The sequence below is a fragment of the Loktanella sp. PT4BL genome (assembly GCF_003201935.1).
Taxonomy (GTDB): domain Bacteria; phylum Pseudomonadota; class Alphaproteobacteria; order Rhodobacterales; family Rhodobacteraceae; genus Yoonia.
In genome coordinates this window covers 110,420-165,618 of the sequence record NZ_QJJL01000002.1, presented here as the reverse complement: position 1 = coordinate 165,618, position 55,199 = coordinate 110,420, and the positions used below count along the sequence as shown (strand labels likewise).

The following is a 55,199-nucleotide window of genomic DNA, read 5'->3' as shown; positions in this document are numbered from 1 at the left end:
GGGCCATCGTCAATGATCTCGACCTGCAACGGCAGGCGGGCATGGGTGCCATCCGAACGATGAACACGCAACGAGGTATCATAGAAGGTATGCAGGGTGATGGTCCCCGCTTCCTTGCAGGCCTCCGAGGCATTTTTCAGCAAATTCAGGAACACCTGCAAAAGCTGGTCCCCATCTGCCAGCGTTTGCGGCAGGGAGGGGTCATAGGCTTCGACGAAAAGCATATGGGCGCCAAAACCCACCGCCGCCGATTGGCGGGCGCGGTCCAGTATGTCGTGGATATTGATGGGCTTGAGCACCGGTTTGCGCAGGTTTCCGAATTGTTCGACCTGTTCGAGCAGTTTTACGATCCGGCGGCTTTCCTCGACGATCAGATCAGTCATTTCCTGATCTTCCGATGACAACCCCATCGACAAAAGCTGCGCCGCGCCAGTGATGCCCGCCAGCGGGTTCTTGATCTCATGGGCCAGCATTTCCGCCATTCCAATCGCCGATTTCGCGGCCTTGCCGGACGAGTGGTTCTGGTTGATCCGGCTGGCAATCTCGCGCGGGCTGATCATGACGATCATCTGGTCGTCACTGCCCTGCAACGGCGCGAATTGCAGATTGCACAGCATCGGCGGGCGCTCGCCGCTGCCGACATCTACATCATTCACAAAAAGCGATGTGCGGTTTTCCCTTGCGCGGCGATAGGGCGCCTCAAGCGGCGCATCAATCATGACCTTTTCCCAAAGCCTCTCGCCCACCAGAGATTTGGACGACAGGTTGAGAAAACTTTCCGCCGCAGGGTTGCTCATGATGATGACGTCATCGCCATCAAGCATCAAAGACGGCACCGGAAGGGATGACCAAAGGGCTTGTCCTAAAATCATGCCGCCACCTTTAAATCGAACGCCTCGGGAAGATCGCGCAGGACATCTGCAGGTGCTGCGTGGGTCAGGATTGCCTTGCGCAATGCGGGTGGCGTGCCCGCATCGTCCATGTAACAGCCCAAATGCTTGCGGGCGACCTTACGCCCCAGTTCGGGGCCATAGAAAGTCAGCATCGCTTCATAATGACGGCAAACCATATCAATCAGATCATGGCCCTGCGGCACAACAGGTTCCGCCAATCCGTGCAGTGCAGCAGAGACCTGCGCGAGGACCCAAGGCCGCCCCTGCGCCCCGCGTCCGATCATCACGCCGTCGCCACCGGACAGGCGCAAGGCCGCGCGTGCGGTGTCCGCATCCACAATATCGCCATTGGCAATTACCGGAATCGTCACCGCGTCCTTGATATGCCGGATCGCGGCCCAGTCGGCAGCGCCTTTGTAAAACTGGCAGCGTGTCCGCCCGTGGATAGTGACCAGCTTGATCCCCGCCTCTTGGGCCCTGCGGGCCACATCGGCTGCATTCAGGCTGTCGTGATCCCAGCCAAGACGCGTTTTCAACGTTACGGGGACATCAACAGCATTGACGACGGCCTCGATCAGGCTGAGCGCATGATCGGGCGTGCGCAAAAGCGCCGACCCCGAATAGCCGTTCGTCACCTTTTTAGCCGGACAGCCCATGTTGATGTCAATGATCGCGGCCCCGTTCCCTGCCGCCATGCGCGCCGCCTCGGCCATCCAATAGGCCTCGCGTCCGGCTATCTGGACAGCCGTGCCTTCCTGGTCATAACCCAGTTCGGCGCGTTCGCGCACGCCGGGTTTGGCCTGCACCATTTCCTGGCTTGCAACCATTTCGCTGACAACCCAGCCAGCGCCAAAAGACGCGACCAGTTGGCGAAACGGCAGATCGGTGATTCCCGCCAAAGGCGCAAGCGCCACAGGCGGCGTCAAAGCCACATCGTCCAAGACCAATTGTTCGGTTACTGCCACAGAGATAATCATTCGCTTACAGGTTTGGCGTCGCGGTACATCTACGGAGATTTGGCGCCTCCTTCAACGAAACTCGGCCCATTTATCCCGATAAAATGGCGTTTGCTTAATTTTTGTGCATTTCGCTTGCCAAACTGACGAATTGCACCGGCGCGGTCCGGGGCCTAAACCTGAGCCAAGGATAAGGACAGATCACAGATGACAGTAGCGGCAATCATCGTAGCGGCAGGGCGCGGCACCCGTGCGGGTGGCGACGTCCCGAAACAGTGGCAACGGATCGGTGACCGCACTGTCGCCGCCTATGCCATGGCGCGTTTCGCCAACCACCCGGCGATCACACAGTTGATCCTTGTATTGCATCCCGATGACGTTGACACAGCCCTCTGGCCGCGTGAGCCTGAGGCAACGGTCGTCACGGGTGGTGCCACCCGTGCTGCATCGGTTCGGGCGGGTTTGGCGGCAGCAGAGCCCGGGATCGAGACTGTGCTCATACACGACGCGGCCCGCCCGCTGGTAACCGATGCCGTGATTGATCGTGTGCTGGACGCTCTTGCAACCCATGTCGGTGCAGCCCCTGCAATTGCGGTGACGGATACGCTCTGGCATGGCACAGACGGCACAGTCGCAGGTGTGCAGGACCGCACGGGCCTCTACCGTGCGCAGACACCCCAAGGTTTTCACCTTGCACCCTTGCGGGACGCACATGCCGCGGGCACCGGGCAGGAAACCGATGATGTGGCGGTTGCCCGTGCGGCGGGGCTGGACGTTGCGATCGTGGCAGGCGATGAAGCGAACATAAAGATCACAACGCCCGAGGATTTCGACCGGGCCGCAGAGCTGATGAGGCGCAACCCGATGACTTCCACCCCCGATATCCGCTGTGGCAACGGCTATGATGTGCACCGCTTTGGCCCCGGCGATCATGTCTGGCTTTGTGGTGTGCAAATCCCCCATACCCGCAGCCTTCAGGGCCATTCCGATGCGGATGTGGGCATGCATGCTGTCACAGACGCGATCTATGGCGCGTTGGGCAAAGGTGACATCGGCCAGCACTTCCCGCCCTCGGACCCGCAATGGAAGGGCGCCGCCAGCCATATTTTTCTGGAGCACGCGGTGGCGCTTGCCACGTCGCTGGGGTTCCGTATTGGCAATGCCGATTGCACGCTGGTCTGCGAATACCCCAAGATCGGGCCGCACCATGATGCCATGAAGGCGGTCATGTCCGCCTATATGGGCATCGAGAGCGACCGCATCAGCGTTAAGGCGACAACATCGGAAAAACTGGGCTTTACGGGGCGCGAGGAAGGCATTGCCGCCATCGCCACCGTGACGTTGATCAAGCCATGACACATCTGATTGCCACCTTCTTTTATGTGGGCCACATCCGCCCTGCCCCCGGCACATGGGGCTCGCTTGCCGCCCTGCCCGCCGGTTGGGCCATCTATGCGCTCTTCGGCCCTTGGGGCCTTATCGCGGGCATCGTGCTGTCTTACGTTCTTGGCGTCTGGGCCACGGGTGTCGAGACCAAAGGCAAGGACAACCACGACCCCTCCGAGATCGTGATCGACGAGGTCTGCGGCCAATGGATCGCCCTTCTGCCACTGGCCTTCGGCGCGGCTCGTCAGGACGTTGATATCCTCCTGCTATGGCCCGGATGGGTTGCCGCATTTGCGTTGTTCCGGCTTTTCGACATCACGAAATGGGGACCGATTGGCTGGGCCGACCGGATCCATGGGCCAACCGGCGTGATGCTGGATGACGTGATTGCAGGCATCTTTGCCGCGATCGGCGTTGCCGCACTTGCCGCGCTTTACCATATCGTTCTGATATGAGTGCGCAGGCTCTTCTGGACGCCGCCAAGGCAAAAGGTGTGATGCTGGCCACGGCTGAAAGCTGCACCGGTGGGATGGTCAGTGCCGCCATCACCGATATTGCAGGCAGCTCGGCGGTGTTCGACCGCGCATTCATTACCTACACAAATGCCGCGAAAACCCAGATGCTGGGGGTGTTGCCTGCCACGCTGGACGCCTTCGGCGCGGTCTCGGAAGAGGTCGCGCGCGAGATGGCGTCAGGCGCGCTGCGCAACTCTGACGCTGATATCGCGGTGGCGATTACCGGTATCGCGGGCCCGGGCGGATCAGACCACAAGCCCGAAGGCCGCGTGTGTTTCGGGGTTGCCACCGCCGCCGGCGTGCGCACCGAAACGGTAGAGTTTGGCGCGCAGGGCCGCGCAAATGTGCGCACCGCAGCGCGCGATCATGCGCTCGCGCTCTTGTTGCGTGCGGTTGAAGCCTAACGATAAAGCTCCGCCGCGCGCCGCTCGAACGACCGCACGACCCGCTGCATCGCTTCATTAAAGAACATGCCGGCGGCACCCTGCAAAAGGCGGCTTTTGAATTCGAAGTCCACCGCGAAGGAGACTTCACAGCCACCCTCGACGTCCTTGAATGACCACTGGCTTTCCAGATACCGGATCGGCCCATCAAGGTATTCTGTGTCAATCTTCATCTGTTCGGGCCAGAGCAGAACACGGCTTCCGAATTTTTCGCGGAACACTTTGAAAGATATCACCAGATCGGCCAGCATTTCTTGATGGTCGCCCTTGTCGGTGACACTGCGCACCCGCGCTGCCGCCGTCCACGGTAGAAATTTCGGGTAATTTCCCACGTCGGCGACAAGGTCATACATCTGCTGCGCAGTATAGGGCAGAAACTTGGTTTCAGAATGACGGGGCATAACGGCCTTTCGCGGGTGACTTCGCTGACGGATGTCGTAAACTTGGGCCAGAAAATCAACCTATTTCCCTGTATTGAGGCCTGAATGACGCACCCCACCTATGTGATCGACGAAATGATCAGCGCCAAAGCGATCGCGGCACGGATCGAAGATCTCGCACGCGAGATCCGTACCGAGTTTGCGGATACCAACAAGCTGGTGGTCGTGGGCCTGCTGCGCGGGTCTTTCGTGTTCATCGCCGATCTGGTGCGCGAACTGGATCTGCCTGTCGAAGTCGATTTTCTTGAGGCTTCGTCCTATGGCGACGGTATGGAAAGCACACGGGAAGTCCGTATTCTGAAAGACCTGCGCGGCCAGATCGAAGGGCGTGATGTGCTGATCGTCGAGGATATCGTCGATACCGGACATACGCTGGCCCATGTGACCAAGTTTCTGTGGTCGCGCAAACCCGCACGCATGAAAACCATCGCGCTGCTCGACAAACCCGCCCGCCGCGAGGTTGATCTCAAGGCGGACTGGATCGGATTTGAAATTCCGGACGAATTTGTCGTGGGTTATGGAATCGATTTTGCCCAACGCAACCGTAACCTCGGCTTTATCGGCAAAGTGCGGTTCCTCGAAGAGACATGAACACCCGCTGGCTCTTGAAGGCCAAACGCTGGGCGCAGAACCCGCCCTCGCCCGCCAGTATCAAATTCATTGTCGGAATCATTGTGTTCTGCCTGATCCTGTTTGGCTTCGAGCAGTTGTTTGGCTGGCCGGATTGGCTCACCCCGACCGATTTACGCCGAATGCGATAATCACGAAAACGTTATGAGGCGTTTTGTCGCACAGAGGGGTACGGTTTCGGTATTATTTTTTTGATTTCGTAGGAGAACCCCATGTCAAAAAAACTGAACCGTGTTGTCGCAACTGCTGTTGCTTTCTGTATCGCCGGGGCCGCATTCGCTGCAGGGCACCTGACCGAAGACCAGCAGCGCGCTATGGATGCGCGGCAGTCTCATATGGGCCTCTATTCCTTTAACCTTGGCCCGATTGGCGCAATGGCGCAGGACCGCATTCCTTACGATGCCGCAATTGCCACCGCAGCCGCATCAAACCTTGCAGCGCTCGCAAGCATGGATCAGGCCGCCTATTGGGTCGAAGGGACTGACGCGAGTATCGAAGGGTCACGCGCCAAGGCCGAAATCTGGACTGACGCCGCCGGATATATGGCCGAGAAAGAGAAACTTGCCGCAGCGACCGCTGCTTTGGCTGCAGTCGCAGGCGACGGGCTTGATGCCATGAAGGCGGCTTTCGGTCCTGTGGGCCAATCCTGCGGGTCTTGCCACGAAGCCTATCGCGCGCCGCGCACCTAAGATCACATGGCAAAATGGCGGATCATCGGGGTCCTGGCCCTTCTTGTGGTCGGTGCCGGCTGGTACATCACCAAACCGGCACCGTTGCCATCTGATGCGCTTGATGGTCTTACCGGTGATCCCGCCCGTGGCGAAATCGTCTTTGCCGCAGCAGGCTGTGCCTCGTGTCATACCAGTGAAGACGGCCCGCCCACGCTTTTAAGCGGCGGCAAGACATTTGCGTCGGATTTCGGGACCTTCGTCGCCCCCAACATCTCATCCGATCCGGAGCATGGTGTGGGCGCGTGGTCCGATCTGGCGCTTGCCAGCGCGATCATGCGCGGGGTCGGTGAAAATGGCGCGCATCTCTATCCCGCTTTCCCCTACACAAGCTATAACAAGGCAGAGCTCAGCGATATCGTCGATCTGATCGCCCATCTGCGCACCCTGCCCCCTTCCGACCAACCCAATGCGGCCCATGATCTGGCGTTTCCGTTCAACCAGCGGATCGCGCTGGGGCCGTGGAAATTCCTTTTCGCCAACTCTGACTGGGTTTTGCAGGAAGCAGCGAGCCCCGAACTGATCCGCGGACGTTATCTTGTCGAGGCCTTGGGCCACTGCGCCGAATGTCATACGCCCCGCAACGCATTGGGCGGGTTGGACACAGCGCGCTGGATGGGTGGTGCGCCGCATCCGTCCGACGAAGGGCGTATTCCGAACATCACAACAGCGGTCCTGTCATGGTCCGAGCGTGATATTGCAGAGTATCTGAAAAGCGGGTTCACACCCGATTTTGACAGTGCGGGCGGCGAGATGGCAGAAGTCGTCAAGAACACCGGCCAGTTGACCGATGACGACCGCGCCGCCATCGCCGCATACCTCAAGGCGATCCCGCCTGTGGCCGAGTGATCAGGCCAGCCCGAGCTTTTTCTGACGCGCTTCGCGCAGACGCGCGAAATCATCGCCCGCATGATAGGATGACCGTGTCAGCGGTGTCGCAGAAACCATCAGGAAGCCTTTGTTATAGGCGGCTTTTTCATAGGTCTTGAATTCTTCCGGCGTCACGAACCGGTCGACCCTATGGTGCTTCGGCGTTGGCTGGAGGTACTGACCGATCGTCAGAAAATCGATGTCGCCGGCGCGCATGTCTTCCATGACCTGCATCACGGCCTGCTTGTCTTCGCCAAGTCCGACCATAATGCCTGATTTGGTGAACATCGTCGGATCAAGCTCCTTCACACGCTGCAAAAGGCGCAGGGAATGAAAGTAGCGGGCACCGGGCCGCACTTCCGGATAGAGGCCGGGGACCGTTTCAAGGTTGTGGTTGAACACATCGGGGCGCGCTTCAACAACAACCTCCAAGACCTTGGGATCGCAGCGGATAAAGTCAGGCGTCAGGATTTCGATCGTTGTACCGGGCGACTGGCGGCGTACCGCACGGATTGTCTGGGCAAAATGTTCGGCACCGCCATCCTCGACATCGTCGCGGTCTACAGAGGTGATCACGACGTGATTCAACCCGAGCTTCTTGACCGCATCGGCCACGCGGCCTGGTTCAAACACGTCCAGCGCCTCGGGCGGTTTACCGGTGGCAATGTTGCAGAATGTGCACGCCCGCGTGCAGACCTCGCCCATGATCATCATCGTGGCGTGGCCTTGGGACCAGCATTCGCCGACATTGGGACAGCCCGCCTCTTCGCAGACCGTTACCAGCTTATTGTCGCGCATGATGTCGCGGGTCTTTTTATAGCCTTCCGATGTGGGTGCCTTGACCCTGATCCAGTCGGGCTTTTTGGGTTGCGGCGAATCCGGGCGGCGCTGTTTCTCAGGGTGGCGCTGCGCAGGAATCTTCAAATCGCGTGTGGGCATATTGGGCTCCAGTGATGTTACCCAATACCTAGCCTCGCCCTTGGCATTTGTCCAACCATCACGCGCATCTGCATGTCGGGCCTGTGCGGCGTGCATGGCCCGATGCGGTTATCCGATCATCGGTCCATAGCGCCCTTGGGTTTGCTCATAATGACGCTTCAGGCGCTGCAAGGCGATCCGCAGGACGATCTTGCCGGAACGCGCTGACCACCCCATTTTTCTCTCGGTCTGCTCCAGACCTTCCAGAAAACAACAACACCGCAAAACCACATCCCCGAGCCCCGGACCCAGTTCGGTCAGCGCATCCTTGATCCGGCCATGGGCGGCCAGCGCACCCTTGGGGCCTTCGGTGGCCTCGGCCAGTGCTTCCCCGTTCACGAAGCTTTCCCAGCTTGCACCGCCGCCAAGACCCACTTCCACCAACTCGTAGTCTTCGCGCAGCCGTTCACCCACCGCGACCAGCTCGCGCGGCAGAAACGGTTTGCCGTCGCGATCTTTGCGGCGCGCCAGACCCACAAGCGGACTTTCGGTTGCATAGGCCCGCGATGGCGGACGGTGCGTGCCTTCGATACTGGCAATATCCCACCCCGCATCACCATCGGGATCGGCGCTGCGTTCGGCGAATCCGCTGGCCCGGTTTTCATCGTCCGCTGTCAGGCGCCGCAAGGCCGCGCGCCCGGTATTGGTAATAAAATATCGGGCAATCCGCCCCTCGGGATCAGGACAGGTAATCCAGTCTTTCAGGGCTCTAGCCTGCGCGATCTCGCGTTCAACGACAGCCGTGCGCACCTGTTCGCATTCGGGCGTTATGCGGACGACGACGGATGTCTCCATCTCGCGGGCCACCGCAAGCACGGCCCCCTGTTCACACAGACGCCGCAAGATGCGCTTGGCTTCTTGATCAATCCGCGCCTGTGTCAGGCCGACCGGCTGATGCGGGTCACTCTTCAAACACTCCATTTTCATCGTTTTCAACTTTCCCTCTTTCAAGATGTCACGCGCAGAAACCTGCGCAGAGAGCGACCGCAACGCTGCATCGATCAGCGGGTCATCGCGGCGGCCTTCCAGGCGACGTACCTGTCGCAGAACCGTTGACGGGTGACAGTCACTGGCCCGCGCAAGCGCGCGGATAGACAGCCCAGTTTCCGTGTGAACAAGATAGTGACGGGCTGCATCAGGAACCCAACGTGGAAGATCAGACGTGGTTCTGCGCCCTTGTGGTGCTGTCATGATCATGCATCCTTTTGCCGAAACTACCGACGCAACAGACAGAGCCACATGCAATGGGCATGATGGCATACCACCTGAGCGTGCATGGTTACGTATTTGTTAACGCCGCCAATTGCCCGTCAACTATTCTTTCCAAAAGATAAACAAACCTAACCGCAGCGTTCTTAGCTCATAGTGTTTCCGCAACACCCGTATAGGTTGTGTAATGTTGGGCAGACTTTTACGCTGTAACAGGAAGTTGACAGATGCTTGATCTTCACACTCGAATTGCCACGCTCAAACGCCCCGCGCTCTTGGCGCGCGCCGCCCGCTTCGGCGTCGATGATTACCGCCGCGAGGTGCATCTGCGCCGTATTCTGGGGCGCGACAGCTTGCCCCGCTCGAGCCCTGCGCTGATGCAGTTGCTGGATGTGGAGGCTGTCATGGACATGCAGCGCAAGGACAACGCCGCAAGCTATCGGCCCGCGCGCCATGTCGAGGTGCTCATCGCGATACTGGGCGAAGCGCATCTGTTGCGCGCCACCGCCCTTCATTCAGTTACGTAAATGCATCCGGCATGCTGGCCTTCTTTTCGGCAACATAGGCCCGCAGACGTGCTTCGATCTCGGGATCGAGGGGGGGCTGCTGATAGGTATCCAGCAGCTTCGCGACCCGCGCCTTGGCAAGAATTTGTGTATCGCGCGCGCCCTCTTCGTCCCAGGTCTCGAACGGTTTGTAATCAAACAGGTCCGACCGCCAGAACGCTGATTTGAAATTGGCCTGCGTGTGTTCGCAGCCAAGGTAGTGCCCGCCCGGCCCCACTTCCGCAATCGCGCCCATGGCCTGCCCGTTTTCGGACATGTCCACGCCACGCGCAAAATGGTGCAACACGCCCAGTTGATCGGCATCCATGACGAATTTCTCGAAAGACGCCACAAGCCCGCCTTCAAGCCAGCCGCAGCTGTGCAGCATGAAATTCACGCCTGACAGCAGGCCCATGTTCAGGCTGTTGGCGCTCTCATAGGCCGCCTGCGCATCTGGCAGCTTCGATCCGCAGAAGGCACCTGCAGAGCGGTAAGGCAGGCCCAGACGCCGCGCCAACTGTCCTGCCCCATAGGTGATGTGGCTGGCCTCAGGGGTGCCGAATGTCGGCGCGCCCGAGTTCATATCGATCGAGGTCACAAATGTCCCCATGATCACCGGCGATCCGGGGCGGATGATCTGGCTATAGGCCACCCCTGCCATGACCTCGGCCAAGACTTGTGTCAGTGTGCCTGCGACCGACACAGGTGCCATCGCGCCACCAACGATAAACGGGCTGATGATCGAGGCCTGGTTGTTGGCGGCAAAGACCTCGAGCGCGCCCATCATGATGCTGTCGAAGGTCAGGGGCGAGTTGATGTTGATCAGCGACGTCATGACCGTGTTCTCTTGGACAAACTCTTTGCCAAAAAGAATTTCGCACATCTCGATACTGTCTTGCGCGCGGCTGGGTTCGGTCACCGACCCCATGAAAGGTTTGTCGCTATAAATCATGTGGGCCAGCAGCATATCGAGGTGGCGTTTGTTCACCGGCACATCGGTCGGTTCACAGACGGTCCCACCGGAATGATGCAGCCATTTCGACATATAGGCCAGCTTCACGAATTTCTCGAAGTCCGCCATCGTCGCATAACGCCGTCCGCCATCGACATCGCGCACGAATGGCGGACCATAAACCGGTGCAAGCACAAGGTTCTTGCCGCCAACCACAACATTACGTGCGGGGTTGCGGGCGTGCTGGGTGTATTCCGACGGAGCCGTCGCGCAAAGCTTGCGCGCCAGACCACGCGGAATGCGGACGCGTTCGCCGTCGACTTGGGCACCAGCCGCTTTCCAGCGCGCCAGACCTTCAGGGTTGTCCACGAAATTTATCCCGATTTCCGCCAGAACGGTTTCGGCGTTGGCTTCGATGACGTCCAGCGCCTCTTCGGTCAGAACCTCATAATTGGGGATGTTGCGTTCGATATATTTCGCCGTTTCAATGCTCACAGCCGTCCGCTCGGCGCGACGGGCAGCCCCGCCTCCGCCCCGTGCGCGTCTGCCTGCTGTTGCTGGTGCGTCCGACATGATCATTCCCCGTGGTGTCGCTGTGATGTTGGTGCTTCATACAACGCAGCGGGGAATGCACTTACCAAATTTGCGGCCCCTGAGGCGCGAAAACGACATGCGTCATCAGTAGACCCGAAAACTGGCCACAAACGGCAGGTGGTCCGACACTTCGTCCTTGAACCGCTCACGCCCCATATCCATCGTCCAATGCATTGGAAACAAACGCAACGACCCGCGCACATAATCTGCTGCAAAGGTCCGCGACACGGCAAATCCATCCAGCAGGTTCGCGCGGCCCTTATCCAGAATATGGCTGAACCGGTCCTGCAAATCCCAGCTTGAGACGAAATCCATCAGGTCGTCACCGCCCAAATGGTGGAAATTGCTGACGTCCTGACCGGGGATCATGTTGAAATCACCCATTAGCAACAACGTTTTACGTTTATAACCCGGGGTATTGCGCAGAGTCGTCAGGTAGTCGCCAATCGCCACACATTGCGTGTCGCGCAGCTGTTGTTCCGGCCTGTCGCGGCCCGATTTCAGATGCACGCCAAGCAGATGCGCCGAAAACTTGCCCATCTTGACATCAACCGCAATTGCGCGGCGGCCATTGGCGTAGGCCCCCTCGGATCCGGGCACCAGTCGGGGATTTTTGACCGCGACGCCCTTTTTGTGCAGGAAGCCGATATGCAGCCCCCCCGGTTGCGGGAGGATCGTGGTATCGTAGTGCAAACCATAGGTGCCAATCTCGGCGGCGAGGTCATTGATGTAGCTGACGGGATTGACCTCAACGAGGGTCACAAGCTCGGCATCCAGCAAAGCCAGCCCCTCGGCCTGCCGTTTCATGCGCGCCTGATCTATGCCGCCAAAGCCCGCAAGGTTCCAGACGGCAACACGCGCCAATGTGTGCTCAAATATCTGCATCTTTCAAACTCCTCAAAATAATGGGGAGAGCATAGCATATTTTCGGGCCTTTGCGGCGCGCGAAAATCATCAGCACCCCTTGCACAAATCCGGCCCTGCCATTACCGAAGCGCCATGGAAAACAGCACCCACGAACGCCTTCTCATCATTGATTTCGGCAGCCAGGTCACGCAGCTGATTGCGCGTCGCCTGCGTGAATTGAACGTCTATTGCGAAATTCACCCCTATCAGAACGTCACCGACGCGTTTTTGGCCGCGTTCGCGCCCAAAGCAGTGATCCTTTCAGGCGGTCCAGATAGCGTCACGCGCGAAGGATCGCCCCGCGCCCCGCAATCGGTGTTCACGATGGGTGTCCCTGTGCTGGGCATCTGCTACGGCCAGCAAACGATGATGACGCAACTGGGTGGCAAAGTGACCAGCGGGCATGGCACCGCCGAGTTCGGCCGCGCCTATGTCAAACCGGAAGGCAAGCTGGCATTGCTTGAAGGCTGGTTCCTGACAGACAAGGAACAGGTCTGGATGAGCCATGGCGATCATGTCTCTGAAATTGCACCTGGATTTTCGGTTTACGGCACTTCGCCCAATGCGCCCTTTGCGATTACGGCCGATGTCGCGCGGAACTTCTACGCGGTGCAATTCCACCCCGAAGTGCACCACACGCCGAACGGCGCGAAGCTCTATGAAAACTTCGTGCGCATCGCGGGCTTCAGCGGTGACTGGACAATGGGCGCCTACCGCGAACAGGCCATCGAAGCCATCAAGGAGCAGGTGGGCGACGCCCATGTGATCTGCGCGCTGTCTGGCGGTGTTGATTCTTCGGTTGCCGCCGCCCTGCTGCACGAAGCCATCGGCGATCAGCTGACCTGTGTTTTCGTTGATCACGGCCTTCTGCGCCTGAACGAGGCCGAAGAGGTCGTGGGCATGTTCCGCGACCATATGAATCTTAACGTCATCCACGCCGACGAATCCGAATTGTTCCTGGGCGAACTTGACGGCGTGAGCGACCCAGAAACCAAGCGCAAGATTATCGGGCGGCTGTTCATCGACGTGTTCCAGAAATACGCCAACGGCATTGAGGGCGCGGCGTTTCTTGCCCAAGGCACGCTCTACCCCGATGTCATTGAAAGCGTGAGCTTTTCCGGCGGCCCCTCGGTCACGATCAAATCGCACCACAATGTCGGCGGCCTGCCCGAAAAGATGGGTCTGAAACTGGTCGAACCGCTGCGCGAACTGTTCAAGGACGAGGTGCGCGCGCTGGGTGTCGAACTGGGCCTGCCCAAATCCTTCATTGGACGCCACCCCTTCCCCGGCCCGGGCCTTGCCATCCGCTGTCCCGGCGAAATCACCCGCGAAAAGCTTGAGATTTTGCGCAAGGCCGATGCGGTCTATATCGACCAGATCCGCCGCCACGGCCTCTATGATGATATCTGGCAGGCCTTTGTCGCCATCCTTCCGGTGCGCACAGTAGGCGTGATGGGCGACGGGCGCACCTATGACTTTGCCTGTGCGCTGCGTGCGGTGACATCTGTGGATGGTATGACAGCGGATTATTACCCGTTCAGCCACGAATTTCTTGGTGAGACCGCTACGCGGATCATCAATGAGGTGCAGGGGATCAACCGCGTGACCTATGACATCACCAGCAAACCTCCCGGGACGATCGAGTGGGAGTAACATCCTCACGGGCGCTGATGCGAAAACGCACGTAAGTTCACGTGGAAACAGTAGGTGTTCAATGTGAAGATTGTTTCGTTGTGTTTGCGCAACGGGACGACGCGGCACAAGCATGAGGCTTTTGGATTTATTATATTAAAACCAGCTACTTAAAATGCATTCCTCACGCGTAAAATCCTGTATGCAGATCGTGCAGTGCGAGTATCTTACCTGCAATTAACCAACTATTAAGTCTTCCGCACAAAGCTCATCCCGACCGCAACTTGATGAGCTAGATCCGTGCAACCCATTCTGACCCGACCGACCTTCCGCCCATTCCGCGAAGGAATTGCCGCAAACCGGCTTTTGCGATCGCTCGCGTTGCCCCTGCTGCGCAAATGCGACCGGGCGATAACCATGACCAACCCGTTCTCCGGTCTGCCATTCCACCTGCGCAGCTATGCCCACAAGGGCTATTGGTTTTACGGCCGTTACCGTGAACGCGACACCATGCAGCGGCTGGCGGCACTTACCCAGCGCGGGGATATCGTGTTCGAGGTTGGCGGGCATATCGGCTATTTTGCCCAGTTTTTTGCCAAAAAGGTCGGCCACCGCGGTCAGGTCCATGTGTTCGAACCGGGTGAGCAGAACCAGCATTTCCTACGCCGCAACATTGCACGCTGCACCCAATGTGTTCATGTGAATGTCGCCGTTAGCGACAAGATCGGTAAGGCGCTGTTTTATGAAGAGAACCTTGGCGGCTTTATGAATTCGCTCGACCCCCAATTCGCCAAGGAAACCGGAAATGCCACGGCACAGCATGGTGATCTGAAACTCCGCAAAAGGCGCGTGAATACGACGACACTTGATGCCTATGCCGCAACCCACAACGTCTGGCCCGATGTGCTCAAGATCGACGCCGAGGGTGCGGAACTGGCTGTATTGGTCGGGGCGGCAAAGGTGCTGCAGCATGTGCGCAGCCTGATGATCGAAGTGTCGCGCAACCATGATGAGATCTTCGATATCCTTGTGGATCAAGGTTTTTCGCTGTGGCATCCGGATGGCCGCAGGATCAGCGATGCCGCAGATATGGATGGAAATGTTTTTGCGACCCGCGCCTAGGGGTTGAGCGCGTCAAGCAGCAATTCGGCCGTGAACTCGCCCGGCCCGCAAGCCGCCAGATCCCCCTGCTGTCCAATTGCCAGCCATTCCGCGCGCGCAGCCATCCCAATACTCACCTCGGGGCCAACACGGAGCGGATCACGCCCCCAATGGCTGTCAGTGAACGGCTCTTCCGCGAACGCAGTCTCCAGGTCAAACGGCGGCACACCGGCCCGCACCAGTAGAAAACCTGCGATACATTCCACCTGCCGCGTGACCAACCCGCGCAGCATCGCCTCTTCCGTGCGGCGTTGGCGGATCTGGCGCAGCGCAAAGTCAGCAACACCATGCTGCACCTGCACCGCATGACCATAGACATGGGCCAGCATGTAGGGTGTCTGCGGAGCGCTGACCGCATCGCGCGCCAATAAGATCCGGTTCGTTGTGGTGCAATAGGCCACCACCGCATTGACGCTTTCGTCGGCACCACAAAGGCCTGCGATCTGATCAACCTGCTGCACCACCGGCATGCGATCAAACGCGGCCTGCGCTGCGGCCTCGACCTGCGCCACGGGATCAGCCCCTGCCGCCTGCCCCAGAAACACCAACGCAATGATCCATTTCAGCATTTCAAACCCCATATTTGCCAAAGCCACCCAAACACGATCCGACAGGGCTTGCCAAATCACAAAACACAGGCACAACTGCTGGCATGAACACCGTCGCAAAAGCAGCCTTCTGGATGATTGGCGCCATATCATCCTTTACCCTGATGGCTGTCGCTGGACGTACCGTCAGCACAGAACTCGATACGTTCGAAATCATGTTATTCCGCAGCCTGACAGGTATTGCGATTGTCGTCAGCGTCGCCATTGCGACAGGCACAATTTCGCAGGTCGGGCGCAACCGGCTGGGTCTGCATGCCACACGGAACCTGTTCCATTTTGCGGGCCAGAACCTGTGGTTCTATGCCATTACCGTGATCCCGCTGGCACAGGTCTTTGCGCTGGAATTCACCACCCCGATCTGGGTGATCCTTCTGTCTCCGCTGATCCTGCGCGAAAGGATTACGACAATCGGCCTGCTCAGCGCCATGATCGGCTTTATCGGCATCCTGATCGTCGCCCGCCCCGATCCCGCCAACCTCAGTTGGGGCCTGATGGCCGCCGCCAGTTGTGCCGTATTCTTTGCGCTGACCGCGATTTTCACCCGCAAACTGACCCAGACCGAAACGATTACGACAATCCTTTTCTATCTCACAACCATGCAGGCCGTCTTTGGTCTGATCTGCGCGGGATATGACGGCGATATCGCGCTGCCATCGCTGGCGGCACTGCCCTGGGTGGTGCTGATCGGTTGTGCGGGGCTCTTGGCACATTTCTGCCTGACCAAAGCGCTGAGCATCGCACCGGCAAGCATCGTCATGCCCATTGATTTCGTGCGCCTGCCCACCATCGCGATCGTCGGGATGGTGCTTTACAACGAACCGTTGGAAGTGTGGATTTTTGTCGGTGCCGCGCTCATTTTCGGGGCAAATTATCTCAACATTACCAGCGCGATGCGGCCTGCGAAGGCCTAGGCGCGCACCCTTCCGAAAGCCTGGGCTCAAGCCGATTGTTACAGATATGTGACGCTACGGCGTGTCGCAATAAATGACGTGGCGTCAATAATTGACGTAAAGCTTGGGCACTCCCTAGGGTGATTTGCACACATTTTATTCATGACAGGGATGAGGAAATGAAAAACGTAATGACAGCAGGGGCGGCGCTGCTGCTTTCAACGAGTATTGTTTCGGCGGGGGGGATTGACCGGTCCGGAAACGCGTATTCCGTGCTCTTCGAGGACGGCAACTATGCACAACTGTCTTTTTCGACAGTAAATCCTGACGTCTCCGGGGACTACCCAGATGGACTTGGCGGCGGCTCGACAGACAATATGGCGGAAGGCTATACCAGCGTAGGGGTCGCTTTGAAGTATGGCATCAATGAAGACATTGATCTGGCTGTTTTTCTGAACCAACCTTACGGTGCGAATGCTAACTACACTGCGGGCGCCTACACTGGATTGGCGGCAGAGTGGAAAAGCCTGCAGCTTGCTGTGCTGGGCAAGTACCAACTGAATGACGCTGTTTCCGTCTTTGGCGGCTTGCGCGCTATCCAGTCAGAAGCGACAATTGCTGTACCAACTGCGCTCGTCGCTGGTGCGTCCGGTGGCGCTATCGTATCGCCGTATGCCGCCACCGCAAATTCTGATGTACAGATCGGCTATGTTTTGGGTGCCGCATACGAGATGCCTGAAATCGCATTGCGCGTCTCTTTGACATATGAAAGCGGTGTCACTCATGAGTTTGACACCGACGAAGAGTTTGCCACTCTACCTGCCGAATCCAGCACTACAGAGATCGAATTGCCACAATCGCTGGCACTCGACTTCCAAACCGGCGTCGCCGCTGACACGCTCGTTTTTGGTTCAGTGCGCTGGGCGGAGTGGTCCGTTTGGGAAGTCCGACCTGCACTCTATCAGGCCGAGGTGGGTGACCGTGTGACCGGGATCGACAATGATGTTTTCACTTACCGCATCGGCGTAGGTCGCAGAATCAACGAGGATCTCTCTGTTTTCGCTCGTGTCACCTATGAGGAATCAACGGGTGACGAAGCATCGCGGCTTGCACCTACAGACGGCACGACGAGCTATGGTTTCGGCGGAAGCTATACAATCGACAACACCGAAATCTCGGGCGGCATTGAATATGCTATGCTGGGCGACGCGACTGACGGAAGCGGTACAACCTTTGAAGATAACACAGCCCTTGGCTTTGGTATTAACATCGGCTTCAGTTTCTGATCCCATACCGCAGATTTAAGCAACAAGAGCCCCGCCCTCAACGGCGGGGCTTTTTCGATGGCTTGCGCAGGATACGGGTTGCACAGACAGTGCCAAAGGACGCATGTCAGCGCCATGACACCAGTACAAAAAACCATCTCGCCGCAGGCCTGGGCAGGGCTATTGATGCTCGCGCTCATTTGGGGCGGGTCTTTTCTATCGGTCCATGTGGCCTTGGAAGAAATCGGGCCACTCACCTCGGTTGCACATCGCACCGGATGGGCGATGGTGATCCTGTGGGCCTATGTCCTGATCCGCCGTTTGCCCCTGCCGACAGACCGGCGCGTGTGGGCTGCGTTTCTGGTGATGGGGCTTTTGAACAACGCGATCCCCTTCAGCCTGATGGCGTGGGGGCAGTTGCATATCGAAACCGGCCTGACCTCGATCCTCAACGCCGCCACCGCAATTTTCGGTGTGAGCGCCGCGGCACTTTTCCTCGCAGACGAACGCCTGACAGCACGCAAGACGATCGGCGTGGGCATCGGATTTCTGGGGGTCTCGACCGCGATTGGCCTGAACGCCTTCAAGGACTTTGACCTCCGGTCGCTCGGCCAACTGGCCGTGATCGGTGGCACCATCAGCTATGCGCTGGCGGCTGTCTGGGCGCGCAAAACGCTGGGTCACCTCAAACCGCAGGTCGCGGCTGCGGGCATGTTGACCGGTGCCAGCCTCATCACGCTGCCTGCCGCATGGGTGGTCGAGGGGCCCGTCAGCCTGAGCCTCGCGCCCCAAACATGGGCCGCCATCAGCTATTACGCCGTGGTCGCGACAGCCATTGCATATATTCTCTACTACCGCGTGCTGGCGCTTGCAGGCAGTGGCAACGCGATGCTGGTCACTTTGCTGGTCGCCCCTTTCGCTATCGTTTTGGGCGCAATCGTGCTGGGTGAGGCGCTGCCTCTACGCGCCTACATCGGCTTTGCAATCCTCGCGCTTGGCCTATTGATCCTTGACGGTCGCCTGATCAAGCCGCTCCAACACTGCCTTCGCCGCGCGTAGGCCGGGTGCCTCACCGCCCTGCCCCAGCCGTTCCATGGTCAGCGCCATTGCGGCCTGTTGGGCCTGTGGATCAGCCAGTACCGCCAACACCGCATCGGCAATCGGACCGGGCTGGCAGGCCTCGCCGATAAATTCCGGCACAACACGGGTATCGCTGACCAGATTTACCAGAGTCACCGTATCCACCAACAACATCCGGCTGATGATGATCCGGCTGAGCCACGCCATGTCATAGGCAATCACCATCGGCGTGCCACTTGCTGCCAGTTCCAGTGACACTGTGCCAGAGGCCGCAAGTGCCACATCGGCCCGTTTGAACCATGCGGCCTTGTCAGGCGATCCCGGCGGCAGGACCGTCACGGGCGTGGCCCAGTGTTTGACCTGCTCCTGCACAAGATCGTGTACACCGCGCGTTGTCGGGATCACGAAGTGCGCATCCGGCACGGACGCTGCGATTTTGGCGACCGCCTTGCCAAAACGCTCAGCCAATCGCCCGACCTCGCCTTTGCGACTGCCCGGCAGGACCAGCACGACGGTGCCTGAACCCAATGCCGCCGCCTCTGCATCGTTGGCCACAGGTTCTGCGACCACAGGATGCCCCACAAAATCGCAGTCCATGCCTGCGGCCTGCATCAAGGGTGGCTCAAAGGGGAACAGGGCCAAGACATGATCAATATGCCGCGCCATCTTTTCCGCACGCTTCGGCCGCCATGCCCAGACCGTCGGGGCGACATAGTGCACAGTGCGAATATCACTTCCCGCTTTGACCAGCCGCGCGACACGCAGGCAGAAATCAGGGCTGTCGATGGTGATCAGCACATCGGGTTTCGTCGCGATAATCGCCTCGGCCATCTGCCTTATCCGCGCCTTAAGTGCGCGATATTTCGGCAGGATCTCGGCAAGCCCCATGACGCTCAGTTCTTCCATGGGAAAGCGGCTTTCCAGCCCCTCGGCCTGCATCAAAGGTCCGCCAACGCCGTCAAATGTCACTTCAGGGCGCAGCGTCTTCAATCCCGCCATGAGGGCCGCGCCTAATTTGTCACCCGAGGCTTCACCCGCGATCACAAAAACTCTCATGCGCCCCCCTTGGGCCGCACCCAGAAGAACAGCCCTGCCGCATCAAGGGTGGCCAGCACCTCATCGAGGGCCAAGACCATGACGCCTCCCTCTTCGATCACAATACCACTCAAGCCTGCTGCAACCGCACCCTTGGCGGTTTGCGGCCCGATGACGGGCAAATCCGCGCGGCGGTCCTGATCGGGCTTGGGCGCTTTGAACAATACCGCACCCCGCGCATCGGTCGGCTCACCATCTGCACCGCTCAGCCATTCAGCCGCACCACCCAGAACCGCCCCCAGACCGTCAACCACACCCCAAAGGGGATCATCGCTGGGGGCGAACCGGGCGAGCATCGCATCTGTGCCGGCCTGCCCTTCGCGCGCCAGAACACGGCCATTGCGCACCACGCAGGCCTGGCCCACATCCGCGCGCCCCATCTCGGCAATGGTCTGTTCTGCGGTCACTGCGTCCTGTCTTTGATCAATTGTCACAGGCTTGCGGCTCAGCACGCCTGCAGGCGGGAGCAAATCGGGCGCGATCTCATGGGCGGCGCGCACGACCAGCCCCGCCTCTTCGAATAATTCGATGACGACGCGCAAAGCCCCGTCATCCCCCTGTGAAATCGCCTGCATGATGCGCGGCACCAACGGTTGGGTGGCCGCATCAATGGCCGCAGGATCAATAGCCGGACGCTTGATGGCCCCTGCAAGGCAAACCTCGGTCACGCCGCGGTCTACCAATGCGTTCAGAAAACTGCCCAGTTGTTCAATACGAAACGTGATCTCGGGTGTCAGCGCAGGGCGAAACCCGTCAAGTGCACAGATCAGCGGGCGCTCTGGCAGGCGCGCCACGAGCGCGGGCGGCAAATCCCCGGTTCCGGCAATCAGCGCAAGCATCAGCCCGGCGTCAGGAAATTACGGTCGGTGTCGCCCAGAATGAACGCCACCATTTGCTGCACATAGGCGCTGTCGCTTTCATCAGCCAGCCGGTTGGCGCGATCCTGAAAAGTGCCTTCACCGTCCCGCAGCATCTGAAAGGCTGCACGCAATGCCGTGATATCGCCGCGACTGACGCCCTTGCGCTTCAACCCCACAAGGTTGAGCCCGTCCAGAACGCCGCGCGGCCCTTGCACCAGACCATGCGGCACCACGTCTTTGGTCACCATCGTCACCGCGCCGATGATCGCACCCTGCCCGATGCGCACATGCTGATGCACCCCGCACAAACCACCGATGATCACGTCATCCTCGATAATACAGTGTCCCGCGACGGCGGATGAATTTACCACGATCACACGGTCACCGATCTGCGCGTCATGGGCGATATGGCAGCCGGCCATAAACAGCCCGTCATCGCCCACCCGCGTCTCACCCCCGCCGTTCGCGGTGCCGGTGTTCATCGTCACATGTTCACGGATGCGGTTGCGGGCACCAATACGCAGACGGGTCTTCTCGCCGTCAAATTTCAGATCCTGCGGGATCTCGCCGATCACCGCAAAAGGAAAGACCGTCGTGTCATCGCCGATATGGGTATCCCCGTCGACAACAACATGGCTTTTGAGCGTCACGCGATCGCCCAGCACCACGTCTTTACCGATCACGCAAAATGGGCCGATCACGCAATCCGCGCCAATTTGCGCGCCGTCAGCGATCACAGCAGAGGGGTGAATGCCTGCCATCAAGCTTGCATATCCATCATTGCGGTAAACTCGGCCTCGGCGGCCATTTCGCCATCGACAGTTGCCACACCGCGGAAGCGCCAGACCTTGCCACCCGGTTTGCCCCGTGTGGTTTCCACATGCATTTCAAGCACATCGCCGGGCACGACCTTGCGGCGGAACTTGCAGCCATCAATTGCCATGAAATAGACCAGCAGATTGCCATCGGTCAGTCCCAGAGATGCACCCACCATCACGGCGGTTGTCTGCGCCATCGCCTCGACAATCGTCACGCCTGGCATAATCGGGTTGCCGGGGAAATGGCCCTGAAAATGCGGCTCGTTCATGGTGACGTTCTTGATGCCTACGGCAGATGTGGTGCCATTGATACTATGCACCTTGTCCACCAGCAGGAACGGATAGCGATGCGGCAGGATTTTCTGGATCAGCTGGATATCGGCGGTGGTGACAGCTTCGCTCATGCGGGGCGGCTCCTCTTATTGCTTGTGGCGCGCCATAGCCGCCGTTTGGACATGACTACCAAGCCGCGAGAAGCGCGGCAAGCATCGGCTACTCTTCACCGTTGCCCAATTCCGCATCAATCCGCACGATAGCATCATCGGTGATATTCGCTGCGCGCACAGACAGGACCACGTTGCGCTGCTCCAACACCAGAACCGCTCCGCGTTCCAGCATCAAATTGGCCACGATCCCCTGCACACGTTGCTCGAACCGCGCACGCGCTTCGGCGGTGGCAACCTGCAATTCGACGTTCTTGGCATCACGCACGCGGCGCACATCCTGCACCTTGCGGTCAAAAGCCTCGGCTTCGGCGCGAAAGTCCTCTGGTGTCATGTCGGGGCGGCGGATCGTCAGGCTGCGCTCTTCAAGCGTCAGCGATTCAACAATGCGGTCATTCTCGGCTTGCAGCGCGGCCGCCTGTTCGGCCAGCTCTGCGGCAAGACGCTGGCCGTAGAGTGTTTCGATAAACAAACGATCACTGTCAACAATCAGCACCGGAGGTGAGGATTGCTGGGCTGATGCGGGCAACACCAGTATCAGCCAGACAATGATTGCGCGCAGCATAGCCATCAGAAGTTTGTTGAAATGGTCACATCAAAGTTCCGTGTCTTGTCAAAGTCCTGAACATCCAGCGGCTCTGTAAAGTTGAACCGCAGCGGGCCGATCGGGGTGGTCCAGAAGATTGACAGACCGGCAACAGAGCGCGCGATTGGGTCATTCGAGACGACATTCGCTGTCCCGATCTCGCCCACATCCCACACCGAACCATAGTCGATAAAGGCACCGCCCGTGATCCCGTATTCGCTTGGCAAGCCAAGCGGGAATTCAGTTTCAAGCGTCAGTACAGAGAAAGCGTTCCCGCCCAATGCATCATCGGTATCCTCATCGCGCGGACCGATCCCACCGGCCTCAAAACCGCGCATCAGGCGGCTACCAAGGAAGAAACGGTCAGTCACGCGGCTGTTGCCATCCAGATAGTTCAGCAAGCCCCCCTGCAAAGAGGCGCGCACGGTGACCTCCTCGTTCAGAATCGCCGTTTCGGCACCTGCAAAAGCTGTTGTCTTGATGAACTGCGAGTCACCGACGCCGAACTCCTGGCCAAAGCGCAACACATAGCCGGTCGTCGGGTTCACGCCTGTCCGGCGGCTGTCATAGCTGTAGTTATAACCGATCGCATTCGTCCAGACACCGCCGACAAGACCTTCGTTCTGGATGATGGTGCTGGCATCGGCTGACACATCGGTCAGATCGGTGTACTCAAGCGCATAGAACAAAGACAAACGTCCGGTTTCACTGATCGGGAAACTGACCGCAGGCGACATCCGCAGTGTTTCGGTATCATAGAGCGCGTTTTCGTTGTTTGTTGTTCCGTAGTTCAGGTCGAATGACCCTCGCAGATCACGTCCCAAAAGCTGTGGCTCGGTAAAACCAAAGCCAAATCGGCGGTTGGTTTCGGCGGTCGAGAAGTCAAAATTCAAACGCTGCCCGCGACCTTGAAAGTTGCTTTGACGGTAAGAGGCCAGCAAGCTGATCCCGTTATCGGTATTGAAGTTGGCACCGAACGACAGCGTTCCGGTGGGCCCTTCTGTCACGTTCACATCAACGATGCGCTGGCTCGGCGATGAACCGGGGCGCGTGTCAACATTGACACCCTGAAAAAAGCCGAGGGCACGGATACGCCGCGCACTTTCCTGAATTTCGCGGCTGTTCAGCGGGTCGCCCTCAACCGAACGGAACTGGTTGCGGATCACGCGGTCCAGTGTTGTCCCGTTCCCTTCAATGTCGATGCGTTCGATAAAGACGCGCTCACCCGATACCAGCACATAATTCACATCAATCGTCAGATCGCGCGGATTGCGTGACAGGCGCGGTTCGACCTCGACAAAGCGTAGCCCCCGCGCTGCAGCTTCCCGCTCGATCCGGCTGATATCTGAATCGACCGGCACCGGCGAGTAAGTCGCGCCTGACCGCACACCAATGAAATCGGCAAAATCAGCAGCATTCACGCCATTGATTTCACTCGAAATCGACGTGTTGCCAAAGCGGAACTGTTGTCCCTCGCGTATATTGTACGTCACCAGATAGGCGTCGCGCTCACGCGTCAGCGACACGTCGATGTTCTGCAGCACGAAGTCGATATAGCCACGCGAGCGGTAAAAATCAGTGAGCGCTTCGCGGTCTTGCGCCACACGCTCGGGCGAGTAGGTATCACGTCCAACCAGAATGCGGAAAATACCTGCCTGTTTGGTTTCCAGCACGCGGCGCAAACGCCCTTCTGAATACGTCCTGTTGCCGACAAACGAGATGCGCTCGATCTCGGTCACAGCAGATTCCACCACTTCGAACACCAGATCAACGCGGTTGTCAGATTGTGGAATGATCCGCGGTGTGACGGTGGCGTTGATCCGCCCGCGGCGCGCATAGGCCTCGGTGATTGCGGCGGTATCGGCTTCGGCCTGCGCAGGCGTAAAGACACGCCGTGGTTGGGATTGCACAAGTGCCAGAAGTTCCTCGTCACGCAGGCGGTTGTTTCCCTCGATATTGATACGATTGATCGTCGGATATTCGACCACACGGATGAGCAACCGGTTGCCTTGCGGGATCAGTTCGACACTCTCGAAAAGGCCGGAGGCGCGAATATTCTGCCCCGCTGCGTTCAGCTCCGCAGTCGAAAGCGCAGTACCGGGCGCCAGTCCGCCGAATGTCAGGATTGTGCCGTCTGCCACCCGCAGATTGCCTTCGATCTCGAAGCTGCTGAAGGCGAAGCTTTGTGCGTTTGCGGCACCGGTCGCCAAAACCACGATACAAAGCGCCATCCAGAATGACCGCACTTTCGCAAAACCCTGCGCCAGAAAGCGCCCTACACTTGTCTTCATAACGACCGCCCGTACCCAGATTATTCTTACAGAATTGAGTAGCGACAATATACGCGGTTGTCAAAACGCCAGCGCGTCTGTTTTACATGAAAAGCCCGTGCAGAATTACGGACAAAGGATCGTGTCGTTGAGAATCGTGAACATCATCAGCGACAGGATCAGAGACAATCCAACAAACATAAAGACTTGGACAGCACGGTCACTGGGTTTACGCCGTGTGACGGCTTCATAGGCATAAAACACAAGGTGCCCACCATCCAGCACAGGGATCGGGAAGAGGTTGATCAGGCCCACTGCGGCGGACAGCGCGCCAATAAACCAGATAAAGCTCTGGGGGCCCTGCTCGGCCATTGACCCGCTGGTTTCGGCAATACCCACAGGACCGGACAGATTGCAGGTCGAAATCTGACCGAAAAGAATATGCTGCATCGCCGAAAGCGATGTTGTCGTCGTGTTCCACAGCCCCTGCGCGCCAAGACTGATGGCTGTGAAAAGCCCCACGCTTTCGGTTTTTTCTTCAAAGAAAATCGTGCCGCTGATGCCAATTAACCAGCGCGTCTCGAACCCGCCCTCGGGATTCGGCAAATCAACGCGACGCGGCGCGATGGTTTTTTCCAGCGTTTCCCCATCCCGCCAAATCGTGAAGACCAGTGGCGCGCCGTCCGCCTGAAGAACGATTTCCTGGACCTGCGCAAATGCGAAAACCGGCTCTCCGTTGATGGCGGTGACAACGTCATCCACCTTGATGTCGGCATCATCCGCCGCCGACCTTGGGCTGACACTCGACACCGCTGTGGGGAAGAAATACGGGCCTTCTACTGTTATCTGATCACCATCGCGCAGAACTGTATATTCAAGCCGCTCGCGCAGGGGCACAAGATCGGACATATCCACTGTCCGCTCGGGGTCATTGAATACAATGCCTTCGACAGCAATCACCTGATCACCCTCGCGCAGATCAGAGGCATAGCTAGCAGGCAACGGGCGCATTTCGCCAAAGGTCAACGGATCGGTCGAGCGGCCCTGAAACATGATCGAGCCCGCGAAAATCGCAATCGCCAGCACAAAGTTGAACACAGGCCCTGCCGCCACTGTTGCCGTGCGCGCCCAAAGTGGCGCACCCAGCATGGTGCGGCGCAGATCAGCCTCGGACACCTGCCCGTCGCTACCCACGCTGGCCGCATTCGCGTCACCGAGAAATTTGACAAAACCGCCCAAAGGCAGCGCTGCAATCTGCCATGTCGTGCCGCGTTTATCGACGCGGCGGTAGATTACCGGACCAAACCCGAGCGAAAACACCTCGGCGTGGATGCCGCACCAGCGCCCGACGATATAATGACCATATTCATGGATCGCCACGATTACCGACAGCGCCACAATGAAAGCCACAATCATGAAGGCGAAGTTGCCGAACATCGGCACAAACTGCATCAGGTCCAAAGGTCTTATCCCAGTCGGCTAAAGGTTTCGGCGGCATAGATCCGCGCAAGTCGGTCGGTCTCTAGCACGTTATCTAGGGTAATTGCCGCATTTTGCAGCCCACCATCCGATGACATTTTGTCGAGCGTGCGCGAAACCACCGCTGACATATCCAGAAAACCTATGTCGCCTGCAATAAATCCGTCCAGCGCGCGCTCTTTGGCCGCATTAAAGACCGCACCGGACAGCCCCCCCTGTTCCATGACGCGCGTGGCAATGGCCAATGCGGGATAACGCGCCGGATCGGGTGCTTCGAATGTCAGGCTGCCGATCTTGGCCAGATCAAGCCGTTCGACAGGCAGCGCGCGCCGTTCCGGCCAATGCAGCGCATAGCCGATGGCATGGCGCATATCGGGCGGGCCCACATGGGCCATCAGCGCCCCGTCGTTAAAGCCCACCAGCGCATGGATCAGGCTTTCACGATGCACCAGCACCTCGATCATATCAGGCGTGACGTTGAAAAACTCTTTGGTTTCAATCAGCTCCATTGCCTTGTTGAACATCGACGCACTGTCGATGGTGATGCGCTGCCCCATGTCCCAGTTGGGATGGCTCGAGGCCTCGGCCAGTGTCGCAGTGGCGAGTTTCTCGACCGGCCAGTCACGAAACGCGCCGCCGCTTGCGGTGATAATGACCCGCTCGACAGCCGCCATATGTTCACCGACCAGCGCCTGAAAAACAGCTGAATGTTCACTGTCCACAGGCAGCACCGTCGCGCCATGCGCTTTGGCACGGCCCAGCAAAAGCGGCCCTGCGGTGACGAGAGATTCCTTGTTTGCAAGCGCAAGTGTCGTGCCATGGGCCAAGGCCTCCAACCCCGGCACCAACCCGGCCGCACCCACAATCGCCGAAAGCGCCCAGTCTACAGGCCGCGCCGCCGCTTGGGCGATGGCATCCGGCCCCACTGCAACCTCTACATCCGTATCGGCCAGCAAGTCCTTCAATTCATGATAGCATTCAGGATAGCAGGTCACAGCCAGTTCCGCGCGTAACCGCCGTGCATCCGCTGCAAGCTGCGCCACATTACGCCCGCCTGTCAGGGCCACAACATCATAGGCATCCGCATCACGCGCCACCAGATCAAGCGCATTCTGCCCGATTGATCCTGTCGCCCCGAAAACCGAAATCCGCCTCACCAGACAACCCCTGGCACACCGAAGACATCCGCAAGGACGAGGAGGAACAGCGACGCCCCCAAGAGCGCATCGAAGCGATCAAACAACCCGCCATGGCCGGGGATCAGTGTCGAGCTGTCTTTCACCCCCATCCGGCGTTTCAGCGCACTTTCCGCGATATCACCCATCTGTCCCGCAAAACTCAGCAGCATTGAAAACAGGACAATCATAATCCCCGCATCGGTGAAAAGCGAAAACACAAAGCCCACCAGACCAGCGCCCAGCCAGCCTGCAACTGTCCCGCTCCAAGTCTTCTTGGGGCTGATCCGGGGCCAGAACTTGGGCCCCCCCAGCGATTTACCTGCAAAATAACCAAAAATATCGGTGACGATGACAACCGACATCAGCCACAAGAGCCACGTAAACCCGAAGTCCGTACGGAAATGCACAAGGCCCCAGCCCGCAAGCTGAATCCCCAAAGCAAAAAAGAAGAACGTCTTGATCTCGGTCTTGAGCTGCGTGACCCCGATCAGTGGAACCACCAGAAACAGCAGCATCCCCCACGCCGATCCTTCCGCCAACTGGCCCGACATGACCGAGGCAACCAAAGCCGCCATCAACATGCCTTTGGTCGGTTCGCCGGGACGGATCATCATCCACAGTTCCCACACCATGACCGCTGTGACAAAAACAACGAGCATCTGGAACCAGAGACCGCCCAGTATCACACCAAAGGCGCCGATCACGACCATTGCAGCACTTGAAGTGAGGCGAACGGTCAGATCATCCCATTTTGCGGGCGGAGGCGCGGCATTGGTCATTCTCAGGCTCGGACAGCCCCGAAACGTCTGTCCCGCTTGCCATAATCGCGCAGGACGCGGGCGAACTCCTCGGCCGTGAAATCGGGCCAGAGCGTGTCGACAAATTCATATTCGGCATAGGCCGACTGCCACAGCAGGAAATTCGAGATCCGCGCTTCGCCACTGGTGCGGATCACCAGATCGGGGTCGGGCAGAACATGCGTATCCAGGAACCGTGCAAGCGTTTCGGCATCGACATCTTCATGGGTCAAGCGGCCCTGCTCGATCTCGTAAGCCAAACGCTTGGCGGCTCGGGTCACCTCATCGCGGCTACCGTAGTTCAGCGCGACAGTCAGATGCACACGATCATTGCCCGCAGTACGCAGTTCCAGATCATCCATCAACGAGACAAGCTTGTCATCAAGCCGCACACGGTCACCGATAAAACGGACACAGACCCCGCTATCAAAAAGCTCCTGCGCCTCACGCTCGAGATAGCGACGGAACAGGCTCATCAATCCCGCGACTTCTGTCTGGGTGCGCTTCCAGTTCTCGGTCGAAAACGCAAATATTGTCAGGTACTTAACCCCAAGATCAGGACAGGCCTCGAGGATTTCACGCACCTTGCGCGCACCCGCATGGTGACCAAACAGACGCGGACGCCCGCGTTTTTGTGCCCAACGCCCGTTGCCATCCATGATGATCGCGACATGAGCGGGCGATGATTTGGCGTCTGCGTCCTTGGGCATATGGCCCCCTTCTGGTAAAAACCTTGCGGGTCAGACCTGCATAATTTCAGCTTGTTTCGTCTCGACCGTCTCATCGACCAGCTTAATATGCAGGTCGGTCACTTCTTGTACCGTCGCTTCCCAGAATTTCTGGTCATCCTCGGACAGGCCATCGCTTTTGGCTTTCTTGATCTGGTCCATGCCGTCGCGGCGCAGGTTGCGGATCGCAACACGCGCGCTTTCGGCATACTGGCCGGCGACTTTGGTCAACTCACGGCGGCGTTCCTCGTTCAACTCGGGGATCGGCAGCATAATAATCGTGCCGTTCAGTTGAGGATTGATCCCCAAGCCGCTCTCACGAATGGCTTTTTCGACTTTCCCAACCAGCGCCTTGTCCCAGACGTTGATGGTTACCATCCGTGGTTCCGGCACGTTCACAGTGCCCACCTGATTGATCGGTGTCATCGACCCGTAGGCATCCACCATCACAGGTTCCAGCATCGAACCGGATGCGCGGCCGGTGCGCAATGACGCCAGTTCAACACGCAGGTTCGCGATTGCACCCTCCATGCGGCGGGTCAGATCATCGGTATCGAGTTCAAAATCGTCAGACATGTTCTACTTGCTCTTCCTCATCGGGCGCAGCCCGCTTTTGATCGTTTTAGGCCAAAGGGACAGCCTTGTATAGTCAGGCAAATCTGGCGCTATTGTGCAGTTTTCGTGCAACTGCCCTTTTTATGCTGGCAAATCACAAATGTTGTTCGAGAGGGGGCGCACCAGCGCGCCCTAGTCTTTCACAATCGTATAGGTGCCTTCGCCGGCCAGAATACCCTTGAATCCGCCCGGTTCATCCAAAGAAAACACGATAATCGGCAGATCATTGTCACGCGCCAGGGCAATGGCGCTGGCGTCCATCACACCCAGATGCTTTTGCAGTACCTCGTCGTAGGACACATTGTCATAGCGGACCGCATCATCATGCTTGGCGGGGTCCTTGTCATAGACGCCATCCACCTTGGTGCCTTTGAAGATCGCCTCGCAATTCATCTCGCTGGCGCGCAGGGTTGCGGCGGTATCTGTTGTGAAATACGGGTTGCCCGTACCCGCCGCAAAGATACAAACACGTTTCTTTTCAAGGTGGCGCACGGCGCGGCGGCGGATATAGGGCTCGGCCACCTCGTTCATGGTAATGGCCGAAATCACCCGGGTATGGATGCCCAGTTCTTCCAATGCCGATTGCATCGCCAGCGCGTTCATCACCGTGGCCAGCATCCCCATATAGTCGGCTGTCGTGCGCTCCATCCCCTGGGCCGAGCCTTGCAGCCCGCGAAAGATGTTGCCGCCACCGATCACCATGCAAATCTCGACACCCATCTCGTGGACCGACTGCACCTCGCGCGCAACGCGTTGCACTGTTGGGGGATGCAAACCAAAGGATGTGTCGCCCATCAGCGCCTCACCCGAGATCTTAAGCATCACACGTTTATATGCTGTTTTCTCAGTACCGCTCATGGCGCGCCCCTATGTCTGATTGATTGAGCGGCAAAATGTCGGAAAATGGCGGTAGTTTCAATGCCACAATCACCACAAAAGGCATTGCCAGACGTTGACCGGAGCGAACCCTGCGCCCTATGGTCGCAACATATTCATTCCGCGAGACAAATTCAGTTGGGTCCGCGCCCGCAACCTGACCAGAGGAACACCCGATGCAAACTGTGACCAAGACAAGTCTTCTTCTTATCGGTGCACTTGGCCTTGCCGGCTGTGACGGACCTGCGGAACAATTCGAATTCGCGACGACCTTCGACAATTTTGCCGACCTTCAGTCGATCTCAGATCCAGATGATCTGGTGAACGACGACGGCTCGCTTGTTGACGATACCAAGATAGCGCAAAGCGCCGATTTTGCAGGTGTCGCATCCGGCGTTACATCCTACACTGGTGCGGTGAGCGCACTTGAAGAAAACGACACAACCAATCCGGACGACGGCCGCACCCTGATCGGCCAACTGCAGCTGGACGTTGCTTTTGATACCAATACGATGGTCGGTCACGCGGGTAATTTCATTTTCAGCACTGGTGATGCTTTGACTGGCACATTGACAGGAAATGGTGGCTTTGTGCGTGACGCAGTAGAAAATCCCGTCGACAGCGCTGAATTTGATCCCCATTTCGAGGGCATTCCACTTATAGGCGCGCTCTCTGGACCGAATGGCGAAGCCTATGACGCCACCATCGGGTTGACCGGATACTTCCTCAACGATGGCTCAATGGTTGACAGCATCGCAGGTGAGGCTGTTTTCGACTTTGGCCCAGCTGGTCCAAACTTTGAAGAAGGCGCTTTTGCCGTAACTGACTAGTGTCCGCCGGGTGAAACAGCACAACGACGTGACCATAAAAGCCGATATACCGCTGATCCTGCCGGAGCGGCCGGTGTTGATCGCGGGGCCGACCGCCTCGGGTAAATCTGCGCTGGCGCTGCATATCGCGCAGACCCAAGGGGGTTTGATCGTGAATGCCGATGCGCTGCAGGTCTTTGACGGCTGGCGTATACTGACGGCACGACCCGATGACCATGATCTGGCTTTGGCCGAACACGCGCTTTACGGGCATGTGCCCTTTGATGCGGATTATTCCGTCGGGCACTGGCTGCGCGACGTTGCCCCCTTTCTAGACCGCCCAAAGCGCCCGATCATTGTCGGTGGCACAGGCTTGAACTTTCACGCATTAACCCAAGGTTTGGCTGAAATACCGCCAACACCGCCCGAAATCAGAGAGGCCGGAAACGCCCTGCCCCTGCCCGCGCTGCTTGCCGCACTTGATGCAGAAACCAAAGGTCGCATCGACACCCGGAACCGGATGCGGGTGCAACGTGCGTGGGAAGTGCTCCAAGCCACCGGTCAGAGCCTTGCCGATTGGCAAGACAACACAACACCGCCGCTGCTTCCTGTAAATGCGTCCACTTGCATCACGCTGGATGCGCCCAAGGACTGGCTGAATGACCGGATTGCGCGGCGCTTTGATCAGATGCTGGACCAGGGCGCCTTGGATGAGGCGCGCGCCATGCTGCCCCTTTGGAACCCCGATCACCTTTCCTCAAAAGCCATCGGCGCGCCCGAACTGATCGCCCATCTCCAAGGCACCCTCAGCCTGCCCGACGCACGCGAGGCCGCGATCATTGCGTCACGGCAATATGCCAAGCGCCAGCGCACGTGGTTCCGCGCGCGGCATAAGGATTGGCACCACATTGCGGCAGACAACCCTGACTTATCTGCAACACTCCGATTCGCTCATTCAGCAGAGGATTGAATCCAAAGCGAAATCTGCAAAGACTTGCGAAAAATCAACAATGAGGCAAGTTGATGAACATGATGAGCACCGATCACGCAGCGCTTGCGCTGGCCACCCTGACACATGGCGGTCCCGCGTCGCGCTGGCGGACCGAGGCCATGCGCAGCCATAGCACGGCGCGATTGATCCACATCACCAAAGGTCAGGGCCGGATCACGGTCGCAGGGCTGACCAATGGCTACGGCCCCAACAACCTGATCTATATTCCGCCCCACACGATGTACGGCATCGAAGTGGGCGCCACTGTCTTTGGCCAAATTATGACCCTGCCCGATACAACCGGTTGGCCGGACGCGCCGTTTCACTTGCGGCTTTTGGATGTGGTCCCGCAAAAAGAGTTGGTTTCGCTGATCGAGGCGATTGAACGCGAACTCAAGCCGACGGGTGATCAGCGGGCAGCGCTTTGTCACTTCGGCCTGCTGGGGATTTTCGTGGAACGTCAACTGATGAACCAGAACCCGGCAACACGCGACGCACGACGCGCAACGGCTGCGGCCAAACTTGTCGCACAATACACCACCTTGATCGCGCAGGATTTCCGCTCGGATCGCAGTGTCGCGAGCTATGCCGCAGCCCTCGGTGTGACACCTACGCATCTGGCACGCAGTTGCCGGCAGACCTGCGGCCGCTCTGCCCTGTCGCTGCTCAATGACCGTATCCACTATGAGGCCTGTACCTTGCTGCGCGACACAACGATACCCGTGCAGGAGATCGCCAAGCGTCTGGGGTTCAGCTCGCCCGCCTATTTCACCCGCAGCTTTCAGGAAAAATCGGGTCAGGCCCCCACGGATTTCCGCAGGACAGGGACAGCACCTGCAAGGGCCTGAAAAGGCGCGCTAGTCGCCCCAGATCACCCGGACATAGTTTTGCGTTTCCGCAAAAGGCGGAATACCGCGATACCGCTCAACTGCGCCAGGGCCTGCGTTATAGGCCGCCAGCGCCAGCGGCCATGATCCGAAGGCCTCATATTGCGCACGCAGATAGCGTGCGCCACCCTCAAGGTTTTGTGCCGGATCCAGCGGATCAACCCCCAACGCACCTGCGGTTTCGGGCATCAGCTGCGCCAACCCCAAGGCCCCTTTCACAGACCGCGCCGTCGGATTCCAACCACTTTCCTGCGCGACAAGACGCAGAAAAAGCCCGACCGGAATACCGTGGCGCGTCGCCGCCGCCTGCGCGAGGCGCAGATACGGGCCGTTGTAGGTGCCTGTATAGGCGGGGGTGATCGTGAACCCTTCCGCGCGGGGCGGCTGAAGGCGGACCGAATTCTCGTATTGCTCGGCGGCACGCCCGTCCAAAACCGATGTCTGGCTTTTCAGCAGTCCCGAGCGCGACATGGTGGACACCTGCTCTTGTGCGACGACGGGTGTGGCGGCCAAAGCGACAAACAGGCAGGCAATCACTGGCAGTCGGAACATCAGGGGCGCTCTCATCGGTTTTGCATGAGAGATACCTAGTCCTTTTGTCCGCCCACGCCAATGCTCTTGCACGTGAACCACTCGTTAACCTTGTTGCGCCATCCCGTGTCTGTCACAAAAGCGCAAAGCAGAATCGTCGGAGGTGCCATCATGGCCGGATCAGTCAACAAAGTTATTCTCATCGGTAATCTGGGTGCTGACCCTGAAGTGCGGACGTTCCAGAACGGTGGCAAGGTCGCAAACCTGCGGATTGCGACATCCGAGACATGGAAAGACAAAAATACCGGCGAGCGCCGCGAAAAGACCGAATGGCATACTGTGGCGATTTTTCAGGAAGGGCTGGTGCGCATCGCGGAACAGTACCTCAAGAAAGGGTCCAAGGTTTATATCGAAGGCAAGTTGCAGACCCGCAAATGGCAGGACCAGTCCGGTCAGGACCGCTATTCGACAGAAGTCGTGCTGAACGGCTATGACGGCACGCTGACCATGCTCGACAGCCGCAACGAAGGTGGCGGTGGCGGCAACTATGGCGGCGGTGGCGGCTATGGGGGTGGCGCATCCGGCGGCGGCTACGGCGGCAACGATGGTGGCTATGGCGGCGGTGGTGGTGGCGCACCATCCGGCGGCGGCAGCGACATGGACGACGAAATCCCCTTCTAAAGCCCATGGTTCTTGCACCCGAAGCACAGATCCTGATCCTGATCGGCATTATTCTGGCGGTTGCCTATCTGGGGATATTCCCGACGCTAGAAGAAAAAACCATCAATAAGCTGATGGGGATTGATCTGGCCCTGAATGTACTGGCCCTGATTGTGGCCGGTGCATGGTTCTGGGGCACAGGCGTGACCTTTACGCTGGTTTTCTACGAGACAAACTGGGCGATCTTCACGATTGTCTGCTTTGCGCTTCTGGAAATCCCGCTGTTCCTGAACTTTGCAAAGAAACACGGCATCCGGTTGGATGGACGCGACGACGACGATTAGACACAACGCAGTCCCGGACGTGATCCGGGACCTCGTTTTGCAGTGAAACCTGCGCCGCGATCAACCCCGCGACGCTGCGCCAAGCGCGTCTTCCAAGACACCCAGCACAGCCTCGCGCGGCACATCGGAGGTTATGAAGGCATCACCGATCCCGCGCGCCAGAATAAACCGCAGCTTGCCATCCAGCACTTTCTTGTCCTGACCCATCAGCGCCAGCAGGCCCGCCGCATCAGGCAAATCGCCCGGGATGTCGCGGATATCCACCTTCATGCCCATGTCACGCAGGTGCGCGCGCACACGGCTGGGGTCTTCCTGACTGCACAGCCCCATGCGCGCAGAGAGTTCGAACGCCAACGCACAGCCAATCGCCACCCCTTCACCGTGGAGCAGGCGGTCGGAATAGCCTGTCGCCGCCTCCAGAGCATGACAGAACGTATGGCCAAGGTTCAACAACGCACGGTCGCCCTGCTCTGTCTCATCACGTTGCACAATATCGGCCTTCATTTCACAGGACCGCGTCACGGCACGCACGCGCGCATCCATATCGCCCGCAGCCAGTGCCGGCCCTTCGGCTTCCAGCCAGTCAAAAAAGGCCGCATCGCCCAAAAGCCCGTATTTGACGACCTCACCATAGCCCGCCAGAAAATCGCGCGATGTCAGCGTGCCAAGCAAAGCGGTATCGGCCAGCACGAGGCTGGGTTGATGAAAGGCCCCGATCAGGTTCTTGCCGCTGGGGGAGTTGATGCCGGTCTTGCCCCCGACAGAGCTATCCACCTGCGCCAAGAGCGAGGTCGGAATTTGCACAAAGCGCACGCCCCGCCGCAGGATTGCCGCGGCAAAGCCCGCCAGATCACCGATCACACCGCCGCCAAAGGCCACCACGATATCGCCGCGCTCGACCTTCTGGGCCAGCAACCACTCGACAGATCGTTCCAGTTGCGCCCAGCATTTTGTCGCCTCGCCCGGCGGCAAGGCAAGCGCCTCGCTCGTCAGCCCAGCGTCCGCCAACGACGTTTGCAACTGCGCCAGATGCAACCCTGCGACATTCTCATCCGTCAGAATACAGACATGCCGCCGCCCACCCATTGCGGCGATACGCGTGCCTGCCTGCGACAGCACACCGGGGCCAATCAGAATGTCATAGGCGCGGCCGGGCAAATCGACGTGGACGGTAGCGGTCATTTAGGTGATCTCCAGAATATCGGGGCGGCTGGCCAATACATCGCGCACGGAACGCATCGTCTCGTCGATACTGGCGTTTTCCTTGACGTCGATCTTCAACCCTGCAAGCGCATAAACCGGCGTCCGTTCAGCATGGATCGCCGCCAAGGTGGCTTGGGGGTCGGCTGTGCGCAGCAAAGGCCGCGTGTCTTTATGGCGCACACGTTCCCATAGAATCTTGAGGTCCGCATCCAGCCAGACCGCCACACCCATCTGTGCGATAGCCTTGCGGTTCTCTTCGGCCAGAAAGGCCCCGCCACCGGTTGAAACAATCCCCGGTGGACCCGACAAAAGCCTCTTGAGCACCTCTGCCTCGCGCTTGCGGAAAAAGGCCTCGCCATCACGGGCGAATATTTCGGCAATGGTTGACGCCGCCGCCTCTTCGATGGCCGCATCACTATCCACAAACGGCACATCAAGTGCGGCCGCGAGGGCACGCCCGATCGCGGTCTTGCCAGACCCCATCATACCGACCAGAACAACGGTCCGTTTGAGGTGATAGGACTGCCCTTCGGCCATCGCGATACTGCCTTTCTTGTCGGCCAACCTCTGCCGAACGCAAAATTTAATGCATGAATGCCGTGATCTTGCGCGAAAGGCCATATATAATCCCTTCAACAAGCGGGCAAGAACCCGCATATTGAGGCAACATAAGAATTGGGGCAGACAATGTGGCGGCTCATCAAGGCAGTTTTATTTTTGATTATTATCGCGGGTCTGGGCCTTGTTGCCTATGCCTATATCGGTCCTCTCTTTTTTCCGACCGATTTCGCAGCCCCCTCAGAAGAGGTAAATTATCCTGTTACGCTGGAAACAAACTAAGGCATTTGGTTTGGCATTTTGCCTTACGGCAACCGCTGTGTCCGCGCAAGGCGACGGCCAAAACGAACCGCTGTCCGCCATTGAATGGCTGTCACGCAGCGTCGAGCCGACCCCGCTTTACGAACCCCCTGCTGTTGATGATGCCACCTCGCCTGATGTGCAGGTCACACCGTTGGACCGCCCCTCGAAAGACCCCATCGGTCTGCTGTCTTCCGATGTAACGGGCCTGCCCCCGACGCTTTGGGCCGCCAGCGATGAGGCTGTGCTGGTTGATCTTGTCCGCGCCGAGCGTGTTGATACGGTGCCCGCCTTGCAGGATTTTCTCAAAGTGCTGATGCTGGCCGAGGCTGATCCGCCGCTTGGCGCCGATGGCGAAGGGGCACTGTTTCTCGCGCGTGTCGACAAACTTCTCGACATGGGCGCACTGGAACCTGCGCAGGCGCTGATTGAACAGGCCGATCCCGATACGGCACCGCTATTCCGGCGCTGGTTCGATGTGGCGTTGCTGACGGGGACCGAGGATTACGCCTGCGATGCCATGCGCAGCACGCCCGCGATCGCACCCACTTTTTCGGCCCGTATCTTCTGTCTTGCCCGCACAGGTGACTGGCCCGCTGCGGCCCTGTCACTGAACACACACCGCGTGCTGGGCGATATCAATCCGCAGGAAGAGGCGCTTTTGTCGCGTTTTCTGGACCCCGAGCTTTACGAGGGCGAACCGCCGCTGACGCCCCCTGCCCGCATCAGTCCGCTGACATTCCGCATGCACGCCGCCATTGGCGAGCCGTTGATCACTGCCACCCTGCCCTTGGCCTTCTCCCATGCGGATCTGCAACCGACGACCGCCTGGAAAGCCCAGCTTGAGGCGGCCGAGCGCCTTGCCCGCTTGGGGGCCATTTCCGAAAACGTGCTGCTTAAGCAATACACCGCTCGCACCCCCGCGGCCTCTGGCGGGATCTGGGATCGCGCCGCCGCAATCCAGCGCTTTGATGCGGCGATGGCCGCGAATGACCCCGCCCGCGTGGCACGCACCCTGCCCGATGCATGGGCCGCGATGCAGCAGGCGCGTGTCGAAGTCCAGTTCGCCAAACTCTACGGCGCGGCGCTGCAGGATGTACCTTTGTCCGGCGAAGCAGCCGTGATCGCATTCGAGGTGGGATTGTTATCACCCAGCTATGAGGCCGTGGCCAATGCCGCCGCGGGCACCGGTTTCGATCCGTTCCTGATCGGGATCGCACAGGGCCTTCCGCAAGAGGTGCGCGCCACTTCACCACAAGCGCGCGCCATTCAGGAGGGTTTTGAGAACGTGCCGCCCCCTGCCGCATTGGTAAGCAAGGTGGACCAAGGGCAACTGGGCGAGGCCCTGTTGCGCGCCGTTGCCCTTTTTGCTGAGGGCGCAGAGGGTGATTTGCGCTCTGTGACAGACGCGCTCTTGCTGTTCCGTGCAGTGGGTCTGGAAGATGTCGCGCGCCGTTCTGCGTTGCAATTGATGTTGTTGGACCGCAGGGCATGACCGCGACCGATCAACCGATGGCCCGTTGGGTGCAGGTCTTTCTGGAGGCGCAGGCGGCAGAACTGGATGCGGCCACAAACACGCAATTGGCTTATGCCCGCGATCTTCAGGATTTCGCTGGATGGCTTGCGCACAAAAAGCTGCATTTCGCGGATGCGACCCGTGATCACGTGGAAAGCTACCTGATTGATTGCGAACATGAGGGACTGGCAAACAGCACGCGGGCACGCAGGCTTTCGGCGATCAAGCAACTCTACCGCTTTGCGTTCGAGGAAGGGTGGCGCGATGACAATCCCGCCATCCAGATCAAAGGCCCTGGCCGCACACAGCGTCTGCCAAAAACGCTCTCGATTGCCGAGGTGGACAGGCTGCTGGACGCGGCGCGCAATACGCCGCGCGAAGCCTTGCGCAACACCTGTCTGATGGAGCTGCTCTATGCCACGGGCATGCGGGTGACCGAATTGGTCAGCCTTCCGGTTTCGGCTGCACGGGGTGATCCGCGCATGCTTCTGGTCCGCGGCAAAGGCGACAAGGAACGTCTTGTGCCACTGTCGCCTTCGGCGCGCGATGCTTTGGCGCTCTATCTCAAAGAACGCGATGTGGCCGAAGAGGACGCGCGCAAGAAAGGGATACCGCCCTCGAAATTCCTCTTTCCCTCACGTGGAAAGGCCGGGCATTTGACACGGCACCGGTTTTTCGGGCTGATCAAGGAATTCGCGGTTGCCGGTGGTGTCTCGCCTGCAAAGGTGACACCGCATACGCTGCGCCACGCCTTTGCGACACATCTGCTGGCGGGCGGGGCCGATCTGCGGTCCATCCAGACGATGCTTGGCCATGCCGATGTCGCAACGACCGAGATTTACACACATGTGCTGGATGAACGCCTGAAATCACTTGTATTGGACCATCATCCTCTTGCAAAAGCGTCAAAGTCTTGAAGCTGACGCCCGGACCCCCCATAACAACGATGTACTTGCTTGAAAGCCTCTGATGGAAACCGCTTCTTACGACGCCGCCTTTTGGTTAACCGCTGGCGCTATTCTTGTACTTCTGGTGATGTCCGCCTTCTTTTCCGGCTCGGAAACGGCGCTGACCGCGGCCTCACGGGGCAAACTGCGTTCCGCCGCTGACAAAGGCTCAAAGGGGGCCGAACGGGCGCTCAAGATTACCGAAGACAACGAACGCCTGATCGGGTCGGTCCTGTTGGGCAACAACGTTGTGAATATTCTGGCGACATCGCTGGCGACAGCCGTCCTGACCAAACTTTTCGGCCAGAACGGCGTGGCAGCCGCGACCTTGATCATGACGCTTCTGGTGCTGATCTTTGCCGAGGTGCTGCCGAAAACCTTTGCCATCACCAACCCCGAAACCGTGGCCTCCGGCGTGGCGCGCCCGATTTCAGTGATCGTCTTTGTCTTTTCGCCCATCGTGGCCGCCGTGCGTTATCTGGTGCGCGGTGTGTTGTTCATGTTCGGTGTCCGCACGGACCCTGACAGCAACATTCTTGCCGTGCGCGAAGAGATCGCAGGTGCGCTCTCGCTGGGCCATTCCGAAGGGATCGTGCAGAAAGAGGACCGCGACCGTATTCTGGGCGCGCTGGACCTTAACGAGCGTGCGGTCGAGGAAATCATGCTCCACCGCTCGCAGATCGAGATGGTGGACGCAGACCTGCCGCCAGAGGAAATTCTCGAGCAGATTCTGCAAAGCCCCCACACGCGGCTGCCGCTTTATCGCAATGATCAGGAAAACATCGTCGGCGTGATCCACGCCAAGGACCTGCTGCGCGCGATGCACAAACTGCTGCGTGGCGGGAATGACGCGGCGGGGCTAGCCGCGTTTGATGTGATGAAGGTGGCGATGCCGCCCTATTTTGTGCCTGACACCACAACGCTTGATGACCAGATGCGCAACTTCCTCAAGCGCAAGACGCATTTTGCGCTGGTGGTGGATGAATACGGCGCGCTGCAGGGCCTCATCACGCTGGAAGATATCCTTGAGGAAATCGTGGGCGAGATCGCCGACGAATTCGACGACCACGAGGAAGACCAGATCGAGGCCACCTCGGATGGTGCCTATATCGTGGATGGCGGCATGACGATCCGCGACCTGAACCGCGCGCACGACTGGAACCTGCCCGATGACGAAGCGAACACCGTCGCCGGTCTGGTCATCCACGAGGCCCAGATGATCCCTGTCGAGGGTCAGGTGTTCTCGTTCCACGGCTTCCGCTTTGAGGTACTGGCCAAGGATGAGAACAGGCTGGCGACGCTGAAGATCAGAAAGCTGTGAATACGGTCAATGGTGGATGTCTGCTTCGCGGGACAGAGCGGACCTTGGTTGCCGCATTCCGCAGGTCCGCTTTCTCAAAAGTGAGCAATTGCTCCGAGATGTGCCTTTGTAAGCTACGAATTAAGAAAAGCTTCCAATTCAACCTGCTTATTGAACATCGCTAGGTTGCCAGCACTATCGTAAGGCCAGGCTTCTGTTGGCCTGTCACAATACATCTCTATTAGAATATTGTCCGGATCGTGAAAATAGATGGCTTCGCTTACACCATGGTCTCTTACTTGCGGAACTTCGTCGCTTCCAACGTCCTTTAAATGCGTGATTACGCGCTGGACTGCCGCGATCAGTGCGTCTCGATCAGGATACAGAAATGCCACGTGGTGTAAGCCAGTGCAGCTTTCGGGCGGCGGAGCGCCACCTTCACTCGACAAAGTGTTTAGCCCGATATGATGATGATATCCGCCATACCCCAAAAACGCACCGCCAGTTCCGAACCGCTGCATAAGCGTCAGGCCCATCACGTCTGTGTAAAACGCTATTGCACTCTCCAGATTTGACACCTTCAGGTTCACGTGCCCGATGCGTGTAGCATGGATTTCCTTGTTCATTGCAGCCCCCAATAAGCGCGACAGATATACATATATTAGGCTGCTTACCTTCCAAAAAATAGCCATTTATGAAGTGCGCAGCATCGGTAAGCTTGGGCTCAGAGCAGACATTCGCTCCTTACGCAAAGTCCACCCTAGCGCTCTACGCCTACCGCCCTTTAAACAGACTACCCAGAATGCCGCGCACCAAACGACGGCCTGTTGTACCTTTCAATTCCTTGACCACCACAGACGCCAAGGCGTCGCCGAAACCCTCATCGGACGACTTGCGGGATGACGATTTGCGGGTGCTGCCCCCGTCATAGCGCCGCGCCGCCTTGAACTCGCGCTCTTTCTCTTCAAGGCGCGCCTCTTCGGCTTCGGCCTCTTCGGCGGCTTTCGCGGCTGCGTCGGCCCGCTTGCTCAGGATTTCAAACGCGCTCTCGCGGTCCATTGTCTTGTCATATTTACCCGCCATATCCGAGATGCTCATGATCGCCTTGCGGGTCGGTTCATCAATCGGCCCCAGTTGCGACGACGGCGGGCGGATCAGGGTCCGTTCGACAATCTGCGGAATGCCCTTGCGGTCCAGGAAGGACGTCACCGCCTCACCGGTGCCCACTTCTTGAATCGCCTCCGCAGTATCAAATGCCGGATTGTCGCGATAGGTTTCCGCGGCAGTCTTGAGTTCTTTACGGTCCTTGGCGGTAAAGGCACGCAGCGCGTGTTGCACACGGTTGCCCAGCTGCCCCAGCACATCATCAGGAATGTCACCGGGGTTTTGCGTGACGAAATAGACGCCCACCCCTTTGGAGCGGATCAGGCGCGCGACCTGCTCGACCTTATCGACCAAGGCTTTGGGTGCGTCGTCAAACAACAGGTGCGCTTCGTCAAAGAAGAACACCAGTTTGGGTTTGTCAGGGTTGCCGACCTCGGGCAGTTCCTCAAACAGTTCCGACAGCAGCCAGAGCAGGAATGTCGCGTACAAACGCGGGCTCCCCATCAATTGATCGGCGGCCAGAATGTTGATCTCGCCGCGCCCGTCATCGCGGGTGCGCATCATATCGGCCAGATCAAGGGCCGGTTCCCCGAAAAGCGCCGTACCGCCCTGATTTTCCAGCACCAGCAATTGCCGCTGGATTGCGCCGACAGAGGAGGCCGCCACGTTGCCATAACGCAGCGACAGCGCCTGCGCGTTCTGCCCGACCCAGACCAGCAAAGCCTGCAGATCTTTGAGATCCAGGAGCAGCAGGCCTTCTTCGTCTGCGACGCGGAACGCGACGTTCAGCACGCCTTCCTGCACATCGGTCAGGTCCATCAGGCGTGACAGCAGCAAAGGCCCCATTTCTGCGACCGTGGCGCGGATCGGGTGGCCTTTTTCGCCGAAAAGGTCCCAGAACGTCACAGGATAGCTGTCATATTGCAGCTCAAGCCCGATGGTCTGTGCGCGCGACATAAAGGGTTCGTGCAGTTTGAAATCGGCAGAGCCGCTGAGCGCCAGACCGGAAAGATCACCTTTTACATCCGACAGGAACACCGGCACCCCTGCCGCTGAAAATCCTTCGGCCATGATCTGCAAAGTCACTGTCTTACCGGTGCCCGTCGCCCCTGCGATCAGACCGTGCCGGTTGGCCTTGTCCAACAAAAGCGTTTGGGGTGCGCCATAGCCCTCACCGCCGCCACCAATAAAGATACTTTCAGCCATATCAGCGTTCCCTGCATAAATTTATCAGGCAAAATACATTGTTAACCAAATCGTGCCACCTTAAAGCGCGCGATCGTGCCAGAGATTGGCATTATTGCATACGTCCTCCCTGTTTGACTTGCCGTGCCTTCGGGCACGGCTTTTTTTTGTGGTGCGGAGAAATAACGGTCTTCACCAAGTCGTCAAATTTTTGCTGTTGACGGTCACTTTTTGTTTTCGTAACTTCTTTTCAATTAGTCGGCCAAGTCCGACAGGGAGAACATGAAGCAGGGTCCTTTCGGGGGCCCTTCTTCTTTTCTGGCCCCCCGAAAATGTGAGCGGAAGCCAGCGCAGTCCCGGGTTTTTGCCCCTGACACCCTGCCCGCCCCGTGTTAAGCCGCCAAAAAGCGAACGAGGAACAAATCTATGCGCAGTCTATTGAAATCCGCCCTCTTGGCCGCCCTGCTGGGTCACGCCGGCATGGTTCTGGCACAAGAGACATCAGAGCAGCCGGAAACCACCGCCGAAGAAGGGCTTGCCCTGGGTGAACCCCTTGGTCCACAGGTCGGCGAACCTTATGAGCGTGAGGTTTTCGGTGACTGGGCCCTGCGCTGCATCAAGGCCGAGGAAGGCGAGCGGGATCCCTGCAATCTCTATCAACTGCTGACCAATGAAGACGGTGTTGCTGTTGCAGAGTTCAATCTTTTCCCGCTTCCCGAAGGTCAGCGCGCTGCGGCGGGGGCCACTGTGGTTGTGCCGCTCGAGACGCTTTTAACCGAACAGCTGACTATCGCAGTGGATGGGCAGAACGCACGCATCTATCCGTTCACTTTCTGCAATCGCGCGGGCTGTGTGGCACGGATCGGCTTTACACAAGCTGAAGTCGACCAATTCAAGCGCGGCTCGGTCGCGACCGTCCGCCTTGTTCCTGCGGCAGCACCGGACGCAGAGGTTGTATTGGATGTATCACTGCGGGGCTTTACCGCCGGATTCACATCGTCGTCACAAACCAGCCCCGACTGATCCAGCCGGATGTGATGCCCTTTTTGCATTGTGCGGCCCATCAGCCGCTCAATGCTTGCGCAGCGCAATCACCGCATTGAGACCGCCAAAAGCGAAAGCATTGGACAAGGCGACATCCACCTGCGCCTCGCGTGCCACATTCGGCACCACATCCAGCGCGCATTCCGGATCAGCTTCTTCATAGCCAATCGTCGGCGCAATGATCCCGTCGCGCAGCGCCATGATGCAGGCGATCAGCTCGACCGCACCAGTGCCCCCGATCAAATGCCCGTGCATGGATTTGGTCGACGACATCATCAACTGATCCGCATGCGCGCCAAAGACATCCGCAACAGCGGCACATTCGGTTTTGTCATTCGCCGCAGTGCCCGTGCCATGGGCGTTGATATAGCCAACAGAGTCTTTGGGAAGTTTCGCATCCTTCAGCGCGCCACCTATGGCACGGGCGGCGCCCTGTTTGGACGGTGTCACAATATCGCAGGCATCTGACGACATCGCAAAACCCGCCACTTCGCAAAGAATCTCTGCGCCACGGGCGCGGGCATGTTCATAGTCTTCGAATACGAAAACCGCCGCACCCTCGCCCTGTACCATGCCACTGCGTGTGGCCGAAAACGGGCGGCAGGCGTCGCGCGACATCACGCGCAGCCCTTCCCACGCCTTGATCCCGCCAAAGCACAGCATCGCCTCGGACCCGCCTGTCACCATGACTTTGGCCATGCCGGAACGCACCATGTTGAATGCCTGCCCCATCGCATGGTTCGAGGACGCACAGGCGGTGGCGACCGTAAAGGTCGGGCCGCGCAGGTTCCATTCGATCGACACGTGGCTGGCGGCGGCGTTATTCATGAGGCGCGGCACAATGAAGGGGTGCACGCGGTTCTTGCCCGCCTCATAGACAGCGCGGTAGTTTTCGTCCTGCGTGTTCAGCCCGCCACCCGATGTGCCAAAGATCACACCGGATTGATCTGCCAACTCACCTGAAAATGTGAGACCGGACTGGCCAATCGCCTCGCGCGCGGCCAGAAGCGCGAATTGCGTAAAGCGGTCATAAAGCGCGATTTGCTGGCGGTTGAAATGCGCGCCTTCATCATAGCCTTTGATCTGCCCCCCGATCTGGATCGCAAGGCGGTCGACATCCGCGATCTCGAGCGGGCCAATGCCACAGCGCCCTTCCTGCATCGCCAGAAGTGTGCTGGGCATGTCGGAGCCCAGCGGATTGATCGTCCCCGCCCCGGTGATGACCACACGCCGCATTCAGGCGGCCTGCTCGGACTTCAGCTTTTCAACCGCGGCGACGATTGCCGCGACAGACGAGATATCAAAATCACCTGCTGTCGGGTCATTGGCGTTGAAGGGAACAGAAATATCAAAGGTTTCTTCGATCGCAAAAATGCTCTCGACAAGGCCGAGACTGTCGATGCCGATATCTTCCAGCGTATTCTCCATCTGGATATCCGACGGCTCCAGCATGGCCTGTTCGGCTATAATTGCAATCACCTGATCTTTGATGCTCATCTTATCACACCCATGTTGCTTGGCGGGGATGTAGTCATTCTATCAGCAATTTGAAACAGGCAATTAACGCTGCGCCAAATCGCGCAGGATACGGGGCAAACGACGCAGGGCTTTGTAGCTGTCGATATGGACCTGCATTTTGGTCGCGGGATAGCCCATCATCACGCGCCCTGCTGGGACATTGGACAGCACGACACTGCCACCACCCAAGACCACATCGTCACCGACTTTGAGATTATCCGCGATCCCTGCCTTGCCACCCACAACCACACGGTCGCCGATCACTGTGGACCCCGCGACACCGGCCTGGGCACACAGCAGACAATGCGCGCCCACAATCACATTGTGGCCAACCTGCACGAGGCTGTCGATCTTGGTGCCATTGCCCACCCTTGTGGGGCGGATTGTGCCTGCATCAATGCAGGAATTCGCCCCCACTTCCACATCATCGCCAACAACCACCCCGCCCAGTGAATGGATCCGGTGCCATGTGGGATCGTCAGGGGCGTGCATCGCAGCCTCGCCCAACGTCTCGCGCGCCTTCTCAACGTTCGAAGGTTCCGCAGTTACAAAGGAAAATCCATCGCCGCCAATCACGACATTGGGGTGCAGGATGACGCGCGCACCAAGGTGCACGCCACGTTGCAGGCGCACGCCCGCGTGAATTTGACACGCCGCACCGATGTGCACGCCCGGCGCGATGCTGACATGATCGGCAATCCAGGTTCCCTCGCCGATGACAACATCCGCACCAATTACGCAGAAGGCCCCGATTGTCACATTGGCCCCGATCCGCGCCGAAGGGTCAATCGCCGCCTGCGGGCTGATCCCGGTATGCGGCAGGTCTGCATCCAGCATCTGCGTCAGATGCGCCATGGCAAGCCGTGCGCGCGGTGCGATGATCGCGGCCTCCAGCCCCAGCGCCTGCCAATCGGCACCGGGCCAGACCACAGCAACGCGGGCCTGACCATGCCCCAAGGCTGCGCCATAGGCGGGGCTCATGGCCAGCGCCAGATCATCGGGGCCCGCACTTGCGGGTTCAGACGCACCATTGACCAAAAGCTCAACGGCGCCAAAGGCTTCTGCCCCCAGCGCCGCAGCGATATCTTTCACACGATGTGCCATTCTGCCCCCGGGCATATTATTCCGAGGCCAGATTTACCCGCGAACGGCGCGAAGAGCCACCCCTTCCCGCGCAAGCGCGTTCCAGATCCGTCCGTCACGCCCGTAAACATCGCGGCGGAATTGCACACGCCCGTCCGCAGGCACAAAGGCCGTCCGGTAGATAATGTGAACCGGCACCGGTGCCTCAAGATCGACGCGCCGTTCCCGACCGGAACGCAGATGCGCCTGAAACACCTCTTCGGGGTTGCCCACCTGCTTTGCAAGCAAGGCATAGGCAAAATCGAACGGATCGGCCAGACGCACACAACCGTGGCTATAGGCCCGCACCTCGCGGCCAAAGAGGCTCTTGGAGGGGGTGTCATGCAGATAGATGTTGTAGCGGTTCGGGAACATGAACTTCACCAGCCCCAATGCATTGCCCTGACTTGGGGGTTCGCGCATGGAATAGGGGAAATTTGTCTCGGTGTAGCCGCTGAAGTCAGCACTGCTACGGTCAACGACGCGGCCATTGCGGTCTGTAATCACCAGATTGCGCACCGCATTCGGGTTTGCCTGCAACTGGGGCAGGTATTCCTTGGTGATGATGGAACGGGGCACATACCAGCTTGGGTTAATGACCATAAATTCCATCACATCCGAAAACTCCGGCGTCACGCGGTCGCGGTCACGCGCGCCCACGACAGAGCGGGTCGAGAAGGTTTCGACCCCATTGTCGAATATCTTGGCGGTGAAATCGGTGATGTTCACCCAGATATAGCGCTCGCCGCGCGGGCGGTTGATCCAGCGTTCGCGTTCCATCGCAACGATAATGGAACGCAGACGCTCTTCCGGCTGTTTGTTGATCTCGGCAAGCGTGCCCGGACCTGCGGTGCCATCAATGGCAAGGCCATGGGCATCCTGAAAGCGGGTGATCGCGCCGAAAATCGCATCGTCGTAGGTTTGTGTCGTGGTCCGCTCTAGATAACCCATCGCGATCAGGCGGTTGCGCAGGGCGACAACACCTGCACCGCTATCGCCGCGCTCGTATTTCTGGCCCGGAACCGTAGGCCCCCAGCCGCCATCGGCCAACAAACGTTCCATCCGCATCTTTTCGGACATCAGACGAGTGTATTCCGGGGCGCTGGGCGGCAGCGCGCGCAGAAACGCAGCCGGATTGGATTGCGCAAAGGCCCGCATCGTGCTCAGGCGCGACCGTAAGGGCACCTGCCGGACGATCGAGGGATCAATGCTTGACGGGGTCAGCAGCCCTGTCTGAATATCACGGGCATAGTCCAGAAACTGGCGCGATAATTCAACTTCCAGACGGCCTTGCTGTTGCGGCGTCGACGCAGCCTCCAGCTGGGCAATCAGACCTGCCGCATCATAACGGTTCGTTGGCAGACCATGGTCGCCCGCACTGTTGAACGCCGCAAGCAAAGCGTTACGGCGATTGCGGTCATCCCGCGCGCTCCAGATGCCATCAAATCCGCGCTCGCGGTAAAAGCTGAGCAGGTCGGGATCACTTGATGCCGCCTCTGCGACAGCCTGCCGGAATTCGGTGACTTGGGCCTGCGCTTGCGGGGCGGAGAACAGAAAAATCAAGGCGGCAAAAATCGTTGGCAACACAGCGCGCAAACGGTTCTGGGGCAAAATGGCAGCAGACATCGCGTTTCGGTCCCTTAATAAACAATGACTTACAATACACTTCGGACAGTGTGATCAAAAGTATGCATATCCCTACCCGAATTTGTGTCTATTGACAAAAGCGCGAGCCATTCACGCGGTTGTAAAGTGTTGCACCGTTGCAGCCCCGCGGTGTGACATTGAATCCTCAAAGCCACAAATGCGCGAAAATTCGCCAATTTCCCACTTGTTAAGCACAAATGCCTAAACAGGTCTTGGTCAACGATTCGAAATATGTAATACCATTTGCACATCTGGGGAGATGTCGGGACAAGCCACTGAAAAATTGGCCAATTAAGTCGAGCGACGGGACAGGCGCGAAACACATGAAAAAAGCAAACTCCTCTGGGTTCACCCGGCGCGGATTACTGGGCGCATTTGCAGCAACAGCCGTTGCAGCAGCACCAACATATTCCAACGCGGCGGGTTTTTTGCGTGGTGCTGGCGATGTGCGCCGGATCGCAATGCATTCCGGCCGCACCGGCGAACGCCTGGACACGATCTACTGGATCGAGGGTGAGTATATCGCCGAAGCGGTCCGCGAAATTAACATGCACATGCGCGACTGGCGCACAGGCGAAGCAGTCCAGATGGATCTGCGTACAATCGACATCATGTCGGCCGCGCTGAACCTGATGGAAACCAGCGAACCCTACCTTCTTCTTTCCGGCTACCGCTCCCCCCAGACAAACCAGATGCTCCGTTCGAGCAGCCGCGGTGTTGCACGCAATTCCTTGCACATGCGCGGCCAGGCCGCCGATCTGCGCCTGACCAGCCGGACAACAGCGCAAATGGCCAACGCGGCGATTGCCTGTCGCGCGGGCGGTGTGGGCCGCTACAACGGGTCAAACTTTGTCCATATGGATTGCGGCCCGATCCGCAGCTGGCGCGGCTAGGCCACCTGCCACCCCCTAATCCAGAATAATCGGCGATTGCCCCGTCTGAAGGTTTGCGCGTGCCGCATTACGGATCACATCCGACAGGCGCTCGAACATCCCTGCATTTGCCGCCCGCCGCCACACCAGACCAATGGACCGCGTCACCGAACTGCGCCGGAACGGACGCACTGTGACGTTGCTGGAGCGGCTATCAATTTCGGACCACGCATATAGCCGCGGCAAGAGCGCCACGCCCATCCCCATCCCGACCATCTGACGAATGGCATCAAGGCTCGTGCCTTCATAGTCGCGCGCGATGATGCCCCCATGCTGCTGGCACAAGGCTGCAATCTGAGCATGCATGGCATAGTCCGGCCCCAGCGAGAGCACATTCAGATCCAGCAAGTCCGCTTCGGTCACTTCTGATTTCGCAGCCAAAGCGTGGTCATCCGGCAGTGCCAGAAGCAAGGGTTCGCGAAACAGACGCTGTGTGGTCAGATCCGCGCCACCCTCGGGCAATTGTGTGAGAATGACATCAAGGCTGCCCGCCAGAAGCTCACCGCGCAGATCGCGCGGCGCAACCTCGCGGATATAAAGCCGCAGGTCGGGGTATTTGGCGTGCAACCGTTCCACAACAAACGGCATCAGATAAGGCCCGATTGTCGGCGTCGTGCCCAGCCGGATCGTACCGGTCAGCCCTGTCTGCAGCGCCGCCGTCAGATCCATGATCCCGCGCACCTCGTGCAGGATACGCGACGCCCGCGCCACGACCTCGCGCCCCTCGGGCGTCAGCGTGACAGGCCCGCGCCCCCGCTCCACAAGACGCAGGCCCAGAAGCTCTTCGAGATTACCTATTTGCAAGCTCAGCGAGGGCTGGCTGATCCCCATCGTCTCGGCCGCCTTGCGAAAGTGCCGCGTCTCGGAAAGCGCCACCAGATAGCGCATCTGGAGCATACTGGGCAATTTGGTCATCTGTCCCCCATCCGATAGGAAATTCCTATCAAAACTTAACGTCCCATTGACTTCACTATATTATATTTGCTGCTACATCCAGCCGCAGTTGGGGACAAAAAGGGACGCGCCTGCAAGGACTTGTACAAGTTGCAATGCGTTGCGGGCCAAAAACAGAATGCAGCGATTTCAGACCAGACGCTTCGGGGACCAAGCGCGCAGCGATTGCCGCATTGGCGGGCCGGCATCCTTCGCCAAACTTGTTGCCTCTGCCGCTTGAAAAGCTACATCTCAACACGCAGTGAATACATTCTGACCGGATAAAAACATTGGATACATCAACGCCCACCCGCTGGATGACGCTCGCTGGTCTCCTCCCCGTCGTCATCGCTGGCAGCCTCTTTATCTGGTTCGCAGGAATGTTGCCCGTGATCGCGGCCGGCGACACGTTGCGCTTCGTTTGGGAATGGGTGCCAAGCCTCGGTGTCAACGTCAGCTTCTATATAGACGGGCTCAGCCTGACATTCGCACTGCTGATTACCGGCATTGGTGCGCTGGTGATGCTCTATTCTGCCCGCTATCTGGCGGGCCACGTGCATCAGGCGCGTTTCTCGCTTTACCTGACCAGTTTCATGCTGGCGATGATCGGTCTTGTGATTTCGGACAACCTGTTGGCTTTGTTCGTCTTTTGGGAATTGACGACAATCACGTCCTATCTGCTGATCGGTTTCAGCCATGACACGGTCAAGGCGCGCCGTTCGGCATTGCAGGCACTGATGATGACAGGTGTCGGCGGTCTGGCGCTCTTGGCGGGGATCATCCTGATCGGCACCACCGCAGGCACCTTCGAGATGTCCGAGATCAACGCCATGCCCGGCGTGTTGACCGGCAGTGTCATGTATTTGCCGATTGTGTTGCTGGTTTTGGCAGGTGCCTTTACCAAATCCGCACAGATGCCGTTCCATTTCTGGCTTCCCAACGCGATGGCCGCCCCGACCCCTGTGAGCGCCTATCTGCACTCGGCCACGATGGTGAAAGCGGGCGTCTATCTGATGGCGCGCACGCATCCGTCGCTGGCTGGTACCGATTTCTGGCTCTGGACCCTGACCATCGCGGGCGCCATCACCATGGTGTTTGCCTCTGTCATGGCGCTGCGGCAAACCGATCTGAAACTGGCGCTGGCCTATACCACGCTCATGGCACTTGGTGCGCTGACGCTGCTTTTGGGCAATGAAAGCGGCTATACGATCACCGCCGCAGCCACATTCCTGATCGTCCACTCGCTTTACAAGGCGGCACTCTTCCTTGTGGTCGGTATTCTGGATGCGCAAACCGGCACGCGCGAGGCGGGTAAACTGTTCGGGATGGCGCGCGCCATGCCTGTCACAGCCGCCGCTGCCGCCGTGGCAGCACTTTCGATGGCGGGCTTCCCGCCCTTCCTTGGCTTTATCGGCAAAGAGTTAAAATATGCAGGTGCCATCGCCGTGGCATCCGAGCCGTACCTTGTCGCGGGTGCCTTTCTGATCGCCAGCGCTTTGATGGTGGCGATTGCAGGTATCGTGTCTTTCCGGCCCTTCTGGAGCAAATCCGGCGCGCCGATTGCAGACGTGAAAGAAGCACCGTGGCCCATGCTCGTCGGCCCCGTCGTACTGGCCCTCCTTGGTGCCTTCTTTGGCATCTTCCCGGATACACTGGCCACAATGTTGGTCAACCCGACCGTCGCCTCGATTGTCGGCAGTGCAGAGCCCGCAAAGGAACTGAAGCTCTGGGCCGGCGTCAACCTGCCCCTCTTCCTCAGTATTGCGACCTTCGTTCTGGGCTTTGCGATTTATGCCTACAAACTCAAGCTGCGCGCGATCCTGATTGATCTGACCGAGCGCAGCCCGAAGTTTGACAACGGCTGGGATAAGCTGATGGCGGGGATTGCAGCGGGGTCCAAGGCCCTGACCCGTGTGATCCAGACCGGTGTACTTTATCATTATATGGTTGCGACTTTCGGCACCGCCCTTGCCGTGCTCGCTGTGACGCTGTTTTTCCGCAGCACAGGCATCCCTGCCTTGGGTGTCCCGCAAGTTCAGCTTTGGGACTGGCTGGTCTTTTTGCTTGTCCTTCTGGGCTCGATCCTCGTGCTGGTCACGAATTCGCGGATCACTGCAATTGCAGGGCTTGGCGTCGTCGGTATCGGCATGGCGATGATCTTTATCCTTTACAGCGCGCCGGACGTGGCGATTACCCAGCTTCTGGTCGAAACCCTTGTTGTGGTGCTTTTTGCTGCGGCCGCGCTGAAATTGCCAAGCCTGACGCCCGAACCACTGCGTAAACGCTGGCTTGATGTGATCATTTCGGTCGGCTTGGGCATTGTGACAACCGTGATCCTGCTCAAGGTCACGACCGGCCCGATTGACCGCGAATTGACCACTTTCTTTGAAACCGCCAGCTATCCGCAGGCGTTCGGGCAAAACATCGTCAACGTCATCCTCGTGGATTTCCGCGCCTTAGATACATTCGGCGAAATCGCGGTCGTTCTGATCGCTGCGATCAGCATCTTTGCCCTGCTCAAAAGCAAGCCCGAGGAGGATAAGCCATGAACTCCGTCATTCTGCGCGCAGGTGCGCGGCTACAGGTCGTGCTGCTCTTGGTGTTTTCCGCGTACATGCTGCTGCGCGGGCACAACGCGCCGGGTGGCGGGTTTATCGGCGGGCTGATCGCCGCCACGGGTTTTGTCGTCTATGCCATCGCCTGTGGCACGGCAGATGCCCGCAAAGCGTTACGCTTTGATCCCGGCAGTATTGCGGGCGCTGGTCTTGGCATCGCGCTGATTGCGGGTCTGATGGCCGTGTTCTGGGGTGACGCACTCTTCACCGGACAATGGCTCTTTATCGGCGCGACCGAGACCGAGAAAGGCCTGCCGCTCTCAACCGTGCTGGTCTTTGATATCGGCGTTTATCTGGTGGTTCTGGGGGCGATCCTGTCGATCACCTTTGCATTGGAGGAGGCGGTCTGATGGAACAGCTTCTTTCGATCCTGATCGGTATTCTGGTCGCCTCTGCGGTTTATCTGATGCTCGCGCGCAACCTGCTGCGGTTCCTCTTCGGGCTGATCTTGTTGTCCAACGCGGCCAACCTGACGATCTTTGTCGCGGGCCGTCTGACGCCGGGTGCGCCGCCGCTGGTGCCTGACGGGCTAGATGCGCCTGCCGGTGTGGTGGCCAACGCCCTGCCCCAGGCGCTTGTGCTGACTGCGATTGTCATCGGCTTTGGCCTTTTCGCCTTTGCTCTCATCCTTGCCTTCCGCGCTTATCAAAGCCTTGGCACCCTGAATACCGACGAGATGCGCGTCGCCGAACCAAAAGAACCCCATTCATGAGTTGGTATCTGACACTTCCCCTCGCCATTCCGTTCCTGACGGCGATTATTGCCTATCTGCTGCGGGCCAATCCCGTGGGCGCGTGGGTGTCGATCATCGGATCGGGGCTTGGGCTCTTGGCCTCTATCGCGCTGATGGTTGTCGTGCTCGACGCGGGCGTCGTTGCCGGGCAGATGGGCAATTGGCCCGCGCCTTTCGGGATCACACTGGTGGCGGACTTGCTGTCTGCTGTCATGGTCCTGATCACCGCCATCACCGGCTTTGCCGTCGCTATCTATGCCTTGGGTGACATCACAGAGCGGCAGGCGAAACTGGGCTATCATGCGCTGTTTCAATTGCTGCTCGCGGGTGTGACGGGCGCCTTTCTGACAGGCGACCTATTCAACCTATATGTCTGGTTTGAGGTGATGTTGATTGCCTCCTTCGGTCTGCTGATACTGAACGGCGGCAAAGAGCAGATCGACGGCGGCGTGAAATACGTGGCCTTGAACCTGATCTCGACGATCCTGTTCCTGACCGGTATCGGCCTGCTCTATGGCATGACCGGCACGTTGAACTTTGCCGATCTTGCACTGAAGGTCGAAGGCGTTGAGAACCAGGGCCTGCTAACGGTCGTCGCGATGATGTTCATGGTCGCCTTCGGGGTCAAGGCGGCGGTCTTTCCGCTCTTCTTCTGGCTGCCTGCCGCCTATCACACGCCCAGCTTTTCGGTTTCGGCGGTCTTCGCGGGCTTGCTGACCAAGGTCGGGGTCTATGCCCTGATCCGGACGTTCACGCTGGTCTTTGACCACGACATCGGCTTTACGCATACGGTGCTGTTGTGGGTCGCCTGTCTGACCATGGTGATCGGCGTTCTGGGTGCGGCGGCGCAATCGGATTTCCGCAAGATCCTGTCGTTCCACATCATCAGCCAGATCGGCTATATGGTGCTGGGCCTCGCGCTGATGACACCGCTGGCACTGGTCGGTGCGGTCTTCTATCTCGTGCACCACATCATCGTGAAAGCGAACCTGTTCCTGATCGCGGGCATCGCCAAACGCCTGACCGGCGGCACCGAGGTTTACCAGATCGGCGGCCTCTATAAGTCAGCGCCACTCCTTGCGATCCTGTTCCTGATCCCTGCCTTTTCGCTGGCTGGCTTTCCGCCGCTGTCAGGGTTCTGGGCCAAATACATCATCGTCAAGGCAACCCTTGATATCGAAATGTGGTTTGTTGCCTTCATCGCGCTGGCGGTGGGTCTGATGACGATCTATTCCATGACAAAAATATGGGCAGAGGCCTTTTGGAAGAACCATCCCGATGGAATCCAGCCCGAGCTGAAGAATCTTGACCACAAGTGGGCGCAACTGATCCCCGTCGCAGGCCTTGCAGCACTGACAGTCTTTATCGGGCTCAACCCCGAACCATTCGTCCAGTTCGCCGAGCGCACAACCGCGCAACTGCTTGATCCGACCGCCTATATCACCACAGTGTTGGGAGAAGTGCGATGAACCTGTTTCTTCTCAACCTGCTGCTGGCGGTCATCTGGGCGTCACTTTGGGGCAGCCTGACCTCGTTCCAGCTGGTCGCAGGTTTTATCGTGGGCTTTGTGACGCTGTGGATCGCGCAGCCGCTTTTCGGCGGGCCCAGCGGATATTACCTGCGCGCCTACCGCATCGTGCGGCTGGTGCTCTATTTCCTCTATGATCTCTGCGTCTCGAGTATCCGTGTCGCCTATGACGTGCTGACGCCCACCGATTACAGCAACCCCAAAATTCTCGAGATGCCACTGGATGTGAAGTCCGACATCGAGATCCTGCTGGTCACCAACCTGATTTCGCTCACCCCCGGCACGCTGTCGCTTGATGTGACACCTGACCGCAAAACACTGATTGTCCATGCAATGTTTGCCGATGACCCTGATGCGGTGATCGCA

The 55,199-nt window shown here is 58.7% G+C and carries 59 protein-coding genes (2 of these 59 running past the window's edge); 29 read left to right on the top strand and 30 right to left on the bottom strand.

Annotated elements, in window-relative coordinates:
* On the bottom strand, positions 1–872 hold the 5' portion of the coding sequence (locus tag C7964_RS05775; protein ID WP_110278736.1) for a two-component system sensor histidine kinase NtrB. Its footprint begins 202 nt before the window's first position; 872 of the gene's 1,074 nt are visible here — the first part of the coding sequence; it begins with the start codon at positions 870–872; its stop codon lies beyond the left edge, outside the window.
* Entirely contained in the window at positions 869–1,870 is a 1,002-nt protein-coding gene (gene dusB, locus C7964_RS05770; protein ID WP_110278735.1) for a tRNA dihydrouridine synthase DusB, read from the bottom strand. The genes C7964_RS05775 and dusB overlap by 4 nt, the downstream gene beginning before the upstream one ends.
* A 186-nt stretch (positions 1,871–2,056) precedes the next feature.
* Between dusB and C7964_RS05765 the strand changes: the two genes are divergently transcribed.
* From C7964_RS05765 to C7964_RS05755, 3 genes are read left to right on the top strand one after another with little or no spacing between them, the layout of a single operon-like run.
* Entirely contained in the window at positions 2,057–3,205 is a 1,149-nt protein-coding gene (locus C7964_RS05765) for a bifunctional 2-C-methyl-D-erythritol 4-phosphate cytidylyltransferase/2-C-methyl-D-erythritol 2,4-cyclodiphosphate synthase (protein WP_110278734.1), read from the top strand.
* Positions 3,202–3,690 carry a phosphatidylglycerophosphatase A family protein gene (locus C7964_RS05760; RefSeq protein WP_110278733.1) on the top strand — a complete coding sequence of 163 codons (489 nt, stop codon included), beginning with the start codon at positions 3,202–3,204 and terminating at the stop codon, positions 3,688–3,690. The genes C7964_RS05765 and C7964_RS05760 overlap by 4 nt, the downstream gene beginning before the upstream one ends.
* Complete coding sequence (locus C7964_RS05755) at positions 3,687–4,154, top strand: CinA family protein (protein WP_110278732.1); 468 nt, start codon at positions 3,687–3,689, stop codon at positions 4,152–4,154. The genes C7964_RS05760 and C7964_RS05755 overlap by 4 nt, the downstream gene beginning before the upstream one ends.
* Here C7964_RS05755 and C7964_RS05750 read toward each other — a convergent pair.
* A complete protein-coding gene (locus C7964_RS05750; RefSeq protein ID WP_110278731.1) occupies positions 4,151–4,594 on the bottom strand; it encodes a type II toxin-antitoxin system RatA family toxin in 444 nt (147 codons plus the stop codon). The genes C7964_RS05755 and C7964_RS05750 overlap by 4 nt on opposite strands.
* An 84-nt stretch (positions 4,595–4,678) precedes the next feature.
* Between C7964_RS05750 and hpt the strand changes: the two genes are divergently transcribed.
* From hpt to C7964_RS05735, 4 genes are all read left to right on the top strand, one after another.
* Entirely contained in the window at positions 4,679–5,224 is a 546-nt protein-coding gene (gene hpt, locus C7964_RS05745) for a hypoxanthine phosphoribosyltransferase (RefSeq protein ID WP_110278730.1), read from the top strand.
* Positions 5,221–5,394 carry a hypothetical protein gene (locus tag C7964_RS19895; RefSeq protein ID WP_181417114.1) on the top strand — a complete coding sequence of 58 codons (174 nt, stop codon included), beginning with the start codon at positions 5,221–5,223 and terminating at the stop codon, positions 5,392–5,394. Before hpt ends, C7964_RS19895 begins: the two co-directional genes overlap by 4 nt.
* Before the next feature lie 81 nt (positions 5,395–5,475).
* Entirely contained in the window at positions 5,476–5,952 is a 477-nt protein-coding gene (locus tag C7964_RS05740) for a c-type cytochrome (RefSeq protein ID WP_110278729.1), read from the top strand.
* A 6-nt stretch (positions 5,953–5,958) separates the two neighbouring features.
* Positions 5,959–6,840, top strand: a complete 882-nt coding sequence (locus C7964_RS05735; RefSeq protein WP_110278728.1) for a c-type cytochrome — start codon at positions 5,959–5,961, stop codon at positions 6,838–6,840.
* On the opposite strand, the gene lipA is transcribed toward C7964_RS05735, so the two are convergent.
* Both lipA and C7964_RS05725 read right to left on the bottom strand, forming a co-directional pair.
* On the bottom strand, positions 6,841–7,800 hold the full coding sequence (gene lipA, locus C7964_RS05730) for a lipoyl synthase (RefSeq protein WP_110279428.1): 960 nt from the start codon (positions 7,798–7,800) through the stop codon (positions 6,841–6,843).
* Positions 7,801–7,908: 108 nt separating this feature from the next.
* A complete protein-coding gene (locus C7964_RS05725) occupies positions 7,909–9,030 on the bottom strand; it encodes a DUF6456 domain-containing protein (protein WP_110279427.1) in 1,122 nt (373 codons plus the stop codon).
* A gap of 245 nt (positions 9,031–9,275) precedes the next feature.
* Here C7964_RS05725 and C7964_RS05720 point away from each other — a divergent pair, with 245 nt between their 5' ends.
* Entirely contained in the window at positions 9,276–9,575 is a 300-nt protein-coding gene (locus C7964_RS05720; protein WP_110278727.1) for a DUF6477 family protein, read from the top strand.
* Here C7964_RS05720 and C7964_RS05715 read toward each other — a convergent pair.
* Together C7964_RS05715 and C7964_RS05710 are read right to left on the bottom strand one after the other, a co-directional pair.
* Positions 9,568–11,118, bottom strand: a complete 1,551-nt coding sequence (locus tag C7964_RS05715) for a trimethylamine methyltransferase family protein (RefSeq protein ID WP_110279426.1) — start codon at positions 11,116–11,118, stop codon at positions 9,568–9,570. The two genes, C7964_RS05720 and C7964_RS05715, sit on opposite strands and share 8 nt — an antisense overlap.
* A gap of 105 nt (positions 11,119–11,223) precedes the next feature.
* Positions 11,224–12,024 carry an endonuclease/exonuclease/phosphatase family protein gene (locus C7964_RS05710; RefSeq protein WP_110278726.1) on the bottom strand — a complete coding sequence of 267 codons (801 nt, stop codon included), beginning with the start codon at positions 12,022–12,024 and terminating at the stop codon, positions 11,224–11,226.
* A 114-nt stretch (positions 12,025–12,138) separates the two neighbouring features.
* On the opposite strand from C7964_RS05710, the gene guaA reads away from it, so the two are divergent.
* Both guaA and C7964_RS05700 read left to right on the top strand, forming a co-directional pair.
* Entirely contained in the window at positions 12,139–13,698 is a 1,560-nt protein-coding gene (gene guaA / locus C7964_RS05705) for a glutamine-hydrolyzing GMP synthase (RefSeq protein WP_110278725.1), read from the top strand.
* Positions 13,699–14,094: 396 nt separating this feature from the next.
* Positions 14,095–14,799, top strand: a complete 705-nt coding sequence (locus tag C7964_RS05700) for an FkbM family methyltransferase (protein WP_220000163.1) — start codon at positions 14,095–14,097, stop codon at positions 14,797–14,799.
* Here the strand turns inward: C7964_RS05700 and C7964_RS05695 are convergent.
* Positions 14,796–15,407, bottom strand: coding sequence for a hypothetical protein (locus tag C7964_RS05695; RefSeq protein WP_146214825.1), 612 nt, complete (start codon positions 15,405–15,407; stop codon positions 14,796–14,798). The genes C7964_RS05700 and C7964_RS05695 overlap by 4 nt on opposite strands.
* Positions 15,408–15,490: 83 nt before the next feature.
* On the opposite strand from C7964_RS05695, the gene C7964_RS05690 reads away from it, so the two are divergent.
* From C7964_RS05690 to C7964_RS05680, 3 genes are all read left to right on the top strand, one after another.
* A complete protein-coding gene (locus tag C7964_RS05690) occupies positions 15,491–16,357 on the top strand; it encodes a DMT family transporter (RefSeq protein ID WP_110278722.1) in 867 nt (288 codons plus the stop codon).
* A gap of 158 nt (positions 16,358–16,515) precedes the next feature.
* A complete protein-coding gene (locus C7964_RS05685; RefSeq protein ID WP_110278721.1) occupies positions 16,516–17,622 on the top strand; it encodes an OmpP1/FadL family transporter in 1,107 nt (368 codons plus the stop codon).
* Between the two features lie 114 nt (positions 17,623–17,736).
* Positions 17,737–18,660, top strand: coding sequence for a DMT family transporter (locus C7964_RS05680; protein WP_181417113.1), 924 nt, complete (start codon positions 17,737–17,739; stop codon positions 18,658–18,660).
* On the opposite strand, the gene lpxB is transcribed toward C7964_RS05680, so the two are convergent.
* The 12 genes from lpxB to pyrH form a co-directional block, all read right to left on the bottom strand.
* Entirely contained in the window at positions 18,601–19,737 is a 1,137-nt protein-coding gene (gene lpxB / locus C7964_RS05675) for a lipid-A-disaccharide synthase (protein ID WP_110278720.1), read from the bottom strand. The two genes, C7964_RS05680 and lpxB, sit on opposite strands and share 60 nt — an antisense overlap.
* Positions 19,734–20,615, bottom strand: a complete 882-nt coding sequence (locus C7964_RS05670) for an LpxI family protein (protein WP_110278719.1) — start codon at positions 20,613–20,615, stop codon at positions 19,734–19,736. The genes lpxB and C7964_RS05670 overlap by 4 nt, the downstream gene beginning before the upstream one ends.
* Complete coding sequence (gene lpxA / locus C7964_RS05665) at positions 20,615–21,397, bottom strand: acyl-ACP--UDP-N-acetylglucosamine O-acyltransferase (RefSeq protein ID WP_110278718.1); 783 nt, start codon at positions 21,395–21,397, stop codon at positions 20,615–20,617. The genes C7964_RS05670 and lpxA overlap by 1 nt, the downstream gene beginning before the upstream one ends.
* Entirely contained in the window at positions 21,397–21,858 is a 462-nt protein-coding gene (gene fabZ / locus C7964_RS05660) for a 3-hydroxyacyl-ACP dehydratase FabZ (RefSeq protein WP_055685836.1), read from the bottom strand. Before fabZ ends, lpxA begins: the two co-directional genes overlap by 1 nt.
* A gap of 88 nt (positions 21,859–21,946) precedes the next feature.
* Positions 21,947–22,468 carry an OmpH/Skp family outer membrane protein gene (locus C7964_RS05655; RefSeq protein ID WP_110278717.1) on the bottom strand — a complete coding sequence of 174 codons (522 nt, stop codon included), beginning with the start codon at positions 22,466–22,468 and terminating at the stop codon, positions 21,947–21,949.
* On the bottom strand, positions 22,468–24,774 hold the full coding sequence (gene bamA / locus C7964_RS05650; protein WP_110278716.1) for an outer membrane protein assembly factor BamA: 2,307 nt from the start codon (positions 24,772–24,774) through the stop codon (positions 22,468–22,470). Before bamA ends, C7964_RS05655 begins: the two co-directional genes overlap by 1 nt.
* Before the next feature lie 105 nt (positions 24,775–24,879).
* On the bottom strand, positions 24,880–26,214 hold the full coding sequence (gene rseP, locus C7964_RS05645; RefSeq protein WP_110278715.1) for an RIP metalloprotease RseP: 1,335 nt from the start codon (positions 26,212–26,214) through the stop codon (positions 24,880–24,882).
* Between the two features lie 5 nt (positions 26,215–26,219).
* Positions 26,220–27,389: a 1-deoxy-D-xylulose-5-phosphate reductoisomerase gene (gene dxr / locus C7964_RS05640; RefSeq protein ID WP_110278714.1), complete on the bottom strand. Its 1,170-nt coding sequence runs from the start codon at positions 27,387–27,389 to the stop codon at positions 26,220–26,222.
* Entirely contained in the window at positions 27,386–28,189 is an 804-nt protein-coding gene (locus C7964_RS05635) for a phosphatidate cytidylyltransferase (protein WP_110278713.1), read from the bottom strand. The genes dxr and C7964_RS05635 overlap by 4 nt, the downstream gene beginning before the upstream one ends.
* A gap of 2 nt (positions 28,190–28,191) precedes the next feature.
* Positions 28,192–28,917 (bottom strand): polyprenyl diphosphate synthase, encoded by a 726-nt coding sequence (gene uppS, locus C7964_RS05630; RefSeq protein ID WP_055685842.1) that lies wholly within the window; start codon positions 28,915–28,917, stop codon positions 28,192–28,194.
* Between the two features lie 30 nt (positions 28,918–28,947).
* Complete coding sequence (gene frr / locus C7964_RS05625) at positions 28,948–29,511, bottom strand: ribosome recycling factor (protein WP_110278712.1); 564 nt, start codon at positions 29,509–29,511, stop codon at positions 28,948–28,950.
* A 171-nt stretch (positions 29,512–29,682) separates the two neighbouring features.
* Positions 29,683–30,408, bottom strand: coding sequence for a UMP kinase (gene pyrH / locus C7964_RS05620; protein ID WP_110278711.1), 726 nt, complete (start codon positions 30,406–30,408; stop codon positions 29,683–29,685).
* A 194-nt stretch (positions 30,409–30,602) separates the two neighbouring features.
* On the opposite strand from pyrH, the gene C7964_RS05615 reads away from it, so the two are divergent.
* From C7964_RS05615 to C7964_RS05605, 3 genes are read left to right on the top strand one after another with little or no spacing between them, the layout of a single operon-like run.
* Entirely contained in the window at positions 30,603–31,256 is a 654-nt protein-coding gene (locus C7964_RS05615; RefSeq protein ID WP_110278710.1) for a hypothetical protein, read from the top strand.
* A gap of 28 nt (positions 31,257–31,284) precedes the next feature.
* On the top strand, positions 31,285–32,205 hold the full coding sequence (gene miaA, locus C7964_RS05610; protein ID WP_110279424.1) for a tRNA (adenosine(37)-N6)-dimethylallyltransferase MiaA: 921 nt from the start codon (positions 31,285–31,287) through the stop codon (positions 32,203–32,205).
* 53 nt (positions 32,206–32,258) lie between these two features.
* Positions 32,259–33,074, top strand: a complete 816-nt coding sequence (locus C7964_RS05605; RefSeq protein WP_110278709.1) for a helix-turn-helix transcriptional regulator — start codon at positions 32,259–32,261, stop codon at positions 33,072–33,074.
* A gap of 9 nt (positions 33,075–33,083) precedes the next feature.
* Here C7964_RS05605 and C7964_RS05600 read toward each other — a convergent pair whose 3' ends face one another.
* On the bottom strand, positions 33,084–33,665 hold the full coding sequence (locus C7964_RS05600; protein WP_110279423.1) for a lytic transglycosylase domain-containing protein: 582 nt from the start codon (positions 33,663–33,665) through the stop codon (positions 33,084–33,086).
* Between the two features lie 150 nt (positions 33,666–33,815).
* Between C7964_RS05600 and ssb the strand changes: the two genes are divergently transcribed.
* Together ssb and C7964_RS05590 are read left to right on the top strand one after the other, a co-directional pair.
* The gene (ssb, locus tag C7964_RS05595) at positions 33,816–34,325 is read left to right on the top strand and encodes a single-stranded DNA-binding protein (RefSeq protein ID WP_110278708.1); all 510 of its coding nucleotides are present in this window, start codon (positions 33,816–33,818) and stop codon (positions 34,323–34,325) included.
* A gap of 5 nt (positions 34,326–34,330) precedes the next feature.
* Positions 34,331–34,648, top strand: coding sequence for a hypothetical protein (locus tag C7964_RS05590; protein WP_110278707.1), 318 nt, complete (start codon positions 34,331–34,333; stop codon positions 34,646–34,648).
* Positions 34,649–34,708: 60 nt separating this feature from the next.
* Here C7964_RS05590 and aroB read toward each other — a convergent pair whose 3' ends face one another.
* Both aroB and C7964_RS05580 read right to left on the bottom strand, forming a co-directional pair.
* A complete protein-coding gene (aroB, locus tag C7964_RS05585; protein WP_110278706.1) occupies positions 34,709–35,830 on the bottom strand; it encodes a 3-dehydroquinate synthase in 1,122 nt (373 codons plus the stop codon).
* Complete coding sequence (locus C7964_RS05580) at positions 35,831–36,388, bottom strand: shikimate kinase (protein WP_110278705.1); 558 nt, start codon at positions 36,386–36,388, stop codon at positions 35,831–35,833. It abuts the gene before it with no gap.
* A gap of 150 nt (positions 36,389–36,538) precedes the next feature.
* On the opposite strand from C7964_RS05580, the gene C7964_RS19890 reads away from it, so the two are divergent.
* From C7964_RS19890 to C7964_RS05565, 4 genes are read left to right on the top strand one after another with little or no spacing between them, the layout of a single operon-like run.
* Positions 36,539–36,691, top strand: a complete 153-nt coding sequence (locus tag C7964_RS19890) for a hypothetical protein (RefSeq protein WP_181417112.1) — start codon at positions 36,539–36,541, stop codon at positions 36,689–36,691.
* 10 nt (positions 36,692–36,701) lie between these two features.
* Positions 36,702–38,204 carry a hypothetical protein gene (locus tag C7964_RS05575; RefSeq protein ID WP_286163794.1) on the top strand — a complete coding sequence of 501 codons (1,503 nt, stop codon included), beginning with the start codon at positions 36,702–36,704 and terminating at the stop codon, positions 38,202–38,204.
* On the top strand, positions 38,201–39,142 hold the full coding sequence (locus C7964_RS05570; RefSeq protein ID WP_110278704.1) for a site-specific tyrosine recombinase XerD: 942 nt from the start codon (positions 38,201–38,203) through the stop codon (positions 39,140–39,142). Before C7964_RS05575 ends, C7964_RS05570 begins: the two co-directional genes overlap by 4 nt.
* A gap of 52 nt (positions 39,143–39,194) precedes the next feature.
* Positions 39,195–40,493: an HlyC/CorC family transporter gene (locus tag C7964_RS05565; protein ID WP_110278703.1), complete on the top strand. Its 1,299-nt coding sequence runs from the start codon at positions 39,195–39,197 to the stop codon at positions 40,491–40,493.
* A 113-nt stretch (positions 40,494–40,606) separates the two neighbouring features.
* Here the strand turns inward: C7964_RS05565 and C7964_RS05560 are convergent, their stop codons facing one another.
* Positions 40,607–41,098 (bottom strand): VOC family protein, encoded by a 492-nt coding sequence (locus C7964_RS05560; protein ID WP_110279421.1) that lies wholly within the window; start codon positions 41,096–41,098, stop codon positions 40,607–40,609.
* 148 nt (positions 41,099–41,246) lie between these two features.
* The gene (locus tag C7964_RS05555) at positions 41,247–42,782 is read right to left on the bottom strand and encodes a helicase HerA-like domain-containing protein (protein WP_110278702.1); all 1,536 of its coding nucleotides are present in this window, start codon (positions 42,780–42,782) and stop codon (positions 41,247–41,249) included.
* A 405-nt stretch (positions 42,783–43,187) separates the two neighbouring features.
* Here C7964_RS05555 and C7964_RS05550 point away from each other — a divergent pair, with 405 nt between their 5' ends.
* Positions 43,188–43,784 carry an invasion associated locus B family protein gene (locus C7964_RS05550; RefSeq protein WP_110278701.1) on the top strand — a complete coding sequence of 199 codons (597 nt, stop codon included), beginning with the start codon at positions 43,188–43,190 and terminating at the stop codon, positions 43,782–43,784.
* Positions 43,785–43,832: 48 nt separating this feature from the next.
* On the opposite strand, the gene C7964_RS05545 is transcribed toward C7964_RS05550, so the two are convergent.
* From C7964_RS05545 to C7964_RS05530, 4 genes are all read right to left on the bottom strand, one after another.
* Entirely contained in the window at positions 43,833–45,041 is a 1,209-nt protein-coding gene (locus tag C7964_RS05545) for a beta-ketoacyl-[acyl-carrier-protein] synthase family protein (RefSeq protein ID WP_110278700.1), read from the bottom strand.
* On the bottom strand, positions 45,042–45,302 hold the full coding sequence (locus C7964_RS05540; RefSeq protein ID WP_110278699.1) for an acyl carrier protein: 261 nt from the start codon (positions 45,300–45,302) through the stop codon (positions 45,042–45,044).
* 63 nt (positions 45,303–45,365) lie between these two features.
* Positions 45,366–46,427: a UDP-3-O-(3-hydroxymyristoyl)glucosamine N-acyltransferase gene (gene lpxD, locus C7964_RS05535; protein ID WP_110278698.1), complete on the bottom strand. Its 1,062-nt coding sequence runs from the start codon at positions 46,425–46,427 to the stop codon at positions 45,366–45,368.
* 33 nt (positions 46,428–46,460) lie between these two features.
* Positions 46,461–48,071 carry a L,D-transpeptidase family protein gene (locus C7964_RS05530; protein WP_110278697.1) on the bottom strand — a complete coding sequence of 537 codons (1,611 nt, stop codon included), beginning with the start codon at positions 48,069–48,071 and terminating at the stop codon, positions 46,461–46,463.
* Positions 48,072–48,415: 344 nt separating this feature from the next.
* Between C7964_RS05530 and mepK the strand changes: the two genes are divergently transcribed.
* Entirely contained in the window at positions 48,416–48,985 is a 570-nt protein-coding gene (mepK, locus tag C7964_RS05525; protein WP_110278696.1) for a peptidoglycan L,D-endopeptidase MepK, read from the top strand.
* A gap of 15 nt (positions 48,986–49,000) precedes the next feature.
* Here mepK and C7964_RS05520 read toward each other — a convergent pair whose 3' ends face one another.
* On the bottom strand, positions 49,001–49,939 hold the full coding sequence (locus C7964_RS05520) for a hydrogen peroxide-inducible genes activator (RefSeq protein WP_110278695.1): 939 nt from the start codon (positions 49,937–49,939) through the stop codon (positions 49,001–49,003).
* Positions 49,940–50,247: 308 nt separating this feature from the next.
* Here C7964_RS05520 and mbhE point away from each other — a divergent pair, with 308 nt between their 5' ends.
* The 5 genes in view from mbhE to C7964_RS05495 are tightly spaced (each overlapping or abutting the next) and all read left to right on the top strand, a layout consistent with a single transcriptional unit that may run on beyond the window.
* Positions 50,248–52,506, top strand: a complete 2,259-nt coding sequence (mbhE, locus tag C7964_RS05515; protein WP_286163793.1) for a hydrogen gas-evolving membrane-bound hydrogenase subunit E — start codon at positions 50,248–50,250, stop codon at positions 52,504–52,506.
* Positions 52,503–52,922 carry a Na+/H+ antiporter subunit B gene (locus C7964_RS05510; protein ID WP_055292915.1) on the top strand — a complete coding sequence of 140 codons (420 nt, stop codon included), beginning with the start codon at positions 52,503–52,505 and terminating at the stop codon, positions 52,920–52,922. The genes mbhE and C7964_RS05510 overlap by 4 nt, the downstream gene beginning before the upstream one ends.
* The gene (locus C7964_RS05505; RefSeq protein WP_110278694.1) at positions 52,922–53,284 is read left to right on the top strand and encodes a Na+/H+ antiporter subunit C; all 363 of its coding nucleotides are present in this window, start codon (positions 52,922–52,924) and stop codon (positions 53,282–53,284) included. The genes C7964_RS05510 and C7964_RS05505 overlap by 1 nt, the downstream gene beginning before the upstream one ends.
* Positions 53,281–54,774 carry a Na+/H+ antiporter subunit D gene (locus C7964_RS05500; protein ID WP_110278693.1) on the top strand — a complete coding sequence of 498 codons (1,494 nt, stop codon included), beginning with the start codon at positions 53,281–53,283 and terminating at the stop codon, positions 54,772–54,774. Before C7964_RS05505 ends, C7964_RS05500 begins: the two co-directional genes overlap by 4 nt.
* On the top strand, positions 54,771–55,199 hold the 5' portion of the coding sequence (locus tag C7964_RS05495; RefSeq protein WP_110278692.1) for a Na+/H+ antiporter subunit E. The gene runs 51 nt beyond the window's last position; only the first 429 of its 480 coding nucleotides appear in the window; the start codon lies at positions 54,771–54,773; the stop codon falls past the right edge of the window. The genes C7964_RS05500 and C7964_RS05495 overlap by 4 nt, the downstream gene beginning before the upstream one ends.

What these genes read in the sequence shown, in the direction of transcription:
- dusB (WP_110278735.1), bottom strand. Translation starts at nt 1,870, where the DNA reads ATGATTATCTCTGTGGCAGTAACCGAACAATTGGTCTTGGACGATGTG.
- C7964_RS05765 (WP_110278734.1), top strand. Translation starts at nt 2,057, where the DNA reads ATGACAGTAGCGGCAATCATCGTAGCGGCAGGGCGCGGCACCCGTGCG.
- C7964_RS05760 (WP_110278733.1), top strand. Translation starts at nt 3,202, where the DNA reads ATGACACATCTGATTGCCACCTTCTTTTATGTGGGCCACATCCGCCCT.
- C7964_RS05755 (WP_110278732.1), top strand. Translation starts at nt 3,687, where the DNA reads ATGAGTGCGCAGGCTCTTCTGGACGCCGCCAAGGCAAAAGGTGTGATG.
- C7964_RS05750 (WP_110278731.1), bottom strand. Translation starts at nt 4,594, where the DNA reads ATGCCCCGTCATTCTGAAACCAAGTTTCTGCCCTATACTGCGCAGCAG.
- hpt (WP_110278730.1), top strand. Translation starts at nt 4,679, where the DNA reads ATGACGCACCCCACCTATGTGATCGACGAAATGATCAGCGCCAAAGCG.
- C7964_RS19895 (WP_181417114.1), top strand. Translation starts at nt 5,221, where the DNA reads ATGAACACCCGCTGGCTCTTGAAGGCCAAACGCTGGGCGCAGAACCCG.
- C7964_RS05740 (WP_110278729.1), top strand. Translation starts at nt 5,476, where the DNA reads ATGTCAAAAAAACTGAACCGTGTTGTCGCAACTGCTGTTGCTTTCTGT.
- C7964_RS05735 (WP_110278728.1), top strand. Translation starts at nt 5,959, where the DNA reads ATGGCAAAATGGCGGATCATCGGGGTCCTGGCCCTTCTTGTGGTCGGT.
- lipA (WP_110279428.1), bottom strand. Translation starts at nt 7,800, where the DNA reads ATGCCCACACGCGATTTGAAGATTCCTGCGCAGCGCCACCCTGAGAAA.
- C7964_RS05725 (WP_110279427.1), bottom strand. Translation starts at nt 9,030, where the DNA reads ATGACAGCACCACAAGGGCGCAGAACCACGTCTGATCTTCCACGTTGG.
- C7964_RS05720 (WP_110278727.1), top strand. Translation starts at nt 9,276, where the DNA reads ATGCTTGATCTTCACACTCGAATTGCCACGCTCAAACGCCCCGCGCTC.
- C7964_RS05715 (WP_110279426.1), bottom strand. Translation starts at nt 11,118, where the DNA reads ATGTCGGACGCACCAGCAACAGCAGGCAGACGCGCACGGGGCGGAGGC.
- C7964_RS05710 (WP_110278726.1), bottom strand. Translation starts at nt 12,024, where the DNA reads ATGCAGATATTTGAGCACACATTGGCGCGTGTTGCCGTCTGGAACCTT.
- guaA (WP_110278725.1), top strand. Translation starts at nt 12,139, where the DNA reads ATGGAAAACAGCACCCACGAACGCCTTCTCATCATTGATTTCGGCAGC.
- C7964_RS05700 (WP_220000163.1), top strand. Translation starts at nt 14,095, where the DNA reads ATGACCAACCCGTTCTCCGGTCTGCCATTCCACCTGCGCAGCTATGCC.
- C7964_RS05695 (WP_146214825.1), bottom strand. Translation starts at nt 15,407, where the DNA reads ATGCTGAAATGGATCATTGCGTTGGTGTTTCTGGGGCAGGCGGCAGGG.
- C7964_RS05690 (WP_110278722.1), top strand. Translation starts at nt 15,491, where the DNA reads ATGAACACCGTCGCAAAAGCAGCCTTCTGGATGATTGGCGCCATATCA.
- C7964_RS05685 (WP_110278721.1), top strand. Translation starts at nt 16,516, where the DNA reads ATGAAAAACGTAATGACAGCAGGGGCGGCGCTGCTGCTTTCAACGAGT.
- C7964_RS05680 (WP_181417113.1), top strand. Translation starts at nt 17,737, where the DNA reads ATGACACCAGTACAAAAAACCATCTCGCCGCAGGCCTGGGCAGGGCTA.
- lpxB (WP_110278720.1), bottom strand. Translation starts at nt 19,737, where the DNA reads ATGAGAGTTTTTGTGATCGCGGGTGAAGCCTCGGGTGACAAATTAGGC.
- C7964_RS05670 (WP_110278719.1), bottom strand. Translation starts at nt 20,615, where the DNA reads ATGCTTGCGCTGATTGCCGGAACCGGGGATTTGCCGCCCGCGCTCGTG.
- lpxA (WP_110278718.1), bottom strand. Translation starts at nt 21,397, where the DNA reads ATGGCAGGCATTCACCCCTCTGCTGTGATCGCTGACGGCGCGCAAATT.
- fabZ (WP_055685836.1), bottom strand. Translation starts at nt 21,858, where the DNA reads ATGAGCGAAGCTGTCACCACCGCCGATATCCAGCTGATCCAGAAAATC.
- C7964_RS05655 (WP_110278717.1), bottom strand. Translation starts at nt 22,468, where the DNA reads ATGGCTATGCTGCGCGCAATCATTGTCTGGCTGATACTGGTGTTGCCC.
- bamA (WP_110278716.1), bottom strand. Translation starts at nt 24,774, where the DNA reads ATGAAGACAAGTGTAGGGCGCTTTCTGGCGCAGGGTTTTGCGAAAGTG.
- C7964_RS05635 (WP_110278713.1), bottom strand. Translation starts at nt 28,189, where the DNA reads ATGACCAATGCCGCGCCTCCGCCCGCAAAATGGGATGATCTGACCGTT.
- uppS (WP_055685842.1), bottom strand. Translation starts at nt 28,917, where the DNA reads ATGCCCAAGGACGCAGACGCCAAATCATCGCCCGCTCATGTCGCGATC.
- frr (WP_110278712.1), bottom strand. Translation starts at nt 29,511, where the DNA reads ATGTCTGACGATTTTGAACTCGATACCGATGATCTGACCCGCCGCATG.
- pyrH (WP_110278711.1), bottom strand. Translation starts at nt 30,408, where the DNA reads ATGAGCGGTACTGAGAAAACAGCATATAAACGTGTGATGCTTAAGATC.
- C7964_RS05615 (WP_110278710.1), top strand. Translation starts at nt 30,603, where the DNA reads ATGCAAACTGTGACCAAGACAAGTCTTCTTCTTATCGGTGCACTTGGC.
- C7964_RS05605 (WP_110278709.1), top strand. Translation starts at nt 32,259, where the DNA reads ATGAACATGATGAGCACCGATCACGCAGCGCTTGCGCTGGCCACCCTG.
- C7964_RS05600 (WP_110279423.1), bottom strand. Translation starts at nt 33,665, where the DNA reads ATGTTCCGACTGCCAGTGATTGCCTGCCTGTTTGTCGCTTTGGCCGCC.
- ssb (WP_110278708.1), top strand. Translation starts at nt 33,816, where the DNA reads ATGGCCGGATCAGTCAACAAAGTTATTCTCATCGGTAATCTGGGTGCT.
- C7964_RS05590 (WP_110278707.1), top strand. Translation starts at nt 34,331, where the DNA reads ATGGTTCTTGCACCCGAAGCACAGATCCTGATCCTGATCGGCATTATT.
- aroB (WP_110278706.1), bottom strand. Translation starts at nt 35,830, where the DNA reads ATGACCGCTACCGTCCACGTCGATTTGCCCGGCCGCGCCTATGACATT.
- C7964_RS05580 (WP_110278705.1), bottom strand. Translation starts at nt 36,388, where the DNA reads ATGGCCGAAGGGCAGTCCTATCACCTCAAACGGACCGTTGTTCTGGTC.
- C7964_RS19890 (WP_181417112.1), top strand. Translation starts at nt 36,539, where the DNA reads ATGTGGCGGCTCATCAAGGCAGTTTTATTTTTGATTATTATCGCGGGT.
- C7964_RS05570 (WP_110278704.1), top strand. Translation starts at nt 38,201, where the DNA reads ATGACCGCGACCGATCAACCGATGGCCCGTTGGGTGCAGGTCTTTCTG.
- C7964_RS05565 (WP_110278703.1), top strand. Translation starts at nt 39,195, where the DNA reads ATGGAAACCGCTTCTTACGACGCCGCCTTTTGGTTAACCGCTGGCGCT.
- C7964_RS05560 (WP_110279421.1), bottom strand. Translation starts at nt 41,098, where the DNA reads ATGAACAAGGAAATCCATGCTACACGCATCGGGCACGTGAACCTGAAG.
- C7964_RS05555 (WP_110278702.1), bottom strand. Translation starts at nt 42,782, where the DNA reads ATGGCTGAAAGTATCTTTATTGGTGGCGGCGGTGAGGGCTATGGCGCA.
- C7964_RS05550 (WP_110278701.1), top strand. Translation starts at nt 43,188, where the DNA reads ATGCGCAGTCTATTGAAATCCGCCCTCTTGGCCGCCCTGCTGGGTCAC.
- C7964_RS05545 (WP_110278700.1), bottom strand. Translation starts at nt 45,041, where the DNA reads ATGCGGCGTGTGGTCATCACCGGGGCGGGGACGATCAATCCGCTGGGC.
- C7964_RS05540 (WP_110278699.1), bottom strand. Translation starts at nt 45,302, where the DNA reads ATGAGCATCAAAGATCAGGTGATTGCAATTATAGCCGAACAGGCCATG.
- lpxD (WP_110278698.1), bottom strand. Translation starts at nt 46,427, where the DNA reads ATGGCACATCGTGTGAAAGATATCGCTGCGGCGCTGGGGGCAGAAGCC.
- C7964_RS05530 (WP_110278697.1), bottom strand. Translation starts at nt 48,071, where the DNA reads ATGTCTGCTGCCATTTTGCCCCAGAACCGTTTGCGCGCTGTGTTGCCA.
- mepK (WP_110278696.1), top strand. Translation starts at nt 48,416, where the DNA reads ATGAAAAAAGCAAACTCCTCTGGGTTCACCCGGCGCGGATTACTGGGC.
- C7964_RS05520 (WP_110278695.1), bottom strand. Translation starts at nt 49,939, where the DNA reads ATGACCAAATTGCCCAGTATGCTCCAGATGCGCTATCTGGTGGCGCTT.
- C7964_RS05510 (WP_055292915.1), top strand. Translation starts at nt 52,503, where the DNA reads ATGAACTCCGTCATTCTGCGCGCAGGTGCGCGGCTACAGGTCGTGCTG.
- C7964_RS05505 (WP_110278694.1), top strand. Translation starts at nt 52,922, where the DNA reads ATGGAACAGCTTCTTTCGATCCTGATCGGTATTCTGGTCGCCTCTGCG.
- C7964_RS05500 (WP_110278693.1), top strand. Translation starts at nt 53,281, where the DNA reads ATGAGTTGGTATCTGACACTTCCCCTCGCCATTCCGTTCCTGACGGCG.